We start from the raw sequence: 47,707 nt of genomic DNA on the forward strand, positions 1-47,707 counted from the left end.
CCCCCCCCCCCCCCCCCCCCCCATTTTTTTTTCAAGCCGAAGACGGCATACGCGATAGGAGTCCGTCTCGTGGGCTCGGAGATGTGTATAAGAGACAGCTCTTAACTGGTGTCCACTTTTCATTCTAGTTGCATTTTGCCTGCTACAGACCTGGCTAGCTTGCTCGCCCGGCACCCACCGGCCCTGGAGCAGGCTTTTTGCCTGCTACCGCCCGTCGCCACAAAACCGTCAACTCTTCCCATTGTGCATCATTGCCCATTGGGCAATAATATAACTATACGAATCAACCCGAAACGAGGTGAAGGCATACCGCCGATAGACGATGAACAAACAAAGCTTGCGCGATGTCAAACGAGAAGCAACGGCTAACGCACTCGCCGAAGCCGCTTTTGACCTCGCGATGGAACTGGGAATGGACGGCTTTGTTGTAGAGGATGTCGTGCAGCGCGCAGGTTATTCGAGAAGAACGTTTGCGAATCATTTCTCCTGCAAGGAAGAAGCGGTAGTCATGGGGGCTTCGGCCTTCAACAACGTGGATGAGGTGCAGCAATTAATCGAGAAATTGCCCGAGAATGCTACTCCGCTCGAAGTCATGGAACATCTGGTCCGAATGGAGCTAACCGCAGGCTTGTTCAAAAAAACACGCGAGCTTGTGAAGTTATCCAAGCAACATCCTACTTTAGAGCCCTATATCCTTAGCGCCCTGCACAGTCATCAAGGGCTTGCCCAAGAATTGCTACTCGATCTATTCGAAGAGCAATATGCCAAAGGCTATATCCAACTGCTCGTTGGAGCCGCATATGGCGCTGCATTGCCCATGTTATACGGCAGCAGCAACATCCTTTTCCCAGGTCAGTCCAGCGAAAAGTCGCCTGATTCCATCTCGCTCGATCAGTACTTAGACGATATGTTTCGTTATTTAAAAAACGGATTCTGATCGTGAAGAAACCTACAGTATCCTATCATTCCCCATATAAAAGGAGAGCCACACTGTTATGTCTACACTTTTGTACAAAATAGGCAAATCCGCTTATAACAAGCCATGGCATTTCATTATCGCCTGGATCGCCATTCTTGGCGTTGTTGGCGCCCTGATTGGCATTAACGGCATCCATACAAGCTCCGAGATGAAGATTAAAGGCACGGAAGCGCAAAAAGTATTGGATCAGCTGGCCAAAGAATTGCCGGAAGTGTCAGGCGGCCAAGCCAGCGTTGTATTCACGGCACCAAAGGGCGAACGCCTGGATACGCCGGAACGAATAACCGCTATGACAAAAGCTATCAATGACGTTTACAGCATTGATTATGTCATTAATCCTGCTGAATTAGCCGCGCAAGCGGGAGCTTCGGCTACCGATGCAACACAATCCGGCGCAGCACAATCCGACGCCACCTCCGCTTCCGGAGATGCTCAGCAAGGTTCGGCGGACGCCAGCGCCAATCAAACGGCGGCTGCTGCCTCCTACGGTCCATTGATTGTAGACGGCAATCCCGTGCCGGGCGTGATGATCTCCGCTGACGGCAACGTCGCTTTGTTCCAATTCCAGTTCACCGTCCAGCAAATGTCGCTGCCGCAAGAAGTAATTGATGACGTTGTAGCTGACGTTACGGCTGTTGAACAAGCGAACCTCGGCATTAAAGCATTGCCTAGCGACACGCTTGTAGGCAAACCCGCAATTGGCGCGACTGAAGGAATCGGAATCTTGGTTGCCGCAGTAGTTCTGTTCATTACGCTTGGTTCCGTCGTTGCAGCCGGTCTTCCGCTTGTAACCGCCCTTCTGGGTGTAGGCATTAGCGTAGGGGGAGCCTATTCCCTCTCCAAATTTATTCCGATGACCGATATTACTCCTGCTCTTGCGATGATGGTTGGTCTGGCTGTCGGCATCGACTACTCGTTGTTTATCGTCAATCGGCAGCGCCGCATGATGCTGGATCAAGGTCTTGATGCGCGCGAAGCGGCAAGCCGTGCCATCGGCACAGCGGGCAGCGCGGTATTTTTCGCCGGGTTAACCGTTATTATCGCGTTATGCGGCATGATCGTTATGAATATCGACTTCCTAACCGCGATGGCCCTTGTTGCCGCAGCAAGTGTATTCATTAATGTACTGGTAGCCTTGACGTTGCTTCCTGCACTGCTTGGTCTCGTAGGCGAGCGAATCGTTTCGGATAAAGCCCGTCAGAAAAATAAAGAACAGGCCAAAGTAGCGAAGCAAGGTACAGCCCACCGCTGGGCAACCGGTGTTGTAAGACGCCGCTGGCTCGTCATCCTTGGCGTTATCGTTATCCTTGGGGCGGCTGCCATTCCGGCTACCGAGATGAAACTCGGTATGCCAGCTGGCGACACAGCCAACCTGGATACAGCTCAAAGACAAAGCTTTGACGCGATTTCGGCCGGTTTTGGCAAAGGCTTTAACTCCCCGCTGCTTCTGGTCGCTGAGCCTGCAAGCTCTTCCGACAAAGTGACGCCGGAGCTGCTTGGCAAGCTCGTTCAAGATATCCAGCAGCATGACGATGTCGCGGTTGTTAGTCCAATGGGCATTAATAAAACAGGCGATATCGGGATTATAAGCGTTATTCCGAAATCCGGTCCTACCGATGACGAAACTACAACACTCGTTAAAGAACTGCGCGATCACGACTCCAGCATTTCGAAAAACAACAAAGTAACGCTTGGCGTTACAGGCTTCACGGCAATCAACATTGACATGTCTGCGAAGCTGGCAGAGGTGTTCCCGATCTATATCGGCATCATTCTGATCCTGTCGCTGATCATCCTGTTGCTCGTATTCCGGTCGATTATCGTTCCGATCAAAGCAACAATTGGTTTCCTGCTAAGTATTCTGGCTACATTCGGCATCACTACGGCTGTCTTCCAGTGGGGCTGGCTGCATGATTGGTTTGGCTTTGATACCGGCGGTCCGCTTCTTAGCTTTATGCCGATCATGGTATCCGGTATTTTGTACGGTCTGGCAATGGACTATCAGGTGTTCCTCGTTAGCTCCATGCGCGAAGCTTATGTACACGGCCATAAAGGAACTTCCAGCGTTATTGATGGATACAAACAATCTAGCCGCGTCGTTGTGGCGGCAGCCGTTATCATGGTATCCGTCTTCGCCGGCTTCATCTTGACCGAAGACATTATGCTGAAGCAGATTGGTTTTGCCCTCACGATTGGTATTCTGATCGATGCGTTCTTCGTTCGTATGGCGCTTGTTCCGGCTATCATGGCCGTGTTTGGCGACAAGGCGTGGAGCATGCCGAAATGGCTTGACCGCATCTTGCCGAACCTCGACGTGGAAGGCGACAAACTGATCGCCGAGCTGAACAAATCGTCGAACCAGAAAGATAACAAGGTCAAGGCTAAACCAAGCCGCGCGCATTAAACTCTTATAAAAAAAAACGATGTTAGGGCTTAGCCCTGGCATCGTTTTTTTGTTCTTACTCCTAAAGTTAAGCTTGTTGTATTTAACGATACACAACATCTTTAAGGGCTTCCCTTTTGCAGAATCTGCAGGGCTTAACGATGCTCCACATCGTTAAACTTGAATAAATAGGGAGATTCGCCTGCTTTTCATCATTTTTTATACACTTAACGATGCGCGACATCGTTAGGCACGTCCCTTTAGTTGAATTCGCGGTGCTTAGCGTTGTGCCACATCGTTAAGCACAAAACAGGGTCATCCCTTTCGGGACGACCCTGTATCACGCTAAGATTTACAACCCGCGGTTGTAATCAAATTCAATGGCTTGCAGGAATGCGCGAGCGAGCACCGCATGGCCCGACATATTCGGATGCACGCGGTCCCAAGCGAGTGTTGCCGGATAAATATGAGCAAGCGCTTGGTTAAACGCTGCTTGCGTATCGACAAACCGGGTATTGTATTTGGATGCGATTTTCCTTACGACTTCACCGTACTGGTCCATCGTTCTGCGCATCGAATCCGCTTCATTCGGCTCGATATAGAACGGCGTCATTAATACGAGACCTTGCAACTGCGGAAGCGTGCGTTCCACAAGCGCTTCAAGTTTTTGTTCATATTCCTCGAGGTAGACATGTTGCTCGGTTTGAGCAGGCAAGTCATATTGCCTCCACACATCGTTAGTACCAATCATGATCGACAGCCAATCCGGCTTCAAATCCAGCACGTCCGTCTGCCAGCGTTCCGTCAGGTCGCGAACGTTATTGCCGCTTGATCCCATGTTAACAATACGGATGCCATACTCCGGATAGGCCGCTGTAAGCAGCGCATCCACCAGCGAAACATAACCTTTGCCAATCGCGCCAAACAGTCCTTCTCCTCTTGGTCTGGCCCGTTCACAATCCGTAATAGAGTCCCCAATCATAACCAGCTTTGATTTCGGTTGCAATAACATAGCTATTTCCTCCTCTGTCATGAAACAATTGGATAATGGCATACGATAGTTTTTCTGCGTCCTATCCAAGTGTAATGGCAGAGACTCCCTTAATCAACGCTAAATCGGAAAAGCCTCACTCTTCGATACATGGATCATTTCCGCCGGGAAATAAGATTTGAAATACGTCTCTACCCTTGCGTGAATATCGCTCCGGTACCAGTCCGTAAGCGCATGATCGTCAAACAGCTGCGGCATTCCCAATCTCTTCGAACGCTTGCCCATCGATCCGTCACCGATACTCAGCGTATCAATCCAAATTCGGTCCGCAATCCCTTCCAGCTTCTTAGGAAAATCCGGCGTAAACGGCAGCACAGGGGAGATCGCGGCTTGCGTCGTAATCCCGGCATCATGCAGCTCGCGCAATGCGTTGATCCGCAGCTTAATGCCCGGCGCATACGGCGCGAACAACCGCTTCATGTCTTCCCGGTCCGTCTCCACCGTCATCGAAACAAGAACTTCGCATTTCTCCTTCAATTGCGTAATCAAATCCAGGTCCCGCCGAATAAGCGGACTTCTTGTTTGAATCTGAACGAAATCAGGCGGCGAATCCAGCATCGCTTCTAAGATCCGCCGTGTTATTCCCGCTTCCCGTTCAATCGGTTGATAAGGATCCGTTGCCGAAGACATAAAGATATGAATCGACTTGTTCTTCCGGCGAAGCTTACCAACCTCATTCCTATAAATCTCCGCAGCGTTGGCCTTAATGTCTACCCATTCTCCCCACGGAATCTGCTTAAACTTCTGGATCGGCATCTCCCTGACATAACAATATTTGCAGGCAAACGCACAACCGCTATAAGGATTAAGGGAATGAGTAAAGCCGACGTCCAAATACCCTTTGGCTTCGCTCAGAATCGACTTGGATATAATCTCTTTGATCTCAACGGCCATATTCACACCTCCGACAAACAAGAACATTTGTTCCTATATTATATACTAAGATTAGCTCTATAATCAAATAAATGTAAATACTCTGTTACTCTTATTTATGCCCGTACAAAAAGAAAAACCGCTCCATTGTTGGGGCGGTTGATCACCGTTAACTTATCTAATGATAAGCCACCGAATATACCACTTTTTGATTAAGTAAATATTACCTTCCCACTGCTGATATCCGGATTCCAGTTGGGCTGTCTTCACATTATCTTTGATAAACCATCTTTCCGGTGGAACAAAGTCTGCTTTCGTTTGATATTTTATTTTCACAGCGACATAGTTCTCTCTTCTGTCCGTATTAATGATCTTAAAATTTCCCCAGCTGCTATCAGCCTCCATGTAATCCTTTGCGGTAGCAGTAACGTATTCTTGAGCGTCCTGTCTGTTAGAGAAGAATGTAAAAATCACAATCAATAATAGCAACGATAATGCAGAGAGTATGAAACGTTTCACAATTAATCAGCCTCATCTATCAAATTCATTTATTCCATCAACGTAATCAATTTTGTAAAAATAATTCAGCCCTTCATCGTTAACATCATGTCTTCCATTATCTTAAATGCTTGCTCCTCTAATATATGGCCTTATGGTCAGCGGTATGGATTCAATATCTAGGGAGCCTTCCGTTCGTTTCATATAAATTGCTTCTTCAAACAATTTTCTATAAAAGGAGCTTGCTGCCGTGTTAGTCAACCGTTAGAGCTTAATAAATCCAACACTTTGTTTGCATATGTAAACCATTCTTTTTTATCCGTATTTATTTCTATGGTTGGCAAGATAGACAAACTAGCATGTTTGCGTAATTCCGCTTGAGTTTGAATAAATTCATTAGCTGAATTTCTTATCTCTTCTTCTGTTTTGTTCGTCCATTCGTGGGGTGTTCGGCTTTGCATTCTTTGCTCCACGATGTCAGAAGATACGGTTAGCAAAACACATGTTGCACCAAGGCTTAACAAATCATTTTCAAGCGATTCAATTTCATGTAAAAGCCCGTTGGGAAATGCTACTCTATGATTCAAATGAAATCTTTCCAATACAAAAAATATACCTCTTGATGCCCGTGATGCATCTGGCCCCAAATAAGCTGCCCATTCATTTAATTTTCTTAACATGTGAACCCTTTCCTTCAGCAACTGAAGGTGCTCATCACGATTTAATCGTTGCAAATCTCCTTGAACATTGTTTAACACCTGAGAGTAATGTTCGCTTAAAACAATTATACTGCGCTCGGATGATTCATCTTGTGCATGAAGTTGCTTTAGAGCTTTTAAAACAGACGTTTTTCCGGCATGTGAAAAACCTTCAAGTATTACTCCTCTTATATGGTGGCTCACTTAACACCTCTACCTTACATTATTTAAAAACTTCTTTGTGTATGAAATTATCTTCCCGCAAAAGGTGAATTAGCCTTGAGTTTTCAGGCGATATCCATCTTCAAGAATTTGTTTGAGGCCATTAGTTCTTTTTTCAATAAACGTATTCCAAAAAATCTTACCTTTCTCAGCTAATTCTTCTTGGGAGTAGACCCCTTCTTCAAACTTCCCCCAACAGCCATCCTTTGTTAGCTTATCCCATCCCAGGTAATCTGCAAAAAGACGGTTTTCTGAAGGAATATCTGATCCCATTGACTGAAGTTTTACCGTCTCTGGACAAAGCCACATTGCAGTACAAACGGACAAGAGACCGCCGTGCATTTCGTTCAAACCCTCTAAGCCTGCAGCATTAATCGCTTCTTCCCATCCAAGATGATTATTATGATTTGCAGTAATCACAATAATTTCTGGATATTTATAATTGATATGTTTTATAAATGCACTTTCCCAGTAAGAACCGCCGTGTCCTGTACAAACCAAAAATTTTCTAAAGCCTTGTCTAGTTAAGTTACAAATAATATCCTCTAGCATTGCTGTCAAGATGTTAGGACTTACGGTAACCGTACCCTTAAAATTAGCATGCTCTTCTGATGTATTAAAGGGAACGGTAGGTAACACATATGCATTCAATTCTCTGCCATATGCGACAGCATACAATTCAGCAATAAGTGTATCTAAATGCATAGGCAAGTATGGTCCAAATTGTTCCGTTGCGCCCACCGATATAATTGCTGTATCTATTCCGCTACTTGAGATCTCACTTGTCGTGTTTCTATAACTAAACATTGAACACCCCATAATAACATGTTAAATTATCGTTCTTCGTTAAGTTAATGCCTCAGTTAAATGCAAACATGATTTCAGCTTCACAAACTAATTCATCGTCAACTATTGCTACGCCCTTACCTTTGACTATCTGGCCTTTAACTCGAGTCACCTCAAATGCAAGATAGAGTTGGTCTCCTGGTTTTACTTGCTTTTGAAAGCGACAATTATCAATACCGGTCAATAGTCCAATCATGTTGGTATTGCTTTCCCCATTAGACATGACAATTCCACCAACCTGCGCCAGTGCTTCAACAATTAGAACCCCAGGCATAACGGGATAATCTGGAAAGTGACCACTAAAGTACACTTCGTTGAAAGTTACATTTTTAATACCAACTGCTTTCTTTCCATCAACGATTTCTATGATTTTATCGACCAAAAGAAATGGATATCTATGAGGGATAATCTCTTTAATTTTATTTATATCGAGCACGGATTGCCTCCTCTGATATTGGGATATTACCTATTGTACCGCTAACTGGTAATATCGACCATATCAAGCTATCTTCCTGATAGCTGAGAAAACTAACCCTATACTGCTCTTGCAACTTGCGAAATTTGGTTTCGAAAGCGTCTATTTTCTTCACATCCGCGACGGAATTAAGAAACGGCTTCCCATTCCCCGTGATCATGATATCTTTATCTTCGATTGGACTGTTAAGCTTTGTATAGGCAGAGAATAAATCGCATTTGGTTTCTGTGAGCACAACAGATAATTTGGCATACTCTTCAACCGCGAACTGATTAGATAGTTCAAGCTTTTCGAGGTTTTTCAGTTCAACTAGCGGTCCTAAAGATTGGTCGTCAACTTTAATATTAGTTAAGGTTAACTGCTTAAGTCGCTTTAACTCTGACAATGGCTCTAATGTTTCAATAGTTAGCTTGGTCCAGATTCCACCAGACAACTCTAAGCTTTCAAGCACTGTTCCTGTTTTTATTAACTCTATCGATCTCAGTTTTGAAAAATCGGAAATCACCAGTCGCCTTAGGTTGATATTCCTTTCCATGTTCCACAATTGAAATGCTTTGGTATTCCAAGCAAGCGATAGGTTTTCGACTCTATCCAAGTTTTCAAATGGCGATAAATCCTCAACTCTAAATTCATAAAAGCTTAGAGAGCTCACATTAAAGTATTCAACAGCCTTTTCAAATTGTTTTTGATTAAATGAATAGAGGTTTAGATGTTCAATTGTTTTGGAATGGAGCAAATGAATGTTATTAGTTTCAGGCTTAATAATGAATTCATCTGTAATGATATCAACATCATTTAAATCATCTATTATCGTTCTTTGCACCTAAAGACCCCCGTGTAAAATATCTTCTGCTAACTCAATATTTATCAACAACCGCGCCTAACACAGCCGCCTTCACGTATTTTTTCTCCTGTAGCATCTTCAAGCTGTCCGCTGTTCCTGTCACAACGACACCAATAACTCTTACATCATTCACATCAGGCTTTTCCTTGTCTTTTCGTAAATAGTCATAAATCCGCTCATATTCCTGTTTATATTTCCGGTTGGAATGGAGCCCGACTTCCAAATTACTTAGAAACTTTTCTTCAGACGCATTCCCATTCTCCAAATTATTTGCGAAACCATAAACGTAGCGCTCTGAATCTGGTGATGGATTTATTACTTTACCATCAGGTGATTTATGAGCAAGATACTGTTGCATATTCGAGTAGGTATCTACCCAGTACCATACTGGATGGACCCCATTAGGCAACATAGCTTTAATTTGCTCAACGGTATAATTAGTGTCAAAGGAGATCCCTAACTCCACCAACTTTTGTCCATTCATATCATTAAGCTGTGGAAGTTCATTTAGATAATTGACGTATTTCACGTTTGGAAGGTAGAACGCCATTTCCCGTTCTCCGCTGTAAGGATTATAGGCGCGCATATAATCAAATCCTTCTACATTCATGCCTGGGTCCGAAACCGACAAGGGAGAATTATTGCTATAGCGAGAAAATGTTCCCCAAGAACTAAATTCATAATTCTCCTCATCCCCAATCACCGGTATGCCCTCTATCATTTTATACGTTCTGTACTCGAGCGTACCGCGAAGAAACCCGTAGTTAACCGTAGTACTATACAAATATTGATTGGGACCGCTGATCTCTTTTAGCATCTCAATATCGCGCTGTGACGTTTCCGAGCTTTTATACTGCAGCTGCAGATTAATAAACCAACCTATAACGAGAATAAAGAGTGTAATTCCAAAGGAGATACCCGCGTTTCTCCAAATCGTTCTTCGTCTTGCTTTTTTAACGAGGGTTGACAGTTTTTCACTCTCATCCATAATCGTTTCATTATCGTTCATTGTATCTTCCTCCATAATTTCTTTGAAATTGCTTTCGAGCCCGATAAAGATATGTTTTTACCATTTCCTCACGAATACCTATTAGCTCTGCTATTTCACGGTAGCTGAAATCAAGCTCGTATTTCAAAATAAGCAGCTGCTTAAAAATAGGGGTGAGTGATTCCATTACTAGCTCAATTTCTTCTCTTTGCTCTTTTTGCAGCAAGACATCCTCCGGAATTTCACTAGGGCCAAGAATATCGTCCTCAACTAAATACATGATTTTTTTTCGCTTGCGAAGCATATCAAAATACCGATTAAGAGCGACTCGGTATAACCAAGCTGTAAGCTTATCCGGTACGATGGAATCAAGATAAAGAAGTCCTTTGTATACCGTATCCTGTACAATATCTTCAGCGTCAGCTCGGCTTGCGCCCAAACGTATTAAATATCTCTGGATATGCTTCATTCTATCCTGCAGCAAGCGCAACATCTGCTCGTCCACTGTCAACCTCCCTCCAAGCTATACAACGTCTTGGTGAGTCATATGTATACAGGCATTCCAAAAAAAAGAGATTAGAAAGACAAATAAAATAGAGCAGTTACACAAAACGAACTGCTCCCGGATAAGCAAGGCTCATTGTTTAGTAATAAACCGATCCAACAAATAAGCCCCTGCAGCTCCCGCGCTATACCGGACCAAATCCACGTATAGAAATCCCTTCCCCAAGATTAGTCCGCCAATCAGCGTGCTCCGGATGTCGTTGATCCAAGAGGCATGGTACAGCTGGCTGCATTCAATGGCAAAACAAAACCCAAGACTAAGCAGGAAGGTCTGCAGAAGAGACATCCTAACAAACAATGTGCGCATGCCGAAATAGATCATGGCCGCCCATAAGGCGTCTCCGAAATGCTCGGCTACAAAATTGGGGAGTATAGAGGCATATTCTCTTGACCCGATCCCCAGCAGGATTGCTGCCAAGACCGCCATGGCATACAAAGCTCTAGCCTTCATCAAATCCCCTTCTCTCCGGCACCAAATAATCACTAAGTATAGCAAACTCCATGCAAAAAAAGAGCACTCGACCGTTGCCTGGCCAAGTACTCTCTACAAAACTTGCAGTCCCATTAAAGGGATTGCCATATTATTTTCAATTGGTTTAATCCCTGCTCTACGGCAAAGCGGCATGGCTCCAGACCTTCGAACTCAACGGAAATGTAGCCGTCATAACCAGATTGCTTCACGATGCCGAGTACACGGCGCATGTCGATATCTCCGTGGCCAACGATTGCCCCGCGCAGATATTGGCCTTGGGAAGAACGGAACCAACCTTCTCCAAGCTGGCTTTCGGGAGAGCGGACATAAAAGTCTTTCACGTGCACCATAGCCGCATAGGAGATATTATTAGATACGCCTACAACCGGATTCTCATCCACGCAGACGAAGTTGCCTACATCCAGCGTTGTTCTGAAATTATCCCGGTCCGTTGCGTGAATAAGCGCTTGAACGCGGTCGCTTGCTTGCAGGAAATAACCATGGTTTTCTACCGTAGTTGTAATCCCCTTGGTCGCCGCATAATCGGCGATCCGGCGACATGCCTCGGCTAGTCTAGGCAGCTCGCGGTTGAAGTTGCCGATGGACGTATCCGAGGATGAAGCCACGTCATGGCGCATCAGCTTAACGCCAAGAGCCGCCGCAATATCTACTTCGCGCATAACGCGCTCGATTTCCTGCTCGTATTCGGCGTCATTTTTCCCGGCAAAATTAGCACCGATCAAATAATTCGAAATCGCGATGCCCGCTTCATCCGCTTTGCGGCGAATCGCATCGATTAATTCCGGATTTTCCGTCAAGTTAAAACCAAGAGGAACAATTTCAATATGCTCCCCGCCAATCTCGGCAATCGTACCGATTACATCAAGAATGTCCATGTCACCGGAACTTAAGGCTTGATAATAGCTATAAGAACTAACTCCAAACTTCATCGCTGAATCTCCCTCCCGAATGTGACTGACTCATAAATGGAAATAACTATTAAATAATAGCATGATTAAATCATATCCGGTATATATACTCCGCATCCGCTCCCAAGTCGCCCGCCGGCGCTTAATAGAGCTTTGGCCGCTCGCTGCAAGTTTGTCTCTTCCCCGTAATGCTCCGGATTTGCCTCTAACCGGTTGAAGATTCTCCGTTCCGCTTCCCTGGATTGTTCATCCGACTCGTAAATATGGAATAACTGCTGGAACTTCATAATATTCGAATCGGCCTTCAACACCTGGCTCAGACCGGGGTATAGCAGCCAAGAATGGCAAACATAAACGGAAGGGATTCCCCTGAAAAAGTGGCGGGCCATTGAAATCGAACGAATCACTTCCTGCGGGGTTAGAGGTTCTCCTTCCGGTATGTGAACGTTCAGCACCAGCTGATGCTTTTCCACCAAATAGTTGCCTACTTTCAAGCTCTCTCCGTCAAATGCCATAGGCTGAAACTGCATTCTTCCCAAGCGAAATAACCGGAGGCTGACATGTTCTTGCAGCCAGTTGTATTCTTCAATGCCATATTCGCCATAATCTCTGAAGCAGACTTCACTCCAGATCCGTATGTCCGAGAAAGTATCGAAATAAACGCGATCATCAATTCCCCGCATCCGGTATTCTTCATAAGCATCCACGGCAAATCTCGCAAAAAGATACAGCAGCTTCTGCCTGTATCCCGCTTCTCCCGTAACATGGCGGAAGAACGAATGGCGGTCCGTTCGAAAATGCTCCTTCCATCTCGCATATTCCTCTTCTTCCAGGCGGAAACCAAAGATGATCCGGCAAGCTTCCTCTCCTAATTGAATCCCCTTGCAAAATTCAGATAAGCGCATAGATTCACTACTCCCCACAACTTGATGCTATCCCCGTTTGTCCGCTACGCCTCATACGCTATTCTTAAACTCCTGCGGCGTCATCCCGTATTGCGTTTTAAATAACTTGATGAAATATTGCGGCTTCTGATAGCCGACTTCAAGCGCAACCTGACTAATCCTCAAATCCTTGTTCTTGAGCAGCTGGACAGCCTTCTCCATTCGCAAACGAAGCACGTAGTTCGAGAAATTTTCTCCCGCGTCCTGCTTGAATAAGTTCGACACATAGACGGGATGCAGATTGACGTGATCGGCTACCGTTTGCAGCGTAATATCTTTCAGATTTTCTTGAATGAAATGGAGAATCCGTTCCATGAGATCCGATCGTATATGGTCCGAACGCCTGTCGCTGTAAGCCTTAATCTGAACATAGCTGGCAAAAGCCCATTCCTTGAGCGGCTCCACGCTCCAGCTCGAGTCCACTCTCAACATCTTCTCGATCTCTCTTCCGAACACTTCGAAGATCCGTTTGCCTTTCTTATGCAAATAATAGGAGTAAGCTTGCAACAAGGTAACGTATATCTCCACTCCGTATTCACGGGCTCCGCTTCCTTCGCCGTCAAGCTCCTCGAAGATCCGGTTCAGCTTGCTCTCGAACGCCGTCCACTGCTCGAAATCGATAAGTTCCATAAACGTCTGGGAACGATACAATTCCGCAAGCGGCTGAATATCGAATACCTCTTTCTGCTCCGTCGCATGAAAGAAGCTTTCCGTCTGATAACCGATATAGTCGGTATAAACGGATAATGCAGAGTGGTACATGGGCATGATGTCTTTCGGAATCGCTCCCCAGTTGCTTACTACGATGGAAACCTTCGACTTCAAATAAAGTTTAATTTGATGCTGCGAGAGTCTCGCCAAATCCTCAATCGTAGCCGAATTATTCTTGTCCGCTTGTTCCCCTTGATTGCTTTGAACGAGAAAAATCAAATAATCATGCGAATCCTTGCAATACATCACGTTGAATTTGTTCGTGAACACTTCTTCTACGATGTTGAACATCGCATATTCCATTAACGAAAGACTATAAAGGTTCGTATTCGAATAATCCTCCTCCACCCGCATGCATAAGAGGATGGCATCCCTCTCAACCGAGAAGGGAAGCTCGTACAACTGGAGCTTGTCCTGCAGATCGGACGGAGGGTAGTTCTTGCCGGCTATTAAATCAAACAAGAACATCTCTCTTAATTTGGGCAAGCTTTCGCGGAACCGGTAGGCGAACTTCTGCTGATCCAGCAGCTCCTTTCCTTCTTCCGTAATTCTGGCAATGATATTGCGAAGCGTTAGCTCCAATTCCTCGTTGGATACCGGCTTGAGCAAATAATCGCATACCTGCTGCTGGAGTGCCTCTCTCGCATATTGAAATTCATCATAGCCGGTTATAATAACCGCCTTTGTGTTTTTCCACTTCTCATTGATCCGGGCAATTAATTCAAGTCCGCTCATTCCGTTCATATGAATATCCGTTACCACGATATCAACGGAACGGTAATTGAGCAGCTCCAGCGCTTCTTCGCCTGAATAAGCCTTGTACACGTTGGAGATCCCGAGCTCTTCCCACGGAAGCCCAATCGCCAGACTATCCACCAGATGCGTATGGTCGTCCACGATTAATATTTCGTACATCCTTATTCCTCCTTGCCCATCCAGCTTAATTGCACGCGAAGCCCGCCTAATTCCGATCTGCCGAGCTGCAGACCCGAATCTCCGCCGTACATGAGCTTAAGACGTTGATGCACGTTTTTCAGCCCGGATTCGATCTCTTCGTTAGCGGAATAAATCTTCTTCCGTATGGACTCCATCATCAAATAATCCACGCCGGTGCCCGTATCCTCAACCGCGACATGATTCATGCCGTCTTCCCTCCAGCAACGGATTTGAATCATTCCGTATTCGGACTGGTTGTTAAACGAATGAAGGATCACATTCTCAACAAGCGGCTGTACAATTAACCTCGGCACTTCGAGATCCTCCATCTGAGGTTCAATCTCGATTTGAAATTCGAAATCGTCCCGCAGCATGTTATGGATCTCCAAATAGAAATGAATGAGATCCAGTTCCTCTCGCAGCCGAACCATCTTGCTTCCCGTTTTGGTCGTGTACCGGTAATACTTGCTTAGATTCATCGTCATCGAGATGGCCGCTTCTCGTTCGCTCAGTTCAATCATGCTCTTAATATAAGCCAGCGTGTTATATAAAAAATGCGGGTTGATTTGCGATTGCAGCTGCTTCAGCGTCGCATCCTTCGACCTAAGCTGCTCTTTGTACACGTCCACGATCAACTCTTCGATCTTTGAAGCCATTGAGTTGAATCTTTCGTACAGGAACCGGTATTCGCCGTTGGGCTTGTCGGTCATCCGAACGGAATAGATGCCTTTCTCGATCAGATTCATGTTGCGGATCATCTTCCGGAACGGAATTTGAATATTGCGATACATCATAAAAGCCAGATACGCCCCCATAAACAACAGCATGCCGCTGATGACATAAAACATCGTCTGGTTCCGGCTGATCGGGGCCATGATATGGCTGATTGGCACGTAGTCAACAAGATACCAGCCCAAGGATTCAAGCTTCTGATAATGCACCTGAAAGCTCGTTTTGTCCGACTTCAGCAGCATATAGCCGCTTTCCTTCGCGGGGTCAATCTCTTTCAGCTTGGGCAGGAACTCGTCAATCTGCTTCACGTTAACCGAATAATTATAAATAGGGTCCGAACCGGGATGATAGAGGAACGGATCTCCGGAGCCGTTCGCTTTAAACTCGGACAAAGCGCTCCTTAGCGCGGCTACGCCGAATTTCAGCACCACCCGCATATGGGCTTCTCCCTGCTCCATAGTCTTCTCCGGATAAGACAATACTTCCATGAAGTATTCTTCGTCCGCATCCGAATAGTATTGCCAGAACGTATCCTGCGCGGGAAATTCTTTCGGCAGCGCATTTAAGCTGGAGCTGCTCTTGATAACGATTCCGGTCTTTGGATACAGAACCGCAATTACGGCTTTCCAATCCCCATATCCGGCAAGCCGGTTAATCTCCTCCGAGACGGTCCGGTTGATTCTGTATTTAACCAACACGTCGTCAAGCAAATCGGGATAAGCCAAATTGCGCACATCCGTGCTTTCGTACAGCATTTTCTTATACGTATCCAACCGGAAAAACAACTCATCCAATTGGTTGGCGAACGTCTCAATCTGATACCGCTTGACCTTAATAATCTCGTCCGTCAATACATCCGTGCTTGTGCGGTTCGATACGGCAAACAGGAGCAAGATTGGAATCAGCAATATTAGCAAAGTAGCTATCAACTTGGTAAAAATGTTGAACCTGCTCATGATCAATCGTCCTCTCAGCATCGGGCTGAAACCTCTTAATGTTGGAGTTGGAATTCCGCGAATTGCTTCTTCAATTCATCAAACACAATGTCAAAGCCCGCTTTCTTGAGAGAGGCGAGGGCATCTTCGTAATATTGATCATAGCTGGCCAATCCAAAATTGATCGGCTCGAATTTCTCTTTATAGACCGCCATGACCTGGGCGATCTCATTCTTGACGGGAGCTTCGTTGAAATGGAATCCGGACAGCTTGGACATGCGGGAGTTCTCGTCATTAGCAAGCATATCGTCAATAATGTCGTCTTCTACGCTAGCCGGCGCGGTAAAATAATCTTTGTTCCGCCACATCCATTCGTACATCAATTGATCGTTGGTCAATTGCTTGATTTTGCCGTTCGCGAGCTCATAATCCTTGCCTTCTACTCCATATATAATAAAATTGTAATTTTCTTTGCTCTGAAGAATCCAATTCATAAACATCATGGCGCGTTCCGGATTGTTCGATGCGGAAGTAATCATAAAGGCCTCGTTACTGGGGTTCGTAATATATTTCGGCTTATCTTCCGCCAGATAATACTCGCGCAGCCTTGCATTCGGATCGGCATTCCTTGCCGCCTGGAGATTTTCCATCGCTCTTGAGACCGCGCCTACTCGGAAAAGAAGTTTGCCGGCGTTCTCCTGGTCGATCTTTGCCGCGGGATTTCCCACAAGGTTCTTGTCGATAATCCCCTTATTCACCCATGACTCTCGCAGCTTTGCGACTTTCTTGTATACATCAGACTCCACGTAACTAACGATCTCTCCGGAATCCTCGTCGACCATAAACAACATCCGCTCGTCCAAAGAAGAATAGTTGCGATCCGTCAATTCGCGCCATAGCAGTTCATGCCCGCGATCCGTTTCCAAATAACCGTAGTAACTTGGATCTATCGCATGCATCCGTTCGTAAAATTGCTCCAAATCCTTGGTTGTTTTAATAGTTGTCATGCCCACCTTCTCCAGCAAATCCTGGCGGACCATGACGGATGAGAATTTGCCGGCGGACGTAAAAGCTTGGGACGGTATCGCCCATAACTTGCCGCCAATCCGGTTCTGCTTAAAGTTCTCGTCAGGGATATGTTTAATAAGATCCTTCCCATAGGCATTCAAAAGCCGGTCCAGAGGTTGAATGTAACCTTTGGTGGAATAAACGGACACAAAAGACGCGCCGTACCAGAACAAGTCGTAATCCTCGCCGGTGGATAAGGCAAGCTCCAGCTTTTGCTGGTAATTCGACCAGGGGATATACGTCAATTCAAGATTCATATTCAAATCTTTCCTCAGCCGGTCGTTTAGTTCATTCTCAACGAAATCGGCCATTCGGGCCGATTGGTCGCCAGGCATAATCACTTTAAGCGTGACGAACGGTTCTGATCCATGATCCGCTGAATCGGCATTAGGGGATTGTGGCTTATGGGATAAGCCCTGGCTTAAATATGGACTGAATATGACGTACGCAACGGCTAATAAAAGTACGGCAACCGTACCGATGACAGCAGGCTTCATCGTATAACGCTCCCCTAACCATAGTCTCTTCTTGCTAGTCTACACTAATTCTATTAACGTGAATACGCTGTCATCATAGAATAGGAGCACATGCCAACTAGCGCCATGTGCTCCTATTCATCCCTTTAACTTTTAGGCGATAAATTGTACAAACTGCAGCAAACGTTTGATCATTACGGCGGCTTCAGCACGGCTTGCGAGCGCGGCTGGAGCGATTGTCGTTTCGGATTTTCCTTTTATGATTTGAGCAGTGAACAGTTCGGCTACCGAAGCTCTTGCCCAAGAACTTACGGAACCTTGATCCTTGTAGTTGCCAAGAGCATTCTCGTTTGCTTGGACCGATCTGCCTGCAAACTCTAGCGCTCTGGCTGCCATGACAGCCATTTGTTCACGGGTGATTCGATCATTAGGTTTAAAGGAACCATCCGGGTAACCGTTCACGATTCCGGCATGAACCGCTGCGGCCGCCGCTTCCGCGAACCAGTCCCCTCCAGCTACGTCGCTAAAAGACGTTGCCGCATCCGGAGATCTAAGTCCAAGGGAACGAACAAGCAATGCCGTGAACTCCGCGCGGGTAATCGCGGTGTCCGGCGAGAATCGGCCTGGTGCCGTACCGTTAATAATCCGCTTGGAGGCCAGCAATTCAATATCCGATTGTGCCCAGTGGCCTTGAAGATCGGAGAACGTCTTGCTGCCCTGGCCCGACACGACCGCATAAATGCTATTCCCGTTCCGTTTGATAACGACTTCCGTGTTGCCGCCGTTATTTTGGACGATGGACGGCACGAATCGGAATGTCGCCGTAACGGGATCAAATAGAAGAGCCATCGTATTCGATTGATCGACGGGTCCCGGCAAGTTAACCGTTCTCTCGAGGTACGTGCTGCCGAAGTCGGTAACCTCGATCGATTGTCCGTTAGCTTCCGCCACGATTTTGAAATCCAGCGCGGGAGCTAGCAAGGTCAACCCTTCTTTGGTTGCTTGTTCAGTCAGCAGATTCGCCGCGTTGCCCGCTACTTTGCTGATGACGATACGGATCGTCATTGCTTCGGTACTGACGCCAAGCTTTGTCGCTAACGCCGTTAGTCCTAAAGCTTGAACGGGAACCTTGTAGCTGCCGAAATCCGTTTGCACAACGATGAATGCGTCTCCGGCAGCGGATAGTGCCGACGATGGAATATTGACCTTCACGCTTCCTCCGTTGTTTTTTAATTCGATAAGGACGGCATTGGATTTGATAGCCGCATTATTGTGCAGGAGGCGGAAAGCATCCTGCAGCTTCTTCGAATCAATCGTTGCTTCGGTTACGCCGTTTGATTGCGCAATGGTCACCGCATCTTGCCCCAGCTTCATTCCTTTATCCGTTTGTTCCTGTTCCTGCCCCGATGTGTTGCCGCCCGAGGACGGATTCGAAGTGGAACCGGAGGCAACCGTCACTTGGAATTGCTGCTTGAAATTACCGTCAGAAGACGTAGCCGTAATGACGGTACTTCCGGCGCCAACCGCCTTAACCAAGCCCGAGGCTGACACATATGCAACTTTCGTATTGGCCGACGACCATACGACTCTTTTATTGTTTGCTTCGGCAGGCAATACGGTAACATTTAGCTCCGTGCTGGAATCAGGGGCCATCTGAATTTGGGTTGACGTATTTGCCGTTAACCCCGTAACTCTAATCGGTGCTTCAGCAGCGCTATTCGTTACGTTTACCGTACCTAGCGCAAGCCAACCGTCGTTATTCTGTTCCGCATTTGCGAAGCGGAACGTCTTGGCATCCGCATTCACTTCCTCCAGCGGATTTACGTAACGCATGAGAATTTGATAAGTTCCGTTGCGTAACGCCGGATTGTTGATAGATTCGAATAGTTTATTGTTATCAAAGCCATTCGTGTTCGGAAGAACATCCTTCAGATCCCAACCCGGCTCCCATACTGTCACAAGTCCATCGCCGGATTTGGCCGCAAGCTCTACCTTCCAGCTGTAGTAGAATGGCGCTACTCCTTTGTTCTCAAGCTCGATTCCTACCTTCAAACTTCCATCCGCAGCGTCCAGATAAGCGGCGGGCACGTAATATTCATAACCCATTCTGCGCGAACCTTCCGTAGCTCTTGCCAGTGCATCTGACGCAAGAGGCGTTTGGAAGATGCCTTGCGCAATTAACCAAGAAGCATGAGTGAGGTTTAGACTCGTATAATAATCTTCCCCTTGCGCTCCCTCAATCGGAGCCGACGGTTCGTTGTATACGGGCGGATCATTGTTCCACATCTTCAGCTGGATTTCCGGCCTCATCTCGCCGCCCATGCTGTTTGTTTTCCAGAAGTCCGTCACTCCGGCGTCGTTCACTCTACCCCAGAAATGCCAGCCTTGCCCGCCCAAGCTTGGCGGAAGCGTCTGGAAAGCAAAAGAGTCATCATGGTAGCCGACATCGAATTCTTTGGTTTTTAAGGTACTGTTATCCATCGGATACCGCAGTACAAGCTGCGTTTCGTCAAACGCATTGTCCATGTCGGTTAATACGCGTTTCAGGTTGGCATCGCTTGGCATTAAGTTTGGCGATTTGATATTCCCGTCATAAGGATACGTATGCCACTCGCCCCAGAAGCCAATCAAGCCGATCATCAACGCTCCCACGCGCGGATCTCCGTCATAACGGGCTCCAAGCGCTTCGATGAAATTGTCCAATGCTCCCATTAAATGCTCATCATTGTAGTCGGGAGCTAGACTTGTGGCCTCTTTGCCGTTGTTGTATTCCGAATAGGCGTATGTCTCCAGCCCTTCGTCCAATAAGAATTGAGGAATTCCCGAAGGTTTATTCGGATAGTCGAGATAAACCCGGAAGACGGCATGGTTGCCTCTGGATGCGACCGCGTCAAGCCGTTTGTCGAGCTCCGTCCAGTTAAAATCATTCAAGCCGTTCATCAGCTTATTAAGCGGCAAATAGAAAAACTCCAAGCTGTAAGGAATCTGCGTAGGCCGGTCTCTCCAGTCATCTCCGCTTGTGAAATAAGCTTCTTCATTGGCATCGTAGAATGGAAGGAAACCTTTCAGCGGATTGTCTACCGGCGCTTGCTGATAGTCAAGTGCGCTCGTTCCGGCCGTTGTTGCCCAAGCTGGCGGAGCCGGGTGGTCGACCGGATCGGTTGTTGATCCTCCTCCTGTCCCCCCGGTCCTGCCGGCTAACGCGTAGAGGCTAATCTGGTCAATGCTGAGAATATTGTCCACTTGATTGTTCGGGCCAAAACCGAATTGAATTTGAAGCACCTTGCTCGCGTCGAATACGGCATCGCAAGCATCGCAGCCTTGCCATGCGGACTGGACGAGCGCGCTCCAAGGAATTTTGACCATTCCTTTGTAACCGGCAGGGATGGAGAGGGAGCCTCCGCCAAGAACCGCCGGCTTCCAGCCATACGCGGCATTGTAGAATTGTACGGTACCGCCTTGTTTTAAGGAAAACTCGCCTTTTGGCGCATCGGTCACAAGCGATAGATTGAGGTCCATATTTTTATTGCTTGCCGATTGGTTATTGACCCAGAAGGTTAACCCTTCGAATGCGGACCAATCCGAATCTGTCCCGGTGAACGCCTTGCGTTTAATGTTGACCCAATCGGATACGGGCTTGCCCGCAGGAGGCGTAACGGAAAACTTCATCGCTTTCGTGCCGTTTGATACATTCACTTGATCAATGGCGCGAATCGTGGACGGTTCCCCGGATTCCCAATCAATCCGCCAAGCGTTCTGCAATGCAGCATCGTCCGCATACGATTCGAAGTCGTCCACAATTCGATCCGCCCGGTAGAGCATGATGTCATCAATCGTAATGGCGTTATGGCTGTAAGCCTTCGGCGGGTAGCCGAATTGAAGTCCTGTTACGTCGCTTGGATCAAGCACAGCTGCGCAATCTGCCTGAACGCCATCGCATTGCCAAGCCGATTGAACGAATTGATCCCAAGACAAGCGAACAATACCTTTGAAGCCTGCCGGAACATTAAGCGAGCTGCCGTTAAATGAAGCAGGATGCCAAGTTCCGTCCGCTGCGATCGTATCCGCCGAACCGCCTTCTTTTAACCCAAACTCGCCTTTGGCGACAGTTGTTTGAAGCGCAACGTTTAAGCTGAAGTCTTTATTGTCGTCCGTTGTGTTGTCGACCCAGAAGCTTAACCCGTCATACTTCGACCAATCCCTCTTGTCCGAAGGAATCGAATGGATTATATTCGACCATTCCGAATCCGTGATTGCGGTCGACAGCTTAAGACCTTTGCTTCCGCTTGCCTGGCCGAGCGTTCTAGTAACGGAACCCGGCTTGTCGGACCATGCTTCCGTCCATGCTTGCCCGAGGGCCGTGGCATCCGCATAGGATTCGAAATCTTCAATGAGCCCCGGCTTATCCGTGCCTGGATCCGTGCCTGGATTGGTTCCAGGATCTGTTCCAGGATCTGTTCCAGGATCCGTTCCAGGATCTGTGCCTGGATCGGTTCCAGGATCGGTATCCGATTCATATTTGTCCGTAAAATAGATTTCGTCGATAGAGATGGTTCCCGTAGCTCCCCAAGCCGCTTGCGCGATCGCAATGCTCCAGATCGTCTGCGACATATTTACGCCATGGGCAGGCAAGTCGATAACCAAGTCTTTATAACTTGTCGTTACCGTATCGCCGCTGAATTGACCAAGTGTCTTGGTTACGCCGCCGATGCTGACATTAACCAGCTTCTCTTCGCCTCCGGCGGCTCCTTTCACCCGGATGACAAGCTTGCTCGTATCTGCCAGATTTCGGCCGATATTCGTTTCCAGCCGCGACATGTTCTGAACCTGCAGCGTTAGCGCGCCGTCTGCCACGACACCGGCGCCATTCCCGTTGGCAAAGCCGGTTGATCCGGTCCATTGGTTTAGATCATTTTGAGTGCTTTCGGACCAAGCCTGCGACCCGTCATAATCATCCACAAGCAGGCGTTTTGGCGGCGCGGGCGGCGAAGTTGGAGGTTCCGTGCACGGTGAAGCGCAATCCCCGATTTGCACCGGCCCCAAATTCAACCAGCCTTCCTTGTCTTGATCCGTATTCGCAAATCCTACTTTCTTAGCCTTATTGCTAATCGCCTCTAGCGGATTAACAACCTTCATCACTAAGTAGTAGTACCCGTCATTTAAGCCGGGAGCGGCAATTGCCGTATCGAAATAATAAGGTTCGCCGAACGGGACATAATCACCGGATACATTCCATTCCGGATACGTCCTGATCTGCGTTGGCATGACTTTCGTCAAATCCCAGGCTGTATCCCACTGCTTAACCAATTTCCCCGATGCATTCTTTACTCCCAGCTCTACCTTCCAAGGATAAGCAAAGGGAGCAACGCCATTATTCTGGATCGTAACGCCGACCTTCAGCGGGTCGCCTTGCGCAATGTCGTTATAATGGGCGCTCTTCACATTCAGATCGTAACCCATCTTTCTCACGCCCGCGGCAACAGCTTCATCATTGGCATTATAGTTGCTGATCCCGCCTTGGTTGATCATCCACGTCGCATGGGTGAGTTCAATGTCGTCTATCGCATCATCAACATTAGAACCGCCGGCAAAGAATTGGCTCTGAATTTCCGGACGAACTTCTCCGCCAACCGATTCCGTAATCCATTTATTCTCTGAACCGGCTTCCAGCATCTTGGTCAGAAAGGAATAATAGGCTCCGCCCATACTTTCGGGCTGCGTTACGCTTTGCGGCGGATCGCCTTCCTTGAATCCGAAGGAGTCGTCATGATAGCCGATGTTGTACGCCGATGCGCCAGAGAGGCCAGGATATCGGACTTCAAGCTTCGTGTGGTCGAAGGCTGCATCGTATTCGGAGAGAAGCTTCCCGATCGTTGCCGTGCTTGGCATGTAGTTTGGCAGCCCGTCCGCGGAATCCTCGTCATAAGGGTAGGTATGCCACTCTCCCCATAACCCGACGAGGCCCATATGAATAAATCCAATACGCGGATCTCCATCATATTTCGCGCCAAATGCTTTAATGAAGTTGGTCAAATAGGTGACCATTAACGGATCGTCATAGTCAGGCTCGTCTTGGTTAAAAGTATCGTTATGCCTCATGGCAACGCCGCTATCGCGAATAAATGCCGGGATGGCATCCTCTTCTCCCGGGTATTCAAGATAGACTCTAAGCGCCGCTTGATTCCCTCTTGCCGCAATGGCATTAAGCACGGGTTCAATGCCCGTATCGAAGGTATAGGAATCCGGACCGTTCATTACCGCTTTGAGCGGGACATAATACCATTCCAAGCTATGAGGGAAGGAGGTTTCGGTTTCCCACGGATAGAACGGGGCAAAACCTTTCAGCGGATTGTCGAGAGGACTAGGGGCATAAGTCAGATCATGTTTCGTTAGAGTACTGTCCGCCGCAGGACTTGGGTACGGATTAACGGGTACGCGCCCCGGGTCCGGGTCCGCACTTGCTCTGTTCACGGCATTCCCAAACATCGTGCTCAATAATAAACTTACGATGAGCAACACTTTTACGGATGATTTCCTAAGATCATGCATGGATAATTGGTTCATCGATATCCTCCTCTTTCAATTTTGAAAGCGCTAACATAATTAGGTCTGCATCTTGGTGTCTGTAAACAAAACAGGTTAATCCGGACTCCTGAAAGCCCGGATGCCTGTTATCCTTTTGTCGCGCTGAAGGCAATGCCTTCAATGAACTGCTTTTGGAATAAGAAGAACAGAATAATCATCGGAACAACGGCCATAAAGGCTCCTGCCATTAACACCGGGTAATCGGTCCCAAACATGGATACGAGTGTCGCGATGCCCGAAGACAAGGTCATTTTCTCCGGAGAACTGTTAATAATAAGCGGCCATTGCAGCTCGTTCCATGCCCATTGCAGTTGAATAATGACAATGGCGACCAGCGCCGACCTGACCAAAGGAAGCATGATATGCCAGTAGATTTGAAACGGATTGCAGCCGTCCAGAACGGACGCTTCTTCCAGTTCCTTCGATATGCTCATGAAAAATTGCCTTAACAGGAAGGTAGCAAAAGGGCTGATGAGCGATGCGATCCATAGCGCGGTAACGGTATTAACGAGTCCGAGCTCGCTCATCATCATGTATTGCGGCGTATAAAACACGGGATTGGGCACCATCATGACCGAGAGAATCAGGACAAACAAAGCGGTGCTTCCCGGAAACCGGATGCGGGCAAAAGCATAAGCCGCCATTGAACTGAAAATGACCGGAAACACGGTCTTCATGACCGCCGAAATAATCGTATTCAGATAATAATGCGGGAACTCCGATTGCTTGATGGCTTCGATATATCCTCTGAGGCTGGGGGCATCCGGAAAATAACGGATCGGAATTTGCGTAGCTTCCGTCGTTGTCTTCAGCGAAGTCAGCACCATCCATACGAACGGAATAAGCATAGCGACGGCGCTGACAATAAGAATGATATGAACAACGGAGTGAGCTTTCCTAGCCGATGTGTGCATGTATAAGTTCTCCCCCTTTCCTATTCGTAGTGAACCCATTTTTTCTGGAATGCAAATTGAATGCCGGTAAGCGCAAGGTTAATGACTAGCAATATGTTGATAATGGCAGCGCCGTAATTGCGATCATTATAAATGAAGCTGTTTTGGTAATAGGCGTACACAAGCGAGCGAACCGACGGAAGCGCGACATTCGTCTTCCCAATAATCAAATAGATAGAGTCGAAGATTTGCGTAGCTCCAATAAATAGAATGATGCTTGTGAAAAAGAGCGTTGGCGTCAGCATCGGAATGGTAATATACCGGAACTTGTTAAATCGCTTGGCGCCGTCGATATCCGATGCTTCATACAGCGACTTCGGAATCCCTTGCAACCCCGCGAGAATGAGCAGCATATTCATGCCGATTGCGCCCCACACGCCAACGATAACGAGTACAAGCATGGCATAATTCCCATTAGACAACCAAGCGATGCGCGTGCCAAGCAAGTGATTGACAAGCCCAAAATCCTGAGCGAACAAGACCACCCATACCATGGCCGCCGCGGCAGGCATCGTCACTTGCGGCAGGAAAAAGATAACGCGGTAAAGGGAAACCCCTTTGATTTTCGTATTCAGCAGGACGGCAAACAAGGTAGAGAGCACGAGGGTAATGGGCACAAACATAACCACATATAACAAGGTGTTGCGCAGATTCTGCCAAAACTCTTCATCGCGGAATAACTTCGCGTAATTATCTAATCCAACCCAAGTATTGACGGTTCCGAAATTTGAAGAATGCTGGAATCCCAGCAGGATCGATTGGATAACCGGCCAACCCCAGAAAACCATTGTGCCGATGAGAGTTGGCGCAATCATGAAATAGGCCCACACATATCTGCTTCTGGAATGCAATCTCACCACTCCCTATTCATGAGAGACGTTCCTATTCCAAGGAACGTCTCCTGAATGATTTATATTGTTGTTCGATGCTTATTTCGAGTCGGCAATTGCTTGATTCATCATCTCGGCAACTTTCTTCGCGCCTTCTTCTACGGAAATCGCTCCGCCCCATACCTGCGACATGATCTCAGGCTCTTTCGCGAACCATACGGAGTACGCCGTCGAACCGCTTGGATAAGGCGTTGCGTCCGCTACTTGCTCGGTGAATACTTTCAGATTCAGGTTTGGTCTCGATGCCAGCCATGCATCCTGCGTTCCGTTGAATGCCGGAATAGCCGCGCCCATTTGCGCCGTAATTTCCGCCGCTTTCTGCGATCCGAGGAATTTCAGGAACAGCCAAGCTTCTTCCTTGTTCTTGCCGCTTGCGGACATTACGTTGCCCAGACCGTTAATGATATTGGCTCTTTTTGCTTTGCCCATCGGCAATTTCGCCCAATCCCATTTGCCTTTGATAATGTCGCTGCTGTCAATATCGCTGATCCGCCACGAACCGTCGAAGATCATCGCCAATTTGCCGGACTTGAACATCTCCGTTGCTTCCATATCCGTCATTTGTTGATGCGTAGGAGAAGCGCCGTCAACCGTCATTTGATAACGGGCTTGCAAAGCTTCGATCGAAGCCGGATCATCGTAGCCCGACTTGCTCATGTCATCGGTAATGATTTTGCCGCCGTTAGCGAGGATATCGTTCCAATAGCCGGTTTGCGTGTCCATCTTTGCGCCAAATCCATAGATGCCTTTGTCAGGTTGGCTCAGTTGCTTAGCAACCTCGGCCAGCTTCGCATAAGTCCAAGTGTCGTCCGGATAAGCGATTCCCGCTTGATCGAACAGCTCTTTGTTATAAGCTAGGCCAATCGTGTCGAAATCTTTGGGAATACCGTAGTTCTCGCCGTTCAGCGTATAGATGGAAGCCAGATTCGCGGCATAATCATTAAGATTAATCTCACCGGCTTCTACTTTGCTTGTGATTGGCTCAAGGAATTTACCCGATGCGTAAGTAACGAATTGGCCGCCGTGCATCCAGAACACGTCAGGCAAAGTTCCCGCAGGAGCGGCAGCCGACATTTTTGTCCAGTAATCTCCCCAAGGGATAACTTCGACCTTCACTTTAATGTTAGGATTTTGTGCCGTGAACTCTTTCGCGATCGCTTCCATAGCCGGCTGCTGGATTTTATCCCAGATTGCATAAGTAATCGTTACGTCTTTCTTCGGCGCTTCCGTTGCTTCCCCGGCACCTGCATTGTTGCTCGCGCTGTTCTCCGGTTTGTTGTTTGGCGCGTTGTTCGAGTTGTTGCCGCATGCGGCGGTGATTAAGGATAAAATCATCATGACAGCCACTAACAGGAATGAAAATTTGTTTCTTCTCACCATTTGACATCCCCCTAATAAATTGTTTAGGCAAAATTTTTTGCGCAAACTTTAAGTTTGCATCGCCTCTTGCCTCTTTACATGGATTAGTTTAAACGATAACTATACCCGCTTTAAATGCCACTTTTTTAAGATTTCATGCCTAAATGTTAAGGTGAAAAAAAGTTTGCATTCAATTCTAGAACGCTCCATAATAATAAATAATTGCGCAAATAATTTCATTAAACCGATTGGGAGTGTCTGCGATGACGATTACGGTACTGCAAAGAGAGCCTGGCGAGTTCTGGTGGGGAGGCGTTATAAACGAAGGACATCTGATGCCGTTTGGCGAAGGAACGCATTCGCGCGATATACGAATGACGGATGATAATCAAGCTGCCCCCTTATTGCTTTCTAGCCGGGGAAGATATATTTGGTGCGAGGAGCCGTTTTCTTTCAACTTTGATCATGAAGGCTACCTCAAGATCGACCACGAGCAGAAGCTCGACATTGAAGAAGGTCATGTCAACCTTCAAGGCGCTTACCTCCATGCAAGCAGCAAGCACTTCCCGCCTTCCGGCGATACGCCTGACAAGCTGGCCTTTACGGCTCCGCAATACTGCACATGGGTAGAGATGTTCTATGAACCAACGCAGGAGAAACTTCTTCATTATGCTAAATCAATTATCGAGAACGGCATGCCTCCCGGCGTGTTAATCATTGACGATAACTGGATGCAGGATTATGGAACCTGGGACTTTGAGAAGCATCGCTTCCCCGATCCCGCTGGGATGATTGCGTCTCTGCACGAGTTAGGGTTCAAAATCATGCTGTGGGTATGCCCGTATGTAAGCCCGGACAGCATCACGTTCCGGCAATTGCAGCGCAAAGGCTACTTAATGAAGGATGCGGACGGAACGCCTATCCTGCGGAGATGGTGGAATGGGTACAGTGCGGTTGTTGATTATACCAGCACGGATGGAGCTGCCTGGTTCAAGCAGCAGCTGGACAGGCTGACCCAAGATTATGGCGTGGACGGCTTCAAGCTTGACGCGGGCGAGCCTATTCTGCCTTCCCTGCACAATGACGTAACGCAAGAGGTTGCGTGGTCGCGCCCCCTGCTCCAGATGGAAGATTGCCAGTCTTATGCCGAGCTCGGGATCGGTTACTCCCTTAGCGAATTGCGCATGAGCTGGAAGCTTGGCGGCCAAGCGCTCATTCAGCGGCAGCGCGATAAAGCGCATGCGTGGGATGCGGGCGGACTTGGCGGATTAATTCCGAACGCGATCGCCCAAGGGCTGATGGGTTATGCCTATAATTGTCCCGATATGATTGGCGGGGGGCTCGATGGAGACATCAACTCGCCGGATTTTCATTTCGATTCCGAGCTGTTCGTCCGTTCGGTGCAATGTTCGGCCTTATTCCCAGCCATGCAATTCTCCATGGCGCCTTGGCGCGTTCTGAATGGCGAAGAATTATCCTGGTGCATGGACGCCGTACGGATCCGGACGAAGTTAGGTCCTCTGATCTCCGAATTGGCGAGCGAAGCTGCCGAGTCTGGACTTCCCATCATGCGCAGCATGGAGTTCGTCTATCCGCAGCAAGGTTATCATATGGTTAAAGATCAATTCCTGGTAGGCGACTCCATTCTCGTAGCCCCGGTCATTACCAAAGGTCAGCGGAGCCGGGTCATCCAGTTCCCTGAAGGCCGCTGGCTCGGCGATGACGAGAGCATCGTCGAAGGACCTGTCCGGCTAGAAGTCGAAGCACCGCTGTCCCGCTTGCCATGGTATCGGAAATTATAAATCGTTATTGCGAGGAGATCATCCTATGAAAACAATCAAATTAGCCGTAATAGGAGCAGGAGCGCGCGGGTTCTTAGCGTATATGCCTTATGTGCAGCGATTTCCGCGAGAGGTAGAGATCGTTGCCGTTGCCGAACCAAACGAGGAGCGAAGACAGCGGTTTGAGGAAGCTTTTAACCTAGGTGCCGAACAGCTCTACTCCACTTGGGAGGAGCTGCTGAGTCAGCCAAAGCTTTGCGATGCCCTTCTGATCTGCACGCAAGACCAGATGCATTACGAACCTACGATCGCCGCTCTCCGCAAAGGGTATCATGTGTTGCTCGAGAAGCCGATGTCGAGTAGTCCGAGCGAATGCGTGGAGATGGAGAAAGTCGCCCGTGAAGAAGGTCGCCTGTTATCGATCTGCCACGTGTCGAGATACACCCCGTTCTGGCAAACGATGAAACGGCTCGTTAGCGAAGGTTCGATTGGAGAGATCATGTCCATTCAGCATAACGAAAACGTCGGTTACCTCCATTATGCCCATAGCTTTGTCCGGGGCAATTGGCGGAACGACGAGCTTTCCAGCCCGATGATATTGGCCAAATCCTGTCACGACATGGACCTCATTCGCTGGCTTGTTGATGCGGATTGCTCGAAGGTCAGCTCCTTTGGATCGCTTGGCCACTTCCGGATTGAGAATGCGCCAGCCGGTTCGACCGACCGGTGCACGGATGGCTGCGAAGTTGAATCCTCCTGTCCGTACTCGGCCTTGCGGTTCTATATGCAAGACCTTAAATCCAATCCGTTTGCGGCTCTTATAGCCGATCCTCCTACCGAAACTAACCGAATGAACGCCATCCTGTCCGGTCCTTATGGCAAATGCGTTTATCGGACGGACAATAATGTCGTGGATCATCAAACGGTCAATATGGAATTCGAGAATGGCGTTACCGTGATGTTCAGCATGAGCGGGTTTACGCGCGATATTAACCGGATCGTTCAAATCATGGGTACCAAAGGAGAGATTCGCGGCGATTTGTTAAACGGGCGTATCGAACTTTTCGAATTTTCAACCGGCACCCAGTCTGTCATTCAAATTCCAAATAACCAAAGCGGTCATCAAGGAGGAGACGACGGGATTATGAGGCAATTCGTGTCCGACCTCCGGCATGAACGCTATTCCGGCACTTTAACCTCGGCGCAAGCCTCGCTGGAAAGCCATTTGATGGCTTTTGCCGCCGAGAGTTCCAGGCTGAATGGCGGCGCCGTTGTCGAGATGAAGCAATTCCGCGAGTCGCTTGCACCGGCCTCGCCAAGCAACGCCGCTGTATGAGAAAGTGACTGTATGCAACCCAACATGACTCACAAGCTTGAGCCAACACAAAAAGAGGTGTCCCATAAGTCATGAAAATGACGATGGGCACCTCTTTTTAACTAGGTTAAACAGCAGCCTGCGCATTAAATGTTCTTCCGATCGCCATTGCTCAGGGATTCCTTGAATTAATATTTTTAGAGGTAGGGAATCCCTGAGCAAAAGCGAACGCTTCAAAGCTTTCTGAAAGAAAGCTACCTCGTAAGCATGAGCTTCGCTTCTCCAGAATCATTTAATGCTCCGTCTGCCCTTCACCTATTATAAATTTACTGATGGATCCGTTCTAGCGAGCGAACCGCTTCGTTATTCAAAACGAATCTCGTCAATCCAGACCGTGCTGTTGCCCCCATGCCAGAATGTCATCGTTAATTGTCCTGGGCTGCTGCGGTCTACGCCATTGGCCGCCAAATCAATTTGGAGATCCTTATAGCTTGTTGTTACGGTGTCCCCGCTGAAATTCCCCAGCGTCTTCGTCACTCCGCCGATCGTAAGCTGCATATGGCTCTGCTCGCCGCCGTTTGCGCCTTTGATGCGAATGATCATCTTCGAGTAGCTGCCGATGTTCTGAGTAATATCCGTGCCTAACCAGCCGTTATTGTTATACTCCAGCTTCAATGCCCCGGAATCAATAACGCCCGCATTATTGACGAAGCTGTTAGCGCCCGCCCACTTGCCAAGGTCATTGCTTCCCGGCCAGCTTGGCGAGTTGTCGAAGTTGTCGAGAAGCAAGGCGGTTGTTCCTCCTGCGGCGTTTGTCGTGACGTTAGCCGCTGCGCTAGCCGCCGACAGATTGCCCGCCGCATCCTTTGCTTTTACCGTATACGAGTAGGCCGTGCTGGCACTTAATCCGCTATCCGTAAAGCTGGTGGCCGTTGAGGTGCCGGCTTGATTCCCGTTTCGGTAGATCACATATTGGGTAACGCCGACATTATCCGTCGAAGCGCTCCAGGTTAAGCTGACGGTACTGGCGGATTTACCGGATACGCTCACATTCGACGGTGCTGTTGGCGCCTGCGTATCACCGCTGCTTCCTCCTCCGCCGCTGATCTGAATGCGGTCAAAGTCCGGTGCCCATCCTGACGGGTTCGAGAAATGGATCGTGTTATTGCCAGCATTCAGCTGCACTTGCGTCTGCACGGTGCCAACCGTCGTCCAGCTTCCCGTGCTTGGCAGGCTTAGCGTAACGGGAGATCCGCCGTTAACCCGCACTTGGGCGGAACGAGCCTCGCCGCTAAGATAAGAGACGGTCATCGTATATGTCCCCGCCGCCGACGCGTTTACTCCGTTGAATTGCAAAGTACCGTCGTTGTTGCCGACATACCCTACTTTGGAGCCGCCTGAACAAGTGCTGCAAGCAGAAATAACAGCCGCTCCAGTCCGCGTATTGGCTGAAGCTTCCGCTTCATAAGTTGTCGTTGTTCCGCCTCCGCCGGAAGCGTTCGTGGTCGCATTAACCGAACTGCTTGCGCCCGATACGTTCCCCGCTCCGTCCTTTGCCCTGACGGTGTAGCTGTAATTCGTGCTTGGACTTAAGCCCGTATCCGTAAAGCTTGTTCCGGTCGCGGAGCCCGCCAGCGTCCCCCCGCGATACACATCATAACCCGTTACGCCTACGTTGTCGGTCGAAGCCGACCAGGTCAGGCTAACGCTATTCGCGGTTGTTCCGCTTACCGCCACATTCCCCGGCACGCTTGGCGCCTGCGCATCCGTGCTTCCTCCGCCGCTGTACCCGCCATCATACGCCGTTTGAGTCAAGCTATAAGATAACGTATTGTCCGGCTTCAGCAGATCAAAAGGCCCGATGTTCTGGTCAGCCGGGTCCATGCCGATTCCCACTTTGCCAAGCGGCGTTCGGCCGCCTGAGTAATAGTTCGTATTAGCGAATCTTGCGCTTGGCTTGTAGCCGTAAGGATCAAGAATGGATAGAGCCAGCGTGTACGTTCCTGCCGGCATATTGGATGGAATCGTAAACGCGCCGGTTACTTGCTGAACGGCAGGCGCCTGATTATATTGGCGCGTCGAGCTGTTCCAATCGTCGCCTGGCATCCAGTTCCTAATGTCTACTCCGTTGAATATGCCTTTCCAAGCAACCGAACGATCGCTTCTCAGCAGGCTTGCTTCCACCGGCCAGTTATAATAAAACGGAGCCGACCCTTTATTCACAACGGAGAAAGATACATTCATCGCTCCGCCAGGCGACACGTTGCCGGAATATGTAGCTTGGTTGATCACGAATTGATAGCCGAATTCCTTCTGCATCAATGCGGCGCCTTGCGACACGGCGGAATTGCCCGCATCGTACAGATCGATCCATCCGAGACTTGTTGTATGCGTTTTTTTGATCCAATCGATGACGTAGTTCCGGTGGTTTGGATCGCTTAACGTATCATCCGGCGAATCGCCCGGCTGAATTTGCTTTTGTCCCCAATCATAAGCAACCTCGCCGCCATTCACTTGCGTTCTCCATACGTTACGCGCAACAATCCCTTCCCCGCCCGACAGATCATCAATCAATGCGAAGGAGTCCCATAAGAAACCGAAGTTATAATTGGTGAAGGTATCGGGATACCGCACTTGGACCTTCTTGTTCTGAAAAGCCTGCGTAGCCGCGTCGCCTAACGCGGTCTGGAAAGCGAGCGGCATCCGGTCGGTCCCATCGGCTAGCTTATCCGGCCAAATATGATGCTCTCCCCAGTTCCCCCACAGTCCGAGCTCGACGTAAGCGACTCTCGGATCGTTGTCCCAGGCTTGTCCAAGCTTCTGGATAAAAGCGGTCAAACGGTTTTTTAGCGTATCAGATGTCCACTGCGTCGCCACGTCGCCGTGAGGAACGCCTTGCGGCCAATATTCCCCGCCGTTCGGGTACACGATAAACACGCGAGGGATCACCTTTTTGTTCTGGCTTTCAATCCCGGCCCAGTTGGCATTGCTCCAGTCCTTGATTTTCTGAACGGAGTCGGAGGCCGCATTTTCCAAATCGGTGTATTTGATGTATTGCTTATACACGATCGCATACTCCTGATTGGAGAAGCTGGTGTCATTCATGAACCTGGTTGGCCGGAATCCTTTTAATGGATTTTTAAAAGCCTCCGGCGTTTCCGTTAAGTTAACCGTGATGGAACCTACCGCTGCTGATGCTTTCTCTTGAAACGGCAAAGCCAATGAACCTCCCGTCAATAAAACAAAAGACAATAAAACCGTAAACGCTTTCATAAGTGATCCTGAACGAGTGTTGCTCATCAATCATCCCTCCCAGCGTATCTGTGCAAATAAGTTGCGCAACTATTTTGCGCTCTTAGTATATTCTACCAGCATTTACTTCGTCAACGATGAAGTTATAGAAAAACAAAAAAGCCGTACAACAGATCCTCTTAGATCTGTTGTACGGCTTCTAAATCCATTCGTTGGCGCGCCGTTTACCGTTTATCCGACACCTTCGAGCACGATTCCCGCTCTATGATTTCGGTCTTCAGGCTAATGTACACCTCTGAAATATTGCGGTTCGTAATTAATTCCGTCAGTACTTTGACGATGATGGAGCTGATATCGTATCTGAATCTTCGTACGGTCGTGAGCGGCGGAACCATAAACTCCGATAGCTTCAGATCATCAAAACCAACCAAGGATACGTCCTTCGGAATACGGAGATTCATCTCCGCCAAAGCTTTCATAGCGCCATAAGCAATAATATCGTTAAAGGCGAAGATCGCCGTTACGGTCGGCTGTTCCTTCATCAATTGCTTCACGGCTTCATAACCATGCGCGGGATCAAATGCCCCCATGATAACATTGGCGTCGGACCATGACAGGTCCAAATCGCGGAAGGCGTCTTTGCATCCGTCCAACCGGTTTAAGTTGACCAGGTGATTGTTAGGCCCCGCGATCATTCCGATCTTCCGATGACCAAGCCCATGCAAATATTTAATAACCTCGTAAGCGCCTTTGCGATTATCGTAGTCAATATAGTTCTGGCCGGTCTTATAGGTTCTTCCATTCGTATACACGTACGGAATGCCGAGTCGATTCAATTCTTCGAACATTTGGTCGCCTGCAAAGGGGTCGAAAATAATAGCTGCGTCCACATGATCCTCGCCCAGCAGTTTATAGGCCGGAGAGGTCTGCGAATCCGTATAATGCTTCACGATATGAATCTGATGGCCATAAGCTTCAAATTCATCTTTCAAGTGATTCAAGTCCGCCGAGGTAGACGGGTCATTGTCGAAAAAGTCATTATTGCCCGGGACAATGATCGCAATATTGTAGGCGATGCCTGCCTGCTTGGAGGGGGCGATCCCCGGCTTTAAATGCTCATTGGCGATATCCAGCACCTTTCGGCGAGTCTCCTCGCTGAAATTGCCTTGGTTATTGATAATTCTGGAAACCGTACTGATCGAAACATTTGCTTTTTTTGCAATTTCTTTGAGTTTGATACAAGCCCCTCCAATCTTTAGGAAAATTTTTGCACAATAATGAAATTATAGCGTCTATTCAAGCAACCAGTCAAATCCAGATGACCAGAAAGAAACCACCCTATCCATAGAGTGGTTTCTTGAACTTGTTTATTGGCTGATCTCAATATAATCGATATCGCTCCAGCCGTAGAATTTGCTGATCTCAATCGTATTGCTGCCGGCGTTTAGAGTAATCCCTCCGTAATTTGCATCCATCCAGCTGCCGGATGAACTCGGCAGAGAAAGATTGCTTAACGATACGCCATTCACTTTCAAATATTGTGCCTTATCTACTTCGTCCGCATAACGTACCTTAAGCTGATAGGTGCCTGCGGCTGGTGCATTAACCGAGAAGACGATTTTGTCGCCAGTAGCTTCAAATGAGCTGGCCAAAACATGTCCCGTTCCCGAATAGCCAGCCTTGGAAGTGGCGACGGTTACGCCGGTTAAAGCTGCCGATTCCGCCTCGTAACGGGTTGTTGTTGGTGTCGCGGCAAGATTAAATTTGACTCTTGCGGCCGCGCCCTTCTTGCCATTCACATTCACAGAGAACTTGATGGTTGGGCTTGTTTGAATGACGGTAACGTTGGCATCATTAAAGGCAACGCCCGAGGCGCTTCTTTGGATTTCAAAGTTAATGACCCCCGTATTGGATTGCGTTGGATCCGATGCGCTAATATCTAGCGAAGTTCCCCAATCCTTGATCATAATGGAAGCTTTCTTGTCGCTCGACAGATAAGCTGAGCCGTCTACATTGATTGTGGTCAGCGCATCCGTCCAGAAGTTCGCTCCAACGGTGCTCACGCTTTTTTCCTTGACCGCCTGCGCTGAAGCATCATTTCGGAGCACCGTAATATCCGGATTGCTTGCATAGGCGGAAGTTTGGCTGGCAGTACGGTTCGGCAGCAATACGTATGAATAAGAAGCATTCGTGGGAGCCGTTCCATGATCAAAATACATATTTAAGTAGTTTTTGGTGACGGCTGTTGTGGAGCCGCCTGCGGTAATGAGAGACCAGCTGCCTGTTCTCGCCAGTCTTTCCGTCTTCAGCGATGTTGCACCTGGGAAGTAATAACCTAGATCGGAGCCGGAAGCCGTGTTGCCGGCCAGATGAGCCCAATTGACGCCGGTAAGGGATTGTACACCTTGCGCAAGCGAAGCGGATTGGACGGTTCCGTTCACGGTGAAGGTGTTGTCACCTGTACTATTGAGCTTTCTATCATCCACTGTCGTATGGACGTAGACCGGGGCGTTCCCGTTATTCGCGTCAACCGTTGCGGTATCCGTAATCCCAGCGCCAAGCGCAACAAGCTCGTTATCAAAGAGGAAATACGACTTCTTGCCGGTCAAAGCGCTTGTCGGGTCGGCCAACTCCATGCCAGCCGTTACATAACCGTTGATGGAGGAGCCGCCTGCCCAGCTTTTTGATGAAGCCGTGCTCTGAGCTTGATAGTTATTTCGAAGTCTCGTATTCACCGTTGTGCCCGGTAGATGATAGAAGTCAATCGTTGACCAATAATCCTGATTGTAATAGGTCTGGTCGTTGTTGTAGAGATAGGTCTGGCCATGGCTCAAGTACCAACCCTTCATATTCTCTGCATTAATCGATTCATACCGTTGTATTCTGAATCATAAGAGTTGGATCCGAGGAATAGGAATCAATAGCCGCAACGTATGCGGCAATTTCTGCTGCTGTATAGCTCGAATACGTCATTATAAGAACATCTTCTAATTGAAGCGGCGCCCCAATCTCCCATTCCCACCAATTATCGAACTGGTTCGTGTTATTGACGACGTACACGTTCTGAATCATCCAGGCTACGCCATCCTTTATCTTCGTTAGCAAGGCAGCATCATTGTAATAGGTTGAGCCCACCGTAGAATAAGCAAGCGCCATCTCTCTCAGCTTGGAGAAAGCAAGCGTCACTTCGCCTGAACTATCCCAAGCCGTACTGGAAGTCGATTTCTTGAAGTCGACGCCGTTAAACAAACAATTACATGCCGTTCGGTCAGTACCCGTCTTGAACGCCGCAACGGCATTGTCAGCTGCTGTATTGATTCTAGTAATTCGGTAAGCAATATCGGTATCTGTCGTGCTGAACGAAGTTCCCCCTGTAATCATCGTCTTCCATTTGTCCCGCAAACCGTCAAGTTCATCTGCAGCTGCTGCCGGCTGAACCCCAACAGCTAATGGCATGATGCTCAATAATAAAGCGAAAACGATTGCCAGCTTAAAAAGCTTCACCATGATTTCCTCCTCTAAACGCGTAAATTTGAGATTTCTGCTATGGTGCAAAATTTGAGACTTAGATCTCCTTTCCACTCAATAACCCGAATGTAAGGGCTTACACGTTTAAGCTACAGAAAGTTCATCAGCCTGTAAATGTACAACTTTTTACGAGACATCGATTTTTGATAATCTACTCTTCACTTTTTGACCTATGGCCGCAAATCAACTGATTTAAGGCGTATTTACCCTGCCGCATTGACGGAAACGGTAAGGAGTCAGGTTATGTTTTCTTTTGAACAACTCATAGAAATAACTCAGGTTGTCCAATCCAATCTCCATGCTGATCTCCATGATTTCCATATCCGTGTTAAGGAGCAGATTTTCCGCATACGATAATCGCAGTCCGTTGATGAACTTGGTAGGCGATGTCCCCTTATATTGCTTGAACATTCTGCATAAATAAGCATGCGACTTGCCCGATAATTCGACGAGCGCAGACGCTCCCCTTGTAAAATGCTCCTTCTTCTTAGCTTCGCCGCAAAGCGCAAGCAGCCACTCCGGCTGGGCCAACTCATTTCCCGGCTCCTCCGCCCCCTTAATATAACGGGAAAACAAGTCGGTCAATAAAGCTCTGACCTCTGCCTTTAGAACGAGCTTCTGCTCGAGGGGGATGAACTGAAGCTGGTCCAGACGGTAACGGACATATTCCTTCTCCGTCTTGGTTAATAGAATCGTAGGCGGCATCTCTGGCTCGAACAGCCTTGAACGGGGGAATCCATCACCTAGAAAAGCGATTAAATCATCAAGAGCTTCTCTATAGAACGACAAATTAATAAACTGGCAGTCCCCTTCGCTCAACTGTTCGTAATAATGGACGTCGCGGTCCCGTATGAACACAAGCGTATTCTCTTGCAGCAACTGGCGGCGGCCGTTAATAATATGTGCGACGCTGCCCTTCAAGATGAGAAACAGTTCAAAGAAATCATGCGTATGCATGCCGATCGTATCCTTAATTGAAGTGATCAGCCGGTAGTGCGCTTGAATATCCGGATCAATGCCGTCTTCCGCCAGAAGCTTCATCATGAGGAGGTTCCTCCTTGTTATATTAAACATCGTCAATGTCAAAATACCATCATTTATTTGAAATTTAAACAAGATTTTCTTGTCTGTTCTCTTTAACATAACAGCTATAGGATAGATAGCCGACTGAAGGGAGACTCGGAATAAGATGAATTTACAAGAGCAACGTCTGCAATTCGAAGCTACAAAACGCATTTACGAGAGTGCCAAAGTTGATTTCCGCGGCGTCGAAGGCTTCGACGTATATAATCCGTCCATCCCGTTCGAGTGGAACGGCAAACGTTATATGTACGGCCGCGTAGAGAAACGTCAAGAATGGGCAAGATCTTGGGTACGCTTGTTCGAGCAAACGGGTCACGATCAGTGGACGCTTGTGCAAGACACAATGATTTACCAGCTGGAAGATCCTTATGTCAGTATCATTGGGCAGCAAGTTGTACTGGGCGGCACGCATGTAAGGTTTAATCAAGGAAAGTTGGATACGTACTACGGTTACTTCTACAAAGGCGATGATCTGAACGATCTGCTCTACTTTACGACAGGCCCGGACTATATGAAGGATATCCGTCTTGTCCAGATGGCGAATGGCAAAATAGGCGTATTCTCTAGACCCCGAAACGAAGAAGTGCGCAGACTGTACGGCAGCGAATCGTTGATCGGCTTCACCGTCATCAACAGTCTGGACGAACTGTCATCGGAGGTCATCGAGAATGCTCCGCATATTGCCGGTCTGTTCCAGAAGGGCGAATGGGGCGGCTGCAACCAAGCCTACTTGCTCGAAAACGGTAAGGTTGGGGTCATCGGCCATATTTGCTACAAGACGGTGGATGAGAAAGACGAGCCTACTTTGACTTATATGAACATGTCCTTTGTTCTGGACCCGGCAACTAATCAGTTCGAGGATTTGAAAATAATCGGTACCCGCTCCTGTTATCCGGATGGCCCTGCCAAGAAACCGGACCTAACGGATTGCGCTTTTACTTCGGGCATCGTCATGCGGGCAGACGGCAACGTCGACCTGTACAGCGGGATCGGCGATACCGAGGTCGGACGGATCGTCATCGATTACCCATTCGAAAACGAAGGCCCGATTATTACGCTATAGTCGATAGTAAAAAGAAACGGATGGCGCGATGCCATCCGTTTCTTTTGCATGCTAGTTGGCTGTGTTATTCAAGAACAATGCTTTGTATTGTCCCGGCGTCATGCTCTCATGTCTCTTGAACACGCGCGTAAACGTATTAAGGTTCGTAAAGCCGGCTCTCTCGATAATCTCGTGAATGGGCTGATCCTCTTCCCGCAGCCACTTCTTGGCCAGTTCAATCCGTTCTCTCTGGATGAAATCAAGCAGATTGCCGCCAAATTGCTCTTTGAAGAAACGCGATAAATAAGAAGAGCTAATATCGAATTCCGCCGATATCATCGTGAGACTCAGGTTCGGGTCATGCAGATGTTGAAGCACATAACTCTTAATCTCATCGCGCATATCGCTGTTATGGCTCTTCTTCCGCTTCTGCATATAATCGCAAACGGACTTCAGGAAGAGAAGCATTTCCGCTTCCATCTCTGCGAACGTCTCGCATCTTACGAGCGTGCGGAACAAATCCATCTTCTCCACGATATCCGCTTTCGAATTCATATTGATCTGTTCGACCGCCTTCAGCATCGTACCAATCATCTCGAACATGAGACATTTGCCGAGCTGGATGGACAATGTGCCGCCCTCAATATTGCGAAGCATAATATTGCGTACGACTACCGCTGCTTCCTCATAACTTCCCGTGACGACATGATTAATGAGCTGGCGTTCCACTTCAAGCGGATAATCCAGCTCTTCCTTGGGCTTACTCACCCGGTCATAAGGAATGAATTGATTCTGACCAAGTATGAATTTGTATTCCACCGCTTCAACCGCATCCCGATAGGCGGTTGATATGCCATCCCAATACATACGAACATCGCTGAAAGACATCGTGAACCGAAGCAAAAATTTGCTCTGGATAAACGCCATGGTATCACTGGCCGCTTGCGCCAATCTCGTACGGGCTTCATCCGCCTCGCCCCTAATATTGATCAGGAAAGCAATGTCATTATCAAGCGCGATGGAGTAGACGAGATGACCCTCTCCTTGAACCGTCTCTTCGATAATATTGGTCACGATCATATGAACGAAGTGCTCCCGTTCAGCCACATCCATCTTCACGCCGGAACGGAACAGCTCGTTGTAATCCTCGATTTGCACGAGCATAACGGCAAAGTTGTCCGCATCGAACCGGATGCCGTATGTTTCGAGCATTTGCAGCACCGACGGATTTTCGGCCAATTTCCCTCTTAGGAGCCTTCCAAGGAAGTTCGCTCTCATTTCTTTATGATGCGCCAGCAGCCTTTTCTCGTTCTCGTCGTGCCTCGTAACGCTGTCGGCCATAAAAGCTTGCAGCAAAGCAAATTCGTTGCCGGCACTCTTCAAATTGTATTTCACTTTATTCGATACGAAATCAACCATGCTCTCGATCGGCCGGTAGTTTTTTCTCGTCATCCAATAAGCCAAGGCGCCGCCGATGCCGATACAGAGCACAAGATAAAGGACAATTAATAACTGAAGCTTCGTAACCTGCGCATCATAGATCCGTTTAGGCACAGCCGTAAAATACGTCCAGCCCGTTTCCTCCGAATTCAGACTGGATACCATCAGCTTCGAATCGTTCCAGCGGATCGTCTGCGAGGTTCCGAAATCCCCAGGCCTAAACTTAGCGGCAATCGCTTGCGACAGTCCGTTATCCGAATTGGTAGACATGATCACTTTTCCGTCCGGTCCCATCACAAGCACGATACTCTCATTATTCAGCTTCACGTTCTCAATCACTTGCAGCATCCGCTCATTATTCAGAAAGACGATCAGCTTTACGCTGTCTCTTGGCACATTCGGAATCTGGATCGACTGGGAATACGCCAGCATTGTGCCGATTGAATCTGACTGAGCTAGATTCATGAAGCTGCCATCGTCGTGAGAAGCCATCCAAGCTTCCCACCCGGCCTTAGAAATGCCTGATTTACGGTGGAAATTATCATAGATCATGTCGCCTTTATTTAACGTCGTAGTCGTCAGCCCCAGCTTGTAATCCGACTCATAAACGTAGAAATTCGAGATGATGCTGTTTGCGCTTTTGTATCCGGCAAAGCTGGCGATCAAATCGACGGCCGTCAGTCTCCAGCGAGCACTTTCGTACTCCATATTTTGAATGAAATAGGACATCCGGGGATCGTTCAGAAGCTGTGAACTTAATCTTCGAATATCCTTCAACTGATAGTCGATATTTTGCTGAACTTGCGTCAGCATGGCATCGTTCGACTTTCTGACCTCTGCCATAAGCATATTGCGGTTCTGAATTTGGAAGCCCGCAAAAAATAGAATAGGAATGGAGAGGACAAATAAATACGACATAAACCAGACTAGAAAAATCCGGCTGCGTTTGGACATCTCCACTCCCCCTATCCCATAATTATACAATTTTCGATGAATGCTATCATTCTATCACGGTGCTATGGATGCGCCAATATTTATTCTTTTATTGCGCCAACCATAACGCCTTTCACGAAATATTTCTGCAGGAACGGATAAACGAGCAAAATCGGCAGCGTTGCCACCATGATCGTAGCATAACGGATACTTTCCCCAATCGCCTCCTGATCGCCAACCCCCGCTCCAATCGACATCGATTCCGTGTTCTTGAAGATCAGAATTTCTCGCAAAATAAGCTGCAGCGGGAACGTCTCGCGGTCTCTCAAATAAAGCAAAGCTTGGAACCACGAATTCCAATGCGCAACCCCATAATAGAGAAGCATAACGGAAATCACCGGCATGGATAGAGGAACTACGATCCGAAGCAATACTCTGAACTCTCCCGCCCCGTCCATTCTGGCCGATTCGATTAAACTCTCGGGAATGCTGCGCATCGACGTAATCATCACGATGAGATTCCAGCTGTTGATGGCCGATGGCAGGATCAGCGCCCAGTAGGTACCGCCCATATGCAGAAAGTTATTGACCAATAAAAAGTTTGGAATAAGACCGCCGCTGAAAAACATCGTAAAGACGATCATCATGAGCAGCGTATTTTTGAGCATGAAGGTTCTCGATAACGCATAAGCCGCAACCGTCGTCATGATCAGGTTGATTAACGTCCCCGTCACGACAATGACGATCGTATTGCGGTATCCGTTCAGAATATTAGGATTATCGAGAACGGCTTGATACGCATCCAATTGGAACCCCAGCGGTCTGAGCAGCACGCCCGAGTGGGCAATCAGCTGCTTCGAATCGCTGAAAGAAGCCATGAGCACATGATAGAACGGATATAACGTGCCGACTGCAAGCAGCATGAGCAGTAACCCGTTGAAGACAGAGAAAGCGCGTTCCGGCAAGCTTAATCTCATCTACGCTCCCCCTTACCAGATCTTGTTCCCGGACAGACGCCTGGATAAGGAATTGGCGCTGAACAAGAGCACGAAATTGATGATCGATTGGAATAGACCCACCGCTGTCGTAAAGCTGTAATCATTAGCCCCGATTCCCATTCGGTAGACAAAGGAAGAGATGACATCCGCCGTTTCATAAGTCATCGGACTATAAAGCAATATGATTTTCTCGAATCCAACATCGAGCAATGATCCTGTTTTGAGAATCAGCAAAATCACAATTATGGATGTGATACCCGGAAGCGTCACGTTAAGGGTCTGTTTCCAGCGCCCTGCGCCGTCAATCTTCGCAGCCTCGTACAACTCGGGATTAATGCCGCTTAGCGCGGCCAAATAAATAATCGATGACCAACCGATCTCCTGCCAGATCTGCGAACTGACATAAATCGTCCGGAAGTTGCCTGCATCTCCGAGGAGCGCCGATCGCGTTCCGCCGAAAAAGGAGATGATCGAATTGATAATACCGCCGGTACTCGTAAACTCGACGATAAATCCGCAAATGACTACGGTTGAGATAAAGTGGGGTAAATACGATACGGTCTGGACGAATCGCTTAAACGTTGCAAGTCGAACTTCGTTAATAAGCAAAGCGAGGATAATCGGCGCGGGAAACCCGAACACGAGATCATAAAAGCTGATCAATAAGGTATTGCGAATAATGCGCCAGAAATAATAGCTCTCGAAAAAATCTTTGAAATTGTCCAAGCCGACCCATGGACTATGCCAGATTCCTTTGCCCGGACTGAAATCCTTGAATGCTATAACGGCTCCCGACATCGGAGCATATTTGAAAATGATGTAGTACGCAACAACAGGTAGAAGCATGATGTATATGGCTTTGTTTTTTACAAGGTCATCCTTCAATCTTCTAATCATCATGACGGCGCCGCTCCTCTAGTGGTAAGAAGAAAGGGGAGTGAACCTCCCCTTTCTTCTCTCGAATCTTAACGGGAATTGTAACGATCCAGCGCAGCTTGTTGAATGGCAATGACTTTCTCGATATTCATCTTCTTCAGCTGATCGACCATCTTGTCGAAAGCATCGATAGGTTCTGCGCCAAGCGCAATCTTAATCGTCATTTCATTCCGGTACGTCGTTACGTCATTCATGATTTTCGCAACTTCATCCGACTCTTCAGGCGTAAGGCTAACCGGCGGCATGAGCACTTTCATCGCATTATCCGCATATTGGGAGAACGTCTTAACGGCGTCTTTCTGCGAGTCCAGTTGATAGAACTGATCGTTAAAGCGGTCGTCATCCGGGCCGATAAACGAATAGTTGGCCACGAAATATTTCGCCATAGCTTGCGCAATAGGAAGACCGTCAGGGTTCTTCAAGATCAGATCGGTATAAACCGGCTCGCCGTTAACCATGTTGTACGTCTCGCCTTCGATACCGAAGTTTTTCAGCAACTGCCCTTCCGGGCTGTACAGGTAATCAAGCGCTTTGATCGTCTCGACCGGATTTTTGTCCGAGGTGGAGATCGCCGCTCCAAATCCATCCCACTCCCAGCTGCGAGGAACGAAGGAGGGCTCGTCGCCTTTGTTTAGGACAGGGAATTGTACCGCTTCGAGTTTGGCGTTAGGTTCTGTTTGCTGAAGAGCTGGCGTATATACGCCGATGCTGCTGCCGATGTACCCGAAAAACGCGCCGGCTTTGCCGCTTGTAATAATCGCGTCTTTTGTCTTGCTGTCATTGGTGGCAAAATCATGATCGATCAAACCTTCGTCATACCATTTCTTGAAGGTCGACAGGTAATCTTTGAAAGCAGGCTCAATCGAACCGTATTTCACCTTGCCGTTATCTACGTAAAAATCAATGTTCAGACCGTATGCTCCAAGGAAATCGTTATAGCCAACGATTTGATCCTTGCTGAGCGTATAAGGAGTTACGCCTTTTTTCTCCTTGAACGTTTTCAAGACATTTTCCCATTCCGCAATTGTTTCGGGTTTCTGGAGGTGCAGTTCATCCAACCAGTCTTGACGGATAATGAGACCGCTGAATGTTTTGTATTTGCCGTGCTCCCCGGCTCTAAGATGCGGAATCGCATAAATATCGCCGTTATCCGCCTTCAGCTGTTTCGCAACCTCCGGATTATCGTCGAGCATTTTCTTCAGGTTCGGAGCGTATTGGTCGATCAAATCGTTCAGTTTGATGACGCTGCCGTCCGTGAACATTTTAGGCAAGCCGCCCGGGATCCAGTTCCAGTTCTGAAAGATGACATCCGGAAGATCACCCGATGCCAGCATCACCCCAAATGCGTCATTGCTGCCTGCAGCAGGATGATTAAAGGTAAAGTTAACGTTCGTGCGTTTGCCCCACTCCTTCACGGCCGCAACTTCATTTAGATTGCTGACGACTGCCGCGGCATTGCCGTTCAGCTCTGCCCACATGGAGATATCGACCGGTTTAGCATCAGCGGGTGGCGACGGCTCTGTCTTGCTTGCATTGTTCGTTTGGCTGTTTGTTGTGCTGCTTGCTTCCGAATTTGCATTGCCCCCATTGTTATTGCCGGAGCATGCCGATAACGCGCCTAAACTAAGGGTAAGCGCTAACGATAATGCAAGGACTGACTTTCTCTTCTGCGATGGCATAGATGAGGATCCCCCTAACGATATTTGGTTTGGACTGTCGTTCGTCCTGGGCTAACCATAGCTAACTTCGCCGTTCATTGTATATCCACAAGATTTTTCGCTTGTTGCAGAATTTGATAATAGTGCCCGAAACCGTTGATTTTACTGGATTTCTAGCTTGTCCTACCTAATGTATCACTAATATAGTTATCAGTCAGCAAGAGGCAACAATGTAAAAAAACAAAGCCGGAACATCCATTTTGGATGCCCCGGCTTTGGCCTGGCTCTCTCTATCATTTATGAAATTTCGATCTGAACATCCGCGGCTGTAATTATGAACTCCATTAGATTTTGAACATTCCGATTAGAGGCATAATCTGTTTGACCACATTAAGACCCATTTGGATAGTGGGCATCATTTGCTTGAAAGATCCGAAAAAGCCGTTTGACTGGCCTCCGCCTGCCGCTGCCGCCTGTGCCGGCTGGCCTAACGGATTTACTTGCGTCGATAAAGCCCCTACTCCGTTAAACCCGGACGGTCCCGATAACATCGGCTTGAATAAGCCCGATGCCATTGAACCAAAAGAATTGAGAGTTCCGATACCGCCTATCAAAGTATCCAGGATTCCTGAAATTTGAACTTCCGGCGATTTGGAACGATCGGTAAGATTCACTCTCCCACAGTTTCGGGATTCACCAAGAATGAGCTGATGGTCCTGAATGGCTTGAACCGTTCCAATATAACAGCTGCCGTCATTTAATAACACATAAACGGGCTGCCCGACCAAACGTTTCGCTTTTTTGACTGCATGAATGCTTCCCACTGGCTCTCTTTTTCTAGGAGCTTTCCTGGATGCCATCTTAATACCTCATTTCGCAAATTCAAATCGTGTTAACGCGGATCAAATACAGAAGAATGGCAAAATGAAAAGCGATGCGATGATGGCAAACGGGAAAAAGAAGCAACCGCCGCCAAATCCGCCGCAACCCCCACCGTAGCCGCCGCCATAACCGCCGCCGTAACCGTCATAGCCTCCACCGTAGCTGTCATAATAGTTGGATATTCTAGCTTTATGCTTGGAGCGTGTTTGTTTCTTGGAATGCTTGCCGCTTCTAGCAGAAGATACAGTAACGGCCATTTTGTCAAACGTAACGTCTTCTAGCATTAACTGACCGTTCTTTACTCCTTTTATCGTTCCGATAATATGCCTTCCATCGTAAGTGAGCGCGCTAACCCTCCGTCCGATATGCGGATAAACCGTCTTTTGGGAAACCGAATAAACTTCCTGCATATACTTATTCCTCCTAACCTGAAGCTTATATATCTTAGACTATGAAAATAGCTGCTAGATGGTTTGTACGATTGTCTTCTATTTGAAAAAAATAACGAGATCCATAGCGGAAGTTATGCATACAATATCGGAAGAGGTGAGAAGGCATTGGATTACCCTACCTTATTGGCCAGGCTCGGCGAAGGAAGCGCGCATCCGGGAGGTTTCCAAGCGACGAAGGAATTAATCGGACAAATAGACTTTCCGCGCGGCGCAGCAGTGCTGGAATCTGGCTGCGGAACTGGCCGGACGGCGTGTTATTTAGCCAGTTTGGGCCTAAACGTAACCGCTATAGACCGAAACGAGGATATGATTCAAAAAGCGACGCACCGCGCGAGGTTAAACGGACTTCCTATCCGGATCATGCAGGCGGATGCCGCATCCCTGCCTTTTCCAGACGAGACGTTTGATGCCGTCTTTACGGAATCGGTAACGGCTTTTACGCAAGGCAGCTCCGCTCTCAACGAATATTGGCGAGTGCTGAAGCCAACGGGTGTCCTATACGATCGCGAGCTGGCATTTGCCAAAAAATTAACGGCGGCACAAAAGAAAAAGCTACAATCGTTTTACGGACTGCAGCATCTGCGAACCGTTCCGGGATGGCTGAAGCTGCTCAGCACATCAAAGTTTCATAAGTACTCCGCGACTCCATTCTCACAGCTGAAACAACAGGCGAGCGATAACGACCCTTTAAGGTTAGTCGATCATGAATTATTCTCGAAGCCTGATGCCGTTGCCATGATGATGACAAATGAGCGCCTTATGACCAGCTTCTCCAAATTGATGGGCAGCGTTGTTATTACGGCTTGGAAAGGTTGAAGGAATATGTAGAACATAAAAAAGCAGTAGTGACAGAGTTATATGGGGACTGACCCCATAGAGTGAGACAAATTAAAACACCTTCATGAGAATGCCTCCATGTCGTAAGATATGGGGGACAACTTTGGAGGTGTTTATGCTTTGGCAACAAGAGTTAGTTATCCACTAGACACAAATCTG

Annotated in this window: 36 protein-coding genes and 1 pseudogene; 6 read left to right on the forward strand and 31 right to left on the reverse strand. The window is 48.0% G+C overall.

All coding sequences use genetic code 11. The features are described from left to right. Positions 1–322 precede the first annotated feature (322 nt). A pseudogene (locus QQK89_RS29690) lies at positions 323–487 on the forward strand (TetR family transcriptional regulator); the annotation flags it as partial. 208 nt (positions 488–695) lie between these two features. Here the strand turns inward: QQK89_RS29690 and QQK89_RS29695 are convergent. Next, positions 696–938 (reverse strand): GTP-binding protein, encoded by a 243-nt coding sequence (locus QQK89_RS29695; protein ID WP_349816754.1) that lies wholly within the window; start codon positions 936–938, stop codon positions 696–698. Positions 939–995: 57 nt separating this feature from the next. On the opposite strand from QQK89_RS29695, the gene QQK89_RS27385 reads away from it, so the two are divergent. After that, positions 996–3,383: an MMPL family transporter gene (locus QQK89_RS27385; RefSeq protein WP_284241944.1), complete on the forward strand. Its 2,388-nt coding sequence runs from the start codon at positions 996–998 to the stop codon at positions 3,381–3,383. A 331-nt stretch (positions 3,384–3,714) separates the two neighbouring features. Here QQK89_RS27385 and QQK89_RS27390 read toward each other — a convergent pair whose 3' ends face one another. The 19 genes from QQK89_RS27390 to QQK89_RS27480 all read right to left on the reverse strand — a co-directional run bounded on the left by QQK89_RS27390 (position 3,715) and on the right by QQK89_RS27480 (position 27,432). Next, a complete protein-coding gene (locus QQK89_RS27390; protein WP_284241945.1) occupies positions 3,715–4,374 on the reverse strand; it encodes an SGNH/GDSL hydrolase family protein in 660 nt (219 codons plus the stop codon). A gap of 99 nt (positions 4,375–4,473) precedes the next feature. Then, positions 4,474–5,307 (reverse strand): SPL family radical SAM protein, encoded by an 834-nt coding sequence (locus tag QQK89_RS27395; RefSeq protein WP_284241946.1) that lies wholly within the window; start codon positions 5,305–5,307, stop codon positions 4,474–4,476. 153 nt (positions 5,308–5,460) lie between these two features. Next, a complete protein-coding gene (locus tag QQK89_RS27400) occupies positions 5,461–5,805 on the reverse strand; it encodes a hypothetical protein (RefSeq protein WP_284241947.1) in 345 nt (114 codons plus the stop codon). Between the two features lie 236 nt (positions 5,806–6,041). After that, on the reverse strand, positions 6,042–6,686 hold the full coding sequence (locus QQK89_RS27405; RefSeq protein WP_284241948.1) for a DUF4515 domain-containing protein: 645 nt from the start codon (positions 6,684–6,686) through the stop codon (positions 6,042–6,044). 69 nt (positions 6,687–6,755) lie between these two features. Next, complete coding sequence (locus tag QQK89_RS27410) at positions 6,756–7,511, reverse strand: creatininase family protein (RefSeq protein WP_284241949.1); 756 nt, start codon at positions 7,509–7,511, stop codon at positions 6,756–6,758. Between the two features lie 52 nt (positions 7,512–7,563). After that, the gene (gene fabZ / locus QQK89_RS27415) at positions 7,564–7,986 is read right to left on the reverse strand and encodes a 3-hydroxyacyl-ACP dehydratase FabZ (protein WP_284241950.1); all 423 of its coding nucleotides are present in this window, start codon (positions 7,984–7,986) and stop codon (positions 7,564–7,566) included. Continuing rightward, positions 7,970–8,848 (reverse strand): leucine-rich repeat domain-containing protein, encoded by an 879-nt coding sequence (locus QQK89_RS27420; protein WP_284241951.1) that lies wholly within the window; start codon positions 8,846–8,848, stop codon positions 7,970–7,972. Before QQK89_RS27420 ends, fabZ begins: the two co-directional genes overlap by 17 nt. Before the next feature lie 34 nt (positions 8,849–8,882). Next, the gene (locus QQK89_RS27425; RefSeq protein WP_284241952.1) at positions 8,883–9,878 is read right to left on the reverse strand and encodes an anti sigma factor C-terminal domain-containing protein; all 996 of its coding nucleotides are present in this window, start codon (positions 9,876–9,878) and stop codon (positions 8,883–8,885) included. Continuing rightward, a complete protein-coding gene (locus tag QQK89_RS27430) occupies positions 9,868–10,362 on the reverse strand; it encodes an RNA polymerase sigma factor (RefSeq protein WP_284241953.1) in 495 nt (164 codons plus the stop codon). Before QQK89_RS27430 ends, QQK89_RS27425 begins: the two co-directional genes overlap by 11 nt. A 132-nt stretch (positions 10,363–10,494) precedes the next feature. Next, positions 10,495–10,872, reverse strand: a complete 378-nt coding sequence (locus tag QQK89_RS27435) for a DUF2809 domain-containing protein (RefSeq protein WP_284241955.1) — start codon at positions 10,870–10,872, stop codon at positions 10,495–10,497. 113 nt (positions 10,873–10,985) lie between these two features. Continuing rightward, the gene (locus tag QQK89_RS27440; protein ID WP_284241956.1) at positions 10,986–11,843 is read right to left on the reverse strand and encodes a sugar phosphate isomerase/epimerase family protein; all 858 of its coding nucleotides are present in this window, start codon (positions 11,841–11,843) and stop codon (positions 10,986–10,988) included. A 65-nt stretch (positions 11,844–11,908) separates the two neighbouring features. After that, positions 11,909–12,727 carry an acyltransferase domain-containing protein gene (locus QQK89_RS27445; protein ID WP_284241957.1) on the reverse strand — a complete coding sequence of 273 codons (819 nt, stop codon included), beginning with the start codon at positions 12,725–12,727 and terminating at the stop codon, positions 11,909–11,911. Positions 12,728–12,778: 51 nt separating this feature from the next. After that, the gene (locus QQK89_RS27450) at positions 12,779–14,392 is read right to left on the reverse strand and encodes a response regulator transcription factor (protein ID WP_284241958.1); all 1,614 of its coding nucleotides are present in this window, start codon (positions 14,390–14,392) and stop codon (positions 12,779–12,781) included. Between the two features lie 2 nt (positions 14,393–14,394). After that, positions 14,395–16,101, reverse strand: coding sequence for a sensor histidine kinase (locus QQK89_RS27455; RefSeq protein WP_284241959.1), 1,707 nt, complete (start codon positions 16,099–16,101; stop codon positions 14,395–14,397). 35 nt (positions 16,102–16,136) lie between these two features. Then, entirely contained in the window at positions 16,137–17,645 is a 1,509-nt protein-coding gene (locus QQK89_RS27460) for an ABC transporter substrate-binding protein (protein WP_284241960.1), read from the reverse strand. 132 nt (positions 17,646–17,777) lie between these two features. Then, entirely contained in the window at positions 17,778–24,188 is a 6,411-nt protein-coding gene (locus QQK89_RS27465) for an S-layer homology domain-containing protein (protein ID WP_284241961.1), read from the reverse strand. A 107-nt stretch (positions 24,189–24,295) separates the two neighbouring features. Then, entirely contained in the window at positions 24,296–25,123 is an 828-nt protein-coding gene (locus QQK89_RS27470) for a carbohydrate ABC transporter permease (protein ID WP_284241962.1), read from the reverse strand. A gap of 20 nt (positions 25,124–25,143) precedes the next feature. After that, on the reverse strand, positions 25,144–26,013 hold the full coding sequence (locus QQK89_RS27475; RefSeq protein ID WP_284241963.1) for a carbohydrate ABC transporter permease: 870 nt from the start codon (positions 26,011–26,013) through the stop codon (positions 25,144–25,146). A 78-nt stretch (positions 26,014–26,091) separates the two neighbouring features. Next, positions 26,092–27,432 carry an ABC transporter substrate-binding protein gene (locus tag QQK89_RS27480; RefSeq protein WP_284241964.1) on the reverse strand — a complete coding sequence of 447 codons (1,341 nt, stop codon included), beginning with the start codon at positions 27,430–27,432 and terminating at the stop codon, positions 26,092–26,094. Positions 27,433–27,674: 242 nt separating this feature from the next. On the opposite strand from QQK89_RS27480, the gene QQK89_RS27485 reads away from it, so the two are divergent. Continuing rightward, on the forward strand, positions 27,675–29,213 hold the full coding sequence (locus tag QQK89_RS27485) for a glycoside hydrolase family 31 protein (RefSeq protein WP_284241965.1): 1,539 nt from the start codon (positions 27,675–27,677) through the stop codon (positions 29,211–29,213). A 25-nt stretch (positions 29,214–29,238) separates the two neighbouring features. After that, entirely contained in the window at positions 29,239–30,528 is a 1,290-nt protein-coding gene (locus tag QQK89_RS27490; RefSeq protein WP_284241966.1) for a Gfo/Idh/MocA family protein, read from the forward strand. Between the two features lie 342 nt (positions 30,529–30,870). On the opposite strand, the gene QQK89_RS27495 is transcribed toward QQK89_RS27490, so the two are convergent. From QQK89_RS27495 to QQK89_RS27515, 5 genes are all read right to left on the reverse strand, one after another. Then, complete coding sequence (locus tag QQK89_RS27495) at positions 30,871–33,807, reverse strand: fibronectin type III domain-containing protein (protein ID WP_284241967.1); 2,937 nt, start codon at positions 33,805–33,807, stop codon at positions 30,871–30,873. A gap of 176 nt (positions 33,808–33,983) precedes the next feature. Next, positions 33,984–35,024 carry a LacI family DNA-binding transcriptional regulator gene (locus tag QQK89_RS27500; protein WP_349816755.1) on the reverse strand — a complete coding sequence of 347 codons (1,041 nt, stop codon included), beginning with the start codon at positions 35,022–35,024 and terminating at the stop codon, positions 33,984–33,986. Between the two features lie 102 nt (positions 35,025–35,126). Then, complete coding sequence (locus QQK89_RS27505) at positions 35,127–36,593, reverse strand: polysaccharide lyase family 8 super-sandwich domain-containing protein (protein WP_284241968.1); 1,467 nt, start codon at positions 36,591–36,593, stop codon at positions 35,127–35,129. 34 nt (positions 36,594–36,627) lie between these two features. Then, entirely contained in the window at positions 36,628–37,266 is a 639-nt protein-coding gene (locus QQK89_RS27510; protein WP_284241969.1) for a hypothetical protein, read from the reverse strand. A gap of 213 nt (positions 37,267–37,479) precedes the next feature. Beyond that, positions 37,480–38,331, reverse strand: coding sequence for a helix-turn-helix transcriptional regulator (locus QQK89_RS27515; protein WP_284241970.1), 852 nt, complete (start codon positions 38,329–38,331; stop codon positions 37,480–37,482). 145 nt (positions 38,332–38,476) lie between these two features. Here QQK89_RS27515 and QQK89_RS27520 point away from each other — a divergent pair, with 145 nt between their 5' ends. Then, a complete protein-coding gene (locus QQK89_RS27520; protein ID WP_284241971.1) occupies positions 38,477–39,433 on the forward strand; it encodes an MTP-1 family protein in 957 nt (318 codons plus the stop codon). Positions 39,434–39,484: 51 nt separating this feature from the next. Here the strand turns inward: QQK89_RS27520 and QQK89_RS27525 are convergent, their stop codons facing one another. From QQK89_RS27525 to QQK89_RS27550, 6 genes are all read right to left on the reverse strand, one after another. Continuing rightward, positions 39,485–41,806 carry a helix-turn-helix transcriptional regulator gene (locus tag QQK89_RS27525; protein WP_284241972.1) on the reverse strand — a complete coding sequence of 774 codons (2,322 nt, stop codon included), beginning with the start codon at positions 41,804–41,806 and terminating at the stop codon, positions 39,485–39,487. An 80-nt stretch (positions 41,807–41,886) separates the two neighbouring features. After that, positions 41,887–42,762, reverse strand: coding sequence for a carbohydrate ABC transporter permease (locus QQK89_RS27530; protein WP_284241973.1), 876 nt, complete (start codon positions 42,760–42,762; stop codon positions 41,887–41,889). 12 nt (positions 42,763–42,774) lie between these two features. Next, complete coding sequence (locus QQK89_RS27535) at positions 42,775–43,683, reverse strand: ABC transporter permease (protein ID WP_284241974.1); 909 nt, start codon at positions 43,681–43,683, stop codon at positions 42,775–42,777. 65 nt (positions 43,684–43,748) lie between these two features. Beyond that, positions 43,749–45,398, reverse strand: a complete 1,650-nt coding sequence (locus QQK89_RS27540; protein ID WP_284241975.1) for an extracellular solute-binding protein — start codon at positions 45,396–45,398, stop codon at positions 43,749–43,751. Positions 45,399–45,721: 323 nt separating this feature from the next. After that, positions 45,722–46,237 (reverse strand): hypothetical protein, encoded by a 516-nt coding sequence (locus QQK89_RS27545; protein WP_284241976.1) that lies wholly within the window; start codon positions 46,235–46,237, stop codon positions 45,722–45,724. 42 nt (positions 46,238–46,279) lie between these two features. Further along, positions 46,280–46,669, reverse strand: a complete 390-nt coding sequence (locus QQK89_RS27550; protein WP_284241977.1) for a hypothetical protein — start codon at positions 46,667–46,669, stop codon at positions 46,280–46,282. 147 nt (positions 46,670–46,816) lie between these two features. Between QQK89_RS27550 and QQK89_RS27555 the strand changes: the two genes are divergently transcribed. Then, positions 46,817–47,527 (forward strand): class I SAM-dependent methyltransferase, encoded by a 711-nt coding sequence (locus QQK89_RS27555; RefSeq protein ID WP_284241978.1) that lies wholly within the window; start codon positions 46,817–46,819, stop codon positions 47,525–47,527. The last annotated feature ends 180 nt before the right edge of the window (positions 47,528–47,707 follow it).

Origin of the sequence: Paenibacillus glycanilyticus (assembly GCF_030161375.1) — a bacterium.
GTDB classification, from domain to species: Bacteria; Bacillota; Bacilli; order Paenibacillales; family Paenibacillaceae; genus Pristimantibacillus; species Pristimantibacillus glycanilyticus_B.

What these genes read in the sequence shown, in the direction of transcription:
- QQK89_RS27385 (WP_284241944.1), top strand. Translation starts at nt 996, where the DNA reads ATGTCTACACTTTTGTACAAAATAGGCAAATCCGCTTATAACAAGCCA.
- QQK89_RS27390 (WP_284241945.1), bottom strand. Translation starts at nt 4,374, where the DNA reads ATGTTATTGCAACCGAAATCAAAGCTGGTTATGATTGGGGACTCTATT.
- QQK89_RS27395 (WP_284241946.1), bottom strand. Translation starts at nt 5,307, where the DNA reads ATGGCCGTTGAGATCAAAGAGATTATATCCAAGTCGATTCTGAGCGAA.
- QQK89_RS27410 (WP_284241949.1), bottom strand. Translation starts at nt 7,511, where the DNA reads ATGTTTAGTTATAGAAACACGACAAGTGAGATCTCAAGTAGCGGAATA.
- QQK89_RS27425 (WP_284241952.1), bottom strand. Translation starts at nt 9,878, where the DNA reads ATGAACGATAATGAAACGATTATGGATGAGAGTGAAAAACTGTCAACC.
- QQK89_RS27435 (WP_284241955.1), bottom strand. Translation starts at nt 10,872, where the DNA reads ATGAAGGCTAGAGCTTTGTATGCCATGGCGGTCTTGGCAGCAATCCTG.
- QQK89_RS27440 (WP_284241956.1), bottom strand. Translation starts at nt 11,843, where the DNA reads ATGAAGTTTGGAGTTAGTTCTTATAGCTATTATCAAGCCTTAAGTTCC.
- QQK89_RS27445 (WP_284241957.1), bottom strand. Translation starts at nt 12,727, where the DNA reads ATGCGCTTATCTGAATTTTGCAAGGGGATTCAATTAGGAGAGGAAGCT.
- QQK89_RS27450 (WP_284241958.1), bottom strand. Translation starts at nt 14,392, where the DNA reads ATGTACGAAATATTAATCGTGGACGACCATACGCATCTGGTGGATAGT.
- QQK89_RS27455 (WP_284241959.1), bottom strand. Translation starts at nt 16,101, where the DNA reads ATGAGCAGGTTCAACATTTTTACCAAGTTGATAGCTACTTTGCTAATA.
- QQK89_RS27460 (WP_284241960.1), bottom strand. Translation starts at nt 17,645, where the DNA reads ATGAAGCCTGCTGTCATCGGTACGGTTGCCGTACTTTTATTAGCCGTT.
- QQK89_RS27465 (WP_284241961.1), bottom strand. Translation starts at nt 24,188, where the DNA reads ATGAACCAATTATCCATGCATGATCTTAGGAAATCATCCGTAAAAGTG.
- QQK89_RS27470 (WP_284241962.1), bottom strand. Translation starts at nt 25,123, where the DNA reads ATGCACACATCGGCTAGGAAAGCTCACTCCGTTGTTCATATCATTCTT.
- QQK89_RS27480 (WP_284241964.1), bottom strand. Translation starts at nt 27,432, where the DNA reads ATGGTGAGAAGAAACAAATTTTCATTCCTGTTAGTGGCTGTCATGATG.
- QQK89_RS27485 (WP_284241965.1), top strand. Translation starts at nt 27,675, where the DNA reads ATGACGATTACGGTACTGCAAAGAGAGCCTGGCGAGTTCTGGTGGGGA.
- QQK89_RS27490 (WP_284241966.1), top strand. Translation starts at nt 29,239, where the DNA reads ATGAAAACAATCAAATTAGCCGTAATAGGAGCAGGAGCGCGCGGGTTC.
- QQK89_RS27495 (WP_284241967.1), bottom strand. Translation starts at nt 33,807, where the DNA reads ATGAGCAACACTCGTTCAGGATCACTTATGAAAGCGTTTACGGTTTTA.
- QQK89_RS27510 (WP_284241969.1), bottom strand. Translation starts at nt 37,266, where the DNA reads ATGGTGAAGCTTTTTAAGCTGGCAATCGTTTTCGCTTTATTATTGAGC.
- QQK89_RS27515 (WP_284241970.1), bottom strand. Translation starts at nt 38,331, where the DNA reads ATGATGAAGCTTCTGGCGGAAGACGGCATTGATCCGGATATTCAAGCG.
- QQK89_RS27520 (WP_284241971.1), top strand. Translation starts at nt 38,477, where the DNA reads ATGAATTTACAAGAGCAACGTCTGCAATTCGAAGCTACAAAACGCATT.
- QQK89_RS27525 (WP_284241972.1), bottom strand. Translation starts at nt 41,806, where the DNA reads ATGTCCAAACGCAGCCGGATTTTTCTAGTCTGGTTTATGTCGTATTTA.
- QQK89_RS27530 (WP_284241973.1), bottom strand. Translation starts at nt 42,762, where the DNA reads ATGAGATTAAGCTTGCCGGAACGCGCTTTCTCTGTCTTCAACGGGTTA.
- QQK89_RS27535 (WP_284241974.1), bottom strand. Translation starts at nt 43,683, where the DNA reads ATGATGATTAGAAGATTGAAGGATGACCTTGTAAAAAACAAAGCCATA.
- QQK89_RS27540 (WP_284241975.1), bottom strand. Translation starts at nt 45,398, where the DNA reads ATGCCATCGCAGAAGAGAAAGTCAGTCCTTGCATTATCGTTAGCGCTT.
- QQK89_RS27545 (WP_284241976.1), bottom strand. Translation starts at nt 46,237, where the DNA reads ATGGCATCCAGGAAAGCTCCTAGAAAAAGAGAGCCAGTGGGAAGCATT.
- QQK89_RS27550 (WP_284241977.1), bottom strand. Translation starts at nt 46,669, where the DNA reads ATGCAGGAAGTTTATTCGGTTTCCCAAAAGACGGTTTATCCGCATATC.